This is a genomic window from Mesorhizobium sp. B2-4-12 (assembly GCF_006441575.1).
Taxonomy (GTDB): Bacteria; Pseudomonadota; Alphaproteobacteria; order Rhizobiales; family Rhizobiaceae; genus Mesorhizobium.
Genome location: NZ_VFVC01000035.1, coordinates 1 through 53,840, shown reverse-complemented (window position 1 = coordinate 53,840; position 53,840 = coordinate 1). Strand labels below are relative to the sequence as shown.

The following is a 53,840-nucleotide window of genomic DNA, read 5'->3' as shown; positions in this document are numbered from 1 at the left end:
CGTGGGCCTGCAAAGCGCTGCGGTCCACATCAGGCGCATTGATCCGCTGGCAGGCAAAAAGAAAGGCGTCCGTTTGGCCTTGGGCCGCGGCAAAGGCCAGCTTGAACGATGCGGTATCGCTTCGGCCCGCCGTGTCGGTAAAAGCGCGTGAAAAGCTCAGCGTGTCCCCCGCCGACAGTCCGGCCTCGACATAGCGCCCATAATCGGCATCGGCACTGTCGGTACCCAGAACCACAGCGGAAAATCCCTCATCGCCGCGGCTGTCGCGATAGAGGCGGTCGCGCGCGACGAAGACATTGCCCGCGGCAACCGCATCAATCGCTGCCAGTTCACTGCCAATCGCCAGCGGCTCCAGATAGGTGCCGTCGGCCAGGAAAACGCAACAGTTTTCCGTGCCAAAGGGATGAATGCCGTTCGGAGCGACGACGAAGCCAAGTGAACTGAGCCGGGCTCGGGCCACATCGAGGCTCTGCGTCGGCAGCACCAGATGATCGAGCGGATGAATGCCGGCTGCTATTGTTCGGATCATGCAGGCGCGATGTGCATCATTCCGCAAAACGGTTCAAGACGTGATTGCAATCCCCGCCATGGCGCGCCAGACGTAGCCTCTCCTCTGCCGCCCCTGGGGATTGACGTCCAGCATGCCCCATGAGCGCCGCAAACGGCATCTGTCGAGGCATACGCTCGATCAGCCGACGGCTACGACATCCGCGGAATAGCGCAGTTCGCGCAATGGTTTCACCTTGCTGGTGGTCTGCGCATAAAGCGGATGCGCCTTGTAGGCGGCGAGCGCTGCGTCGTCGGCGAACTCGGCATAGACGACGACGTCGACTTCATCCGACAACGGATCGACCTTGGTGTTCAAAGTGACCTCGAAGAGACTGGAGTGCGGAATATTGCCGAGGGCCAACAGCCCGGTACGCACTGCCTCCACATCTTCCTTGCGCCTCGCGCTGAAGAAAACGATATGCCGGATCAATCCCGCCTCCTCGATCTGAATGCCGGGGTCTTTTGTGACGGCGGTCTCTTCGCGTCAACCGTTCGTGGCGCCACGCGTCCTTGCGACGCGCCCCGGACAGGCCGAGAACATCATCTCACGGCGACGGACACCTCGGGTGAAGCACCTGGCTGCTATCCTTGGAGGGAATACTAGGCCTTGCCGGTGACGTAGCGCGTCACATGGGAAATCTCCCTGACCGTGATGTCGAGATACCGGCCTTGATTGTAGAGACCGTCCCAGATCAGGAAAAACGCGATTGCCGCAATGACGATTACGTAACGCATGGCTAAAGCTATCGCAAAGGCACTGCGGCGGACATAGACTTTTTTGATCTATCCAATCGCCGCCGGCGCCAATCCTGCACTCCAAACAGGCTGCGGATAGGAGCCGTTCAGCACGCCCTGACGGTGTCTGCGGCCTGGCAACAACAAGTCGATGCACGGCGAACAGATGCCAGACGCCACGTGGCACAGCCCAGCTCGCGGCCTGCCTCTTGAAGTTCCCCTTCATGGCATGGAAGATTGTCGCGGGAATTCGCTGGAAGCGCTGAAGCTCTGGTCAAAAAAGGGCATGCGCTTTTGTTTGGACCCGCATGTGACCGATCCGATGAGCTGCCAGGATCAGGCACGGCATTCGAACCTGGCGAATGAACTGCGAGAGACGGAGCCGGCGATCGTCAACAGGCGCCGCGAAAGGGTGGGGACATGGCTCACAAGAAGCATCCTGGCATGGGGTCGGACGAAGCGGTCAAGCTCGACGAGTTTAATTTCGCCGAGATCGTCAAGGGCCTCCCGGCCAAGGCACGCATGGTGCTGTCGGCGGCGATGAACCTGCCGCGCGGTTCGCTGAAGGTCAGGATGCCGGACGGCCGCGCCGTTCTGGTCGGCGGCAAGGCGCCAGGCCCCCACGCCGAACTTGTACTCAAGAACTGGCGCCTGCCGGGCCGCGCCTTTTCCGGTGGTACGATAGGCGTTGCCGAATCCTATATGGACGGTGATTGGGAGAGCCCCGACGTAACCAGTTTCCTCGAATTGTTCGTGGTCAACTCGGTCGTCGGCGAGAAGGTTGCCGGCGGAGCCAACTGGCTGATCAACACGGTTCAGCGCATCCGCCACTGGTTCAACGAAAACACGCGTTCGGGGTCGAAACGCAACATCTCCGCGCATTACGATCTCGGCAACGCCTTCTACGGGGAATGGCTCGACCCGAGCATGACCTATTCCTCCGCACTTTATGCGAACGGCGCCAATGACCTCGAAAGCGCCCAGGCTGCCAAATATCGGGCGCTGGCCAGGGATTCGGGTATAGGTGGGAAGGATCATGTGCTGGAGATCGGCTGCGGTTGGGGCGGCTTTGCCGAATTCGCCGCACGCGAAATCGGCTGCCGCGTTACCGGGCTGACGATCAGCCGGGAGCAACACGACTTCGCCAAGGCGCGTATCGCCAAGGCCGGGCTTGCCGACAAGGTCGATATCAAACTGCAGGATTACCGCGACGAAACAGGCACTTACGACCGCATTACATCGATCGAGATGTTCGAGGCGGTCGGTGAGAAATATTGGCCCGTGTTCTTCTCCAAGATGAAGGCCTGCCTGAAACCAGGCGGCACTGCGGGCCTGCAGATCATCACCATCAACGAAGCCGCCTACGACACCTACCGTGCCAGGCCGGATTTCATCCAGCGCTACGTATTTCCAGGCGGCATGTTGCCGACGCCGTCGATCCTGAAGGCGCTCGGCAAGGACCATGGCCTTGCGCATCTGCGCGAACGCGTGTTTCCCGACGACTATGCGCGCACGTTGGCCGAATGGCGGCATCGCTTCCGGGCGTCATGGGAGAAGATCGTGCCGCTCGGCTTCGACGACCGCTTCAAGAAACTCTGGGAGTTCTATCTGCATTATTGCGAAGCCGGTTTTCGCGCCAGCTACATCGATGTGCGCCAGGTAGTCTACAAGGCGTAAGTCCGCACTCGTCGCCAGGGCCTGCAGACGCCGTGCGGCCAGGGAACAGGCCCGCATCCCTGCCGCGATGCGGGTCCTATTTATAGTGTCCGTGTCAGTGTACCAGCAGTTACCCCACAGGACGCACTCACAACACTCCCGTCACAGACGCGGCTTTGCATTGCCAGCGGCAGGCCGCGATCAGCCTTCAAACAGAATGCCATACCCCGGCAGTCCCAACGGGAGCTACCGGGAGATGCGATGATGCCATCGCACAAGCGGCTCCCGCGCGGGGGACGCGGGCAAAGACAGGTCCGGCCGCTGGATCAGAGCAGGATGCGATATCTAGCAAAACCGGCTTCACCCTCGCCCGCCGGTTCGATCTTCAGCGACTTCAGATCGGCAATGAAGTCCTTTGCCTTGATGCCTGTCTCGAACATGACGCTGGTTCCTGGCAGCGGCGCGAACGACCAGTTGCCGTCCGCCGACGGGTTGATCGTGCCCTGGCTTACGATGTAGCGAACGATGACGTCGCGGTTGGTGTCCGGTGCCTCGTAGATGATCTTCGAGGCATTGATGTCGGGGAAATTGCCGCCGCCGCCGGCCCGGTAATTGTTGGTTGCGACGACGAATTTCGCCGCCGGATCAATCGGTTTTCCATCGAATTTCAGTTCGACGATGCGATTGGAGCCGGCATTCGCCACCCCACCCTTGGCGTCATATTTCGGCGGCTGGGACAGATCGATTTTGTATGAAACGCCGTCGATGACGTCAAAATTATAGGACGGAAATTCAGTGTTGATCAGCGCCTGGTCGGCCTTGCCAACTTCTATTCTGTTAAAGATGCCGGCCGACATTTCCAGCCATTCCTTCACTTGCGCCCCAGTGATTTCGACTGCCCGTACCGTATTCGGATAGAGGTAGAGGTCGGCGACGTTCTTGATCGCGATGTCGCCCGCCGGGACGTCAGTATAGTAGTCGGCGCCGCTGCGTCCGCCAGCCTTGAAGGGAGCGGCGGCAGACAGCAGCGGCAGATCCTTCCATTGCGTGCTCTTGAGGATATCCTTGAGGTACCAGGTCTGCGCCTGGCTGACGACCTGCACCGATGGATCGTCGGCTACCAGCGCGAAATAGGAATAGAGCGGCGCGGAGGTCTTGCCGACTGGGCGGCGCACATAGGCGAGCGTCGCCTGATGGTCCTGTTCAAGTGCCGCGATGATGCGCTTGTCGTCGGCGACGGTCGGCTTGTTCTTGTTGTCGACGCGCTCGAAGATCGGCCGCGCCTCCGATGTTGCGGAAACGACCTTCCATTTCGATCCGTCGCGCTCCAGCATCAGATCGATAAGCCCCATATGCGAGCCCCAGAAACCGCCCATCACGGCGGGCTTGCCCTGCAGCGTACCCTTTTGCGTGTCGACGCCCTCGATCGACTGGAAATCCTTCTTGCCGGGAAACACCAGATGCTGGTGACCCGTGAACACCGCATCGATGCCATCGACGCCGGCAACAAAGAACGAAGCGTTCTCCATCATGTCGCCCTGCTTCACGTCGATGCCGGAATGCGAGAGCGCGATGACGATGTCGGCACCCTCTTCCTTCATCTGCGGCACCCAGGCCCTGGCCGACTCGACGATGTCGCGGGTCTTGACGTTGCCTTCGAGGTTCTTGAGATCCCAGACCATGATCTGCGGCGGCACGAAACCGATGATGCCGATCCTGATCGGCTGCTCGGCGCCCGACCCATCCTTGATTTTCTTGTCGAGGATTATGTAGGGCTTGAGGTAGAGCTTGTCGTCGCGCGGGTTGGCGGCAAGCTTGGTGCCCCGGATCAGATTCGCGCATACGAACGGGAAATTGGCGCCGGCCAGCACCTTGTCCAGGAAGGACAGGCCGTAGTTGAATTCGTGGTTGCCGAGCGTCGAGCACTCGTAACCCAGCAGGTTCATGCCTTTCATGATCGGATGCAGATCGCCGTCCTTCAGGCCTTTTTCATAGGCGATGTAATCGCCCATCGGATTGCCCTGCAGAAGGTCGCCATTGTCGATCAGCATCGAATTCACGGCCTCCTTGCGCACCGCGTCGATGAGCGACGCCGTGCGGGACAGGCCCATCGTGTCGTTGGCTTTGTCGGCGTAGTAATCATAGGGCAGTACGTTCACATGGATATCGGTGGTTTCCATGATCCGAAGGTGCGCCTGATTGGCTTGCGCCCGGGCGGAGAAGGGATGAAGCACGATCAACGCCCCTGTGGCGGCGGCCCCCGCAAGGAAACCACGGCGGGAAACGGAATGGGGCAGTTGTGACATGTTCTCTCCTTGTTAGACGACGTGACACGCCCTGCCCCCAGCGAACTTCGCGCCGAAATCGGCTCAAGTCCACTCGTGAAGCTGCGTGCATCCGCATCCCATCAGCAACAGATGACGCGCGCATGAATGGGACGGTGACGAAACTCAGGTCTTGTCGTCGTCGCCCTGCGTGATCAGCCGGGCGCTACGCTGGCCTGTGACGTAGATCCATAGCCAGCTTAACGAAACCGCGAGCCGGTTACGGAACCCGATCAGGAAATAGATGTGTGCGATGCCCCACAGCCACCAGGCCGGCCAGCCCGTAAGCTTAATCCAGCCGAAATCGATCGCGGCGGCGCGCTTGCCGATCGTCGCCAGGTCGCCCGCATGCTTGTAGTGGAAGGGTCGCGTGGTGGCATCACCATCCAGCCTGGCCTTGATAGTGGCCGCGACATGTCGACCCTCCTGCTTGGCGGAAGGTGCCACACCGGGTACTGGCCGTCCGTCGGGCCGCAAGACAAGGGCGGCGTCGCCGATAACAAAAATCTCCGGGCTGCCGGGCACGCTGAGGTCGGGCTCGACGAGCACCCTGCCCGCTCGGTCCGCTTTCGCTCCCAGCCATTCGGCGGCGGGCGAAGCGGCAACGCCGGCTGCCCAAAGGATCGTTCGGGCCGGCAGATGCGTGTCGCCGAAGACGACACCTTCCGCGTCACAGCACGTAACGGCCTGTCCGAGTTCAAGTGTGACGCCGAGCCGCTCGAGCGCCTTTCTGGCGTATTCGGAAAGTTTTGGCGCGAAATTGGCCAGGATCCGGTCGCCAGCTTCGATCAGCACGACGCGCGTTTCGCGCGTATCGATGTTGCGGAACTCACCGCGCAACGTGTCATGCGCCAGCTCGGCGATGGTGCCGGCGAGTTCCACACCGGTCGGGCGCCACCGACAATGGCAATGGTCAGCAGCGCCTGGCGTTTGGCGGGATCAGTCTCCCGCTCCGCCTGTTCGAAGGCCAGCAGGATGCGGCGCCGAACGGTGGTGGCGTCCTCCAACGTCTTCAGGCCGGGCGCGAAAGGCTCCCATTCGTCATGGCCGAAATAGGCGTGGCGCGCGCCGGTGGCCAGCACCAGTGTGTCGTAGGCGACGGCACTGCCGTCATCGAGCAGCACGCGCTTGCCGGCCCGGTCGACGCCGACGACATTGGCGAGCAGCGTGGTGACATCCTTGCGTTTGCGCAGAAGGTGGCGGACCGGCCAGGCAACCTCGGAGGTCGCCAGTGCCGTCGTCGCCACCTGGTAGAGCAGCGGCTGGAACAGATGATGGTTGCGCTTGTCGATCATGGTGATGCGAACCGGTGCGCCGGCAAGCGCGCGGGTAAATTCGAGGCCGCCGAAACCCGCGCCAACTACCACAACTTGATGTCTGGCTTCGTTCATCTCGATTCACCCCGATGGGCCAAGATTGCCTGCTTTGGATGTAGGTGTTTTTGTGCAATGCAGCAACAGAAGGACAGTGCCTGAGACTCGCCGTTCCGTGTCGTGAATGCACATGTTGTATCGTGTCGCGAGGTATAGCGTCATCGAACACGCGATGAGGTGAGGCATGGCCAATGATCGTGACGACCAAGGTCCGGCGCAGTATTCCTCGCCGCCCTGCTTTATGCACGAACTCGATCCCGAGTTCCGGGCGCCTCTGAGCGACTGGACCGACGTAAGGCGATGGCGCAAAGCTGAACGCGAAAGGCTGATCGCCGCCCGGCTCGCAATTTCGGCCGACACGCGAACAGCAATGTCGCAACGCATTGCGGATGGCCTTGACGCGATCATTGGCGACATAGCGGGCCGCATGGTCAGCCTTTACTGGCCGTTTCGCGGCGAGCCGGATCTGCGGCCTTGGATGGCCGCCATAAACGAACGAGGTGGCCGTACCGCACTGCCTATCGTCGTCGAAAAGGGGCGGCCGTTGATGTTTCGCGCCTACAAACCGGGCGATCGATTGGAAAAGGGGGTCTGGAACATCCCGATCCCTGCCGAGGGTGATCCGGTGCTGCCCGACATCGTCATCTCGCCGATCGTCGGTATCGATCCCACCAATTATCGCCTGGGTTATGGCGGCGGTTTCTTCGACCGCACGCTGGCCGCAATGACGTTCAAGCCATTGGTCATTGGCGTCGGCTACAACCTGCAGCGCATCGCGACCATCTATCCGCAGCCGCACGACATTCCGATGGATCGGATCGTGACGGAGGCTTAAGCCATTTCCGGCTTCAGCCCCATCGCCGTCCGGTCGACGATTTCGCGCAAGGCAAAGGACGAATTGATCTTCGTCACATGCGGCATCGCCGACAGCCACTCCTTGTGGATGCGCTCATAATCGACCAGATCTTTTGCCGCGATGCGAAGGATGTAGTCGTATTCGCCCGACATCAGGTGGCACGACAGCACGTTGGGGCAACGCTTGATCGCCGCCTCGAAATCCGACAGCGTCTTCTCGAACTGTCCGGACAGGGATATGTGGACGATCGCCGTCATCTGATGGCCAAGGGCTGCGTTGGAAAGGCGGGCGTGATAACCGCGGATGGTTCCCGACTTCTCCAGATTGTCGAGCCGGCGCGAGCAGGCCGACTGGGACAAGCCGACCTTTTCGGCAAGCGCCGCGTTCGGCATCCGCCCATCCTTCTGCAATGTCTCCAGAATGGCGATATCAATCCTGTCGAGCGGCATTTTTCGTGATTCCTACGAAAATCATCCCATTCGGCGCAACGATTATCGAAACGCGACTGTCCGCGCAAGCGCATTCGCAAACACTTGCAGGCCGATTCATGGTTCACTCCGTTCATTCAGGGAGTGAGCCCGGAAGGGCCGGATCAGGGAGAAGAAAAATGCGTGTCGGTTGCCCAAAGGAAATCAAGAATCACGAATACCGTGTCGGCCTCACGCCTGGCTCGGTCCGCGAATATGTCGCCCATGGACACGAAGTGCTGGTCGAGGCCGGAGCCGGCGCCGGCATCGGTGCCGATGACAACGCCTATCGCGCCGCCGGCGCCACCATCGCCAAGACAGCCGCCGACGTGTTCGCCAAGTCGGACATGATCGTCAAGGTCAAGGAGCCGCAGCCCAATGAATGGGTTCAACTGCGCGACGGCCAGATCCTGTACACCTATCTTCACCTGGCTCCGGACCCGGAGCAGACCAAGGGCCTGCTCGCTTCGGGTGTCACAGCGATCGCCTATGAAACCGTGACCGACGACCGTGGCGGCCTGCCGCTGCTCGCGCCGATGTCGGAAGTCGCCGGCCGCCTGTCGATCCAGGCCGGAGCCACGGCGCTGCAAAAGGCCAATGGCGGCCGCGGCGTGCTGCTCGGCGGCGTCCCTGGCGTGCTGCCCGGCAAGGTGACTGTGCTCGGCGGCGGCGTCGTCGGCCTGCACGCGGCCCGCATGGCCGCCGGCCTTGGCGCCGACGTCACCATCATCGACCGCTCAATCCCGCGGCTGCGCCAGCTCGACGACCTCTTCGCGGGCCGTGTCCACACACGCTACTCGACCGTCGAGGCGCTGGAGGAAGAATGCTTCTCGGCCGACATCGTCGTCGGCGCCGTGCTGATCCCGGGCGCCGCTGCACCCAAGCTCGTCACCCGCGAAATGCTGTCCGGTATGAAAAAAGGCTCGGTGCTGGTCGATGTGGCCATCGACCAGGGCGGCTGCTTCGAGACCTCGCACGCGACTACCCACGCAGAACCCACCTACGAGGTCGACGGCGTCATCCACTATTGCGTCGCCAACATGCCTGGCGCGGTACCGGTCACCTCGGCTCACGCGCTGAATAACGCAACGCTGCATTATGGCCTGCAACTCGCCGACAAGGGCCTGAAGGCTCTTATTGACGACCAACACCTGCGCAATGGTCTCAATGTCCACAGGGGCAAGATCACCAACCGCGCGGTCGCCGAGGCGCTTGGCTACGAACTCGTCGAGCCGAAAGCCGTTCTAGCCGCCTGATTTCACTCAAAATTCCCCAGTGCCACCCGCCGGTCCTATGCCGGCGGGTTTTTCTTTGAGATGCGGGGCAATCAACCGCGTCTGCCGGCTGACGGCATCCGTGCATGCCGTAAGGCGCTTTGCACGCTATTGTTGCATTTTTGTCATACCTAAGCTGGCCGACTCTCTGATAGGAACATCCCGGGTTTATTATTAGGGGTGCGGGCTATGTTTATTCGCGTTTCTGCGAAATCTATTCTCCTTGGCGCTGTTTCTGCTGTGGCCTTGATGTCGGCGGCCAATGCGGCAGATGTCGTGCAGCCGGTGGAAGCGAGCGTTTTTAACTGGAGCGGAGCTTATGTCGGCATAGGTGGCGGTTTCGGCGCCAGCGTGCACAAGTTCAGCGTGCCGGGCTTCGACTTGAACGGCGTCGGCGGCAATGGCGTATTCGGCGAACTGACTGCCGGCTACGACTACATGGTGTCCGAGCGCTTCCTGCTGGGCGGCTTTATCGATGCCAATTTCGGGAATATCGGCCCATCGATCAGCGTCCCAGGCGCCGACATCGACCTGACTGATTCTTACGGTTTCGATGTCGGTCTGCGAGCCGGTTATGTTCTCAACCCCAGCACGCTCGGTTACGTGCTCGGCGGTTACAGCTGGCAGCATTTCAAGCTTGATGGATCGGGCGGTGCTGAAGGGTTGAACTTCACTGAAAACCGCAGCGGCTATGTGCTGGGTGTCGGCATGGAAACCGTGCTGCGCGGCAACTGGACCCTGAAGACCGAATATCGTTACGCGAACTTTGGCGACAAGTCGCTGATCGATTTTGGTGGCGCTTCGTTGAACGGGGAACCGTCCACCCACACCTTCCACATCGCCGCTAACTATCGCTTCGGCGCGCAGAACGGCGGCGGGGCCTCATTCGCTGCTCCGGTCTACAACTGGACCGGCTTCTACGTTGGCGGCGCGCTTGGCGCCGGAACGGCGGTTCACAAGCTGGGCATCGACTTTGGTGGCGGCACTCTCGATGCCAATGGCATTGGCAGCGAAGGCGTGTTTGGCGAGTTGAACGCCGGCTACGACTACGATTTCGGCACCTGGGTTGCCGGCGTGCAGATCGATGGCCGCTATTCCGGAATTCGATCGAAACTCGACTTTTTGGGCGCTTCCGTCAAACTCGATTCCGACTATGGCTTCGACGCGTTAGGCCGTGTCGGCGCCAAGGTCAACGAATCGACCCTGGCCTATGTGATCGGCGGCTACAGCTATCAACATTTCGACTTGCACGGTTCGGATCCGATCGGCGACATCATCGATTGGAACAAGAGTGGTTTCACGGTGGGTGGCGGCCTCGAAACGGCAGTCTCCAGCAACATGACTGTCGGTCTGGAATATCGCTATTCGCAATTCGCCAAGAAGGATCTCTCATCTGAATTTGGGGCACCGGATGGTACGCTGACCGACAAGGCTTCGTTCCAGACCGTGCGCATCGGCGCCAAGTACAAGTTCAACTAAGCCCTCCAGGCAAACAGTCTAAGCCCGTCGGCCTTGCCGGCGGGCTTTTTTGTTGCGCGAGAGGATTTGCGCGAAGCGCGGACAACAAAAAAGCGGAGCCAAAGCCCCGCTTCCTCGATGTCGAGATCACCGCCGGTTCATCCGCGGTCGGCCAATCGATCGACAATCGCTTTCTATCGCATCTATGCGACGGGAGTAAGACAGTGTTTCCTGCTCGCGTTTTTTGCTTCAGGCCCGCTCAATCCGGCACTGGTAGCAATTGTTGCGCGCCGAGCGGACATGCACATAGGCAATGTCGTCACGCTCGAAAAGCGTCTCGGCTCGCCCAGCAATTGCCTCGGTTGGGAGGACACCGCCGCTGCCGTACACGATACGATCATCCCTGCCATAGCCGCGCACGATGTAGTCCGGGCTTTCGAGAATTGCGGGGAGCGCCTCTGTCTCGGCCGCGCGCTCGCATTCTTCGGCATGCAGGAAGATCGGCCCGGTTTCGGCGTAGGGCTGCAGCTCCGGGAATGGCCGATATGCAAGGATAAGGTAGGCGTCGCCGGCCGCGATGTTCCTGAGACAGTGCCGGCACGGCATGCCGTCTCCGTCGGAAATCTTCCGCTCGGGCGCGCGGCCATAGGCATCGGGGCCGCCGCGTTGGAGGAGCCTGACATCCTCTGTCGGCAGAGCTTTGAACTGGATGGTCATGGTGACATTCTCCGGTGTTATTACCTTGAAATTATTGTCTTGGACCGAAGCTTCCCACCCGATTCATGCCAACGATTGAGGGCTGATCTCATGTCGGCGATCAGCCACTCTTGGAATAGGTGGGGGGCACGGAGCCGAACAAGCCGGCTAATTAACGCGTTGATTCACGCGGAAATCAGCGGATGAAATCGTCAAAGCGCCGCAATGTTACCCTGCGACGAGCAGGAACTCTTCTCCGTAGCCAACGGTTTCCAAGACATACCCGATACACATCGGTGTGGCCTTCCATCAGCACGCGCGCACCGGGATCGCGACGCAGGATGCGCTGAAGCGCGTCGGCGATGTTCTCGATCTTGTCATATTGCGAACTGGAAATCGCCGCCGAGCCGAAGGCGAAATCTGACCAATGGGATATCGATTGAGCGCGCTATTAGGCGCAGATCCGGCCGGCGCTTGACGCGGCCGAAAAGGCTGCCTGAAGCGCCGATGAACGGGTGGTTCAGATTCCGGCTGGTGTTACGGCCGCATGACGCTGGCCGAACGCTCGGTGAAAGGCAGCGGATGCACCACCTCTTTCTTCTGCGCGACGGGCGTGAAGCCGAGCTTCTGGTAGAGCGGCAGAGCCGCCGGATGGTCAAGTGTGCAGGTCTGCACCGTCACCCGTTTCGGTCCATACGACCATGCCGCGGCGATCGCCGAGCCCAGGAACCAGCGGCCGATGCCTTGCCCGGTCGCATGTTCCATCATGCCGAAATAGGCGAGTTCCACTTCCTCCGGCAAATGCGGCTTGAGATCGAAGAAGCCTGCCGGCGAGCCGTCGAGGTAAAGCACCCTGATGTCGCGGTCCTCCCGGTGAATTCCGGCCGAAAGCTCGTCGTCATCCAGCCGCAGAACATTCACCCAGTGCCATTTGCGCCCCACCCGGTCCATCAGGTAGCGGTAAAAATGCAAGGGAATGTCTCTCGTCTTCAGCAACGCGACCTGGCGGTTGTAGGGCATCGGTGGCGAGACGGCAGGAGGCGCATGCATTTCGAGAAAAGTCACCGTGACTTCAATGTCTTGCAGCGCGCCGTTTTCCATCGTGCTCATTCCTTGCCGGTCGTCGCGGGGCCGGTCACGACAGGCGTGTCCGAAAGCCCGCCCCACTCGGTCCACGAGCCGTCATAAAGCCTGTTGTCGGTGTGGCCAAGCGTCTCCAGTGCCAGAGTGACCACGGCCGCGGTGACACCGGAGCCACAAGATGTGACCACGGGCTTCGACAGGTCAATACCGGCGTCCTCGATCACCTTGCGCAAACGATCCTTCGAAAGCAGCAAGCCGTTCTCCGACAGCGCGGAATACGGCACATTGCGCGCGCCCGGCATATGGCCGGAGCGGATACCCGCGCGGGGCTCGGGCTCGGCGCCGGTGAAGCGGCCCGGACCCCGGGCATCGGCGATCTGGCTTGTCCCGGTCTCGACGATCCGGCGCATGTCGGCCAGACTGGCGACGCGACCGGCGTCGAAATCAGCATGGAAGATGCTTGGCGCGATCTTCGTCGGTTCAGCCGTTATTGGCCGGCCAGCTGCCTTCCAGCCGTCGACGCCGCCGTCCAGAATGTAGGTCTGGAAAACGCCCATAATGCGAAACATCCACCATGCCCGCGGTGCCGAGAAGAATCCCGGACCGTCATAGACGACAATCGTGTCGTCGGCCGAGACGCCCATCGCACCGACATATTGCGCAAAATGCTGAGGCGACGGCAGCGTATGCGGTAAAGCGGCGTCGGGATCCGAAACCGCATCCTGATCCAGGAATCGGGCACCGGGAATGTGGGCTGCATCATATTCGGCGCGCGCGTCGCGCTTTTGGGCCGGCAGGTACCAGGACGCGTCTACAATGGTCACACCAGGCTCGCCCAGGCGCCCCTGCAACCAGTCCGCATCGACGGTGAAAGGACTGTCTTCGGCCATTCTCGTTCTCTCTATCCCGGGTAAAACAAAGCGTTGCGTGTCAAGCCGCCGGCATCGGGCCGAAGCGGATGCGGAAGCGCCTGTTCTCGCGGCCCTTCTTTTCGATCTTGCCGATATGGATTTCGCCTATTTCCCCAGTGCTTTTCACATGCGTGCCACCGCAGGGCTGGCTGTCCACCGAGGCGTTCTCACCGATGCAGACCAGGCGGATCTTGCCGGTACCGACCGGCGGCCGGACGTTCTTGGATTTCACCAGGCCAGGGTTCGCGGCAAGTTCCTCGTCGCTGATCAGCCTGGTGAAAATCGGATGATCAGCCCGCACCAGATCCATCAGGCCCGCCGTCACCTCTTCCCTGGTGAAGCTCGCGTCCGGAATGTCGAAATCGACACGGCTGTCGTCCTCGGAAACCGCCGCGCCCGTGATCGGGAACGGGCACACGACTGTGAGCAGATGGCAAGCCGCGTGCATGCGCATCAACAGGTGCCGACGTTCCCAGTCGATGGCGAGTTTCACCTTCTCGCCGACCGCCAAGGCCGCCTGCTCGGGCGCCGGCACAAGAATGATCTCGTCCTTGGTCTCACCTGTGATGGTGGCCGCGACGGCGATCCGGCTGCCATCGGCGCGTTCGAGATAGCCGGTGTCTCCCGGCTGGCCGCCCGACGTGGCGTAGAAGATCGTCCGGTCGAGAATGATGCCGCCACGGTCGTTGACATCAACGACCGTCGCGTCCGCCGTGCTGAGATAGGCGTCGTCACGAAACAGCGCCTGTGTCTTGTGCGCCATCACGCGACCTTCTCGAAAGGCACCGAAATCTTGCTCTGCAACTCCATCCAGCCCGGCACCGGAAGGTTCTTCTCGCGCAGGAACTGCGGGTTGAACAATTTCGACTGGTAGCGCGTGCCGTAGTCGCAAAGAATGGTCACGATGGTGTGGCCGGGGCCTAATTCCCTGGCCAGCCGGATCGCGCCGGCGATATTGATGCCGGTCGAGCCGCCGACGCACAAACCTTCTTCCTGGATCAGGTCGAAGACGACCGGCAGCGCATCCTCGTCCCTGATCTGGAAGGAAAAGTCCGGCGTAAACCCTTCGAGATTGGCGGTGATGCGTCCCTGCCCGATGCCTTCGGTGATCGAACTGCCCTCGGACTTCAACTCGCCGCTGGTGTAGAAACTGTAGAGCGCGGCCCCCAATGGGTCGGCGAGCGCGATCTTCACGTCCTTGCTCTTGGCCTTCAGTCCCATGGCGACGCCGGCCAGCGTTCCGCCGGAACCCACCGCGGAGACGAAACCATCGACCTTCCCGCCGGTCTGGGCCCAGATTTCTTCCGCAGTGGTACGGATGTGGCCATCGCGGTTGGCGACATTGTCGAACTGGTTGGCCCAGATAGCGCCATTCGGCTCGGTTCTCGCCATCTGCTCGGCCAGCCGTCCCGACAGTTTCACGTAATTGTTGGGGTTCTTGTAAGGCACGGCCGGCACTTCGATCAGCTCGGCGCCGAGCACCCTGATCGTGTCCTTCTTTTCCTGGCTCTGCGTGTCCGGAATGACGATGACGGTGCGGTAACCAAGCGCCTTGGCGACCAGCGTCAAGCCGATGCCCGTGTTGCCGGCCGTCCCCTCGACGATGACGCCACCCGGCTGCAGCAGGCCGCGCTGCTCAGCGTCGCGGATGATGAACAGGCCGGCGCGATCCTTGACCGACTGTCCAGGATTCATGAACTCGGCCTTGCCCAGGATCTCGCAGCCGGTTTCTTCGGAAGCTTTGTTGAGGCGGATCAGAGGCGTGTTGCCGATCGCGTCGATCACAGAACGGGGCATTCAGGATTCCTTGTGTGCGTGCGCCGAAACCCTAGAAACCCGGCGCTTCGGTTTCAAGGCAAGAATTGTCTGGTTCAGTCGCATTTCCGGCGCTGCGACGCATCGGCATTCTCGAGACTGGGCTGATGTCGCACAGTTCATTTGCGCTCACGGCCGAAAAGCACTCTTTTCATTCGATTTCTTCGCCGCTAGAGCAAAGCACCAACAACTCGGCGGGGCGCAGCATGACACTCTATCGGGCCGATCCGAAACACGGCGTCGCCTGGGTCACGGGCGGCAGCAGCGGGATTGGGCGCTCGCTGGCCAGGGACCTGGCCTCACAGGGCTATGCGGTCGCGGTAACGGCGCTGGACGACGATCCGATCGACACGCTCATCGTCGAGACGGCGCAGATGCCGGGAAGCGTCACGGCCTTTCCCTGCGATGTCACAGACGAACCGCGCATGGCAAGAACGGTCGCCGCGATCGAGAAAGAACTCGGCCCGATCGTGCTCGCCGTCTTCAATGCGGGAAACTACATCTCCACGCCTGGAGAGGCTCTCGTCGTCAGCGATTTTCGTCGTTCTTTCGAGGTCAACTATTTCGGCATCATCAACGGGTTGGTGCCGGTCGTGGAACATATGCGCGTGCGGGCGCGCGGCCATGTCGTTCTGGTCGGCTCGGTCACCGCCTATTTCGGCTGGCCGACCACGGCCGCCTATGGCGGCACCAAGGCGGCGATCAACATCCTGGCCGAGTCCCTGAAGTACGATTTCGACAAGATGAACATCCGCGTCCAGGTAATAAACCCCGGTTTCGTCGACACACCGCTGACCGAAAAGAACATGCTGCCGATGCCGGGCCTGATGCCGGTCAGCCGTGCGACGCGCCGCATGGTGCGGGGCATCAAATCCGGCGGCTTTGAAGTCACCTTTCCGTATCGCACGAGCTGGCCCCTGAAATTTCTTGCCCTGCTGCCGAGGCCATGGTCCCGATGGGTGATCAGCCTCACGACCAGCTGGAAGGCCCGGCCGCTGCATTACGAGCGCAAGCGGCCCGCCGAATAGAATGCCCACAGGATTGGTGGTTTGGCGGTCTGAACGACCGTTGCCTGTTCACGGCCACCACCATAGGTTTGTTGTTGTTGCGTGGAGTCTGGGATGGGGCGACGGATCGTGCTTGCTGTGCTGGGCCTGATCGCCGTCCTTGCACTGATCTTGGTATTTGGTCCTCGCGTTCCCGTCGATACCACGGTCCACTTCAATCCTTCCGTGATCGGTGACGATCCGCAGGCCTATGTGGCCAAGGTGGAAGCCTGCGTGCCCGGCATCCGCGATGGGCTGGAGAAGGAGATCATCTGGGCCAACCCGATGGTGCATGCCAAGACGCCGCTGTCGATCGTCTATATCCACGGCTTCTCGGCTTCAAAGGGCGAGGTCCGCCCCCTGCCCGACGAGGTCGCCGAGCGACTCGACGCCAACCTCTTCTATACCCGTCTTACCGGGCACGGCGAGGACGGCGCGGCCATGACGCAGGGAAGCGTCAATGCCTGGATCAACGATTATGAGGAGGCACTCGCCATCGGCCGGGCGATCGGCGACAAGGTGATCGTCATCTCAACCTCGACCGGCGGCTCGCTGGCGGCATGGGCGGCAACGCAGCCCGGCGTATCGGAGGGGGTGGCGGCCATAGCGTTCATCTCGCCCAATTTCGGCGTGAAGGCATCCGGCGCCGAGATCCTGACCATGCCATGGGGCAAACAGATCGCCGAACTCGTTGCCGGCAAGGAACGCAGCTTCGTGCCGCACAACGCGCTCCACGAAAAATTCTGGACCACCAGCTATCCGATCGCCGCGACGATGCCGATGCAAGCGCTGACGGAACTTGCCTATGGCGCGCCGGTGGAGAAGGCGACCATCCCTGCCCTGTTCATCTTCTCGGATATGGACAAGGTGGTGCGGCCCGATCGCACACGGGAGATTGCGGCGCGCTGGGGCGGCGCACACGAGCTGGTCCCCATGGAAAGTACGGGCGATCCCGACAACCATGTCCTTGCCGGAGACGCGCTGTCGCCGTCGACCACGGCTTTCCTCGTGCAACGGATCGCGGTCTGGGTCGAAGCTGTCGCCAAATAGCGGCGCCAATGGGGGCCTCGGATATGAAAGTACCGGCCCAGGCAATGCCTCAGCCGGCCTTTGATCACCAGCAGTCGAGCCAGGCCAATTGATCTGGCTCGACGCGGACGATGATCAAGCAGCCCGCGCGGCGGGCCGCCTGCCGCCGAAGCGGCGCTTGTTGTTGCCCTTGAAGGGCTTGGCACCTTCCGGCTTGCGTTCGCCGGCAAAGGCCGGCTTGTCGCCGAAACGCTTCTTGCCGAAGCCGTTGTTCTGCTTCTTCTCGCCGCCGGGCCGTCTGCCGTCGCGACGGCCATTGTGATCGGCACGGTCATTGGCCGGCTCGCGGCGCTCGTTCTTTTCCGCCGGATTGCGAACCGGATCGGGGCTGCCGAGATGGTCGGCAACAACAGGCAGCTTGGTGCGGATGATGCGCTCGACCTGGCGCAGCTTGCTGTTTTCCGAAGGATCGCAAAGCGTGATCGCGATGCCGTCCTTGCCGTTGCGGCCGGTACGGCCGATGCGGTGGACATAGCTTTCAGCCTCGTCCGGCAGGTCGAAATTCACGACATGACTGATGCCGGGCACGTCGATGCCGCGCGCGGCGATATCGGTCGCGACCAGAATGCGCACCGATCCATCACGAAAATCGTTGAGCGCCTTCTGACGGGCATTCTGCGATTTGTTGCCGTGAATGACGGCGGCCTTGAAGCCATCGCGCTCGAGATCCTTGGTCACCCGGTCGGCACCATGCTTGGTGCGCGAAAAGATGATGACGGACTTCATCGCTTCGTCGGCGAGCATCGTCGACAGAACCTGACGCTTCTGCTTGGTGCGGGCAAAAACGACGCCCTGCACGATCTCGGTGGCTGCAGTGCTTTGCGGCGAGACCTCGATACGGACCGGGTGCTTCAAAAGGCCCTTGGCGAGTTCCGCGATTTCGTCCGGCATGGTGGCCGAAAACAGCGCCGTCTGGCGATCAGGCGCGGTCGCCTTGGCGATGCGCTTGACGTCGTTGATGAAGCCCATGTCGAGCATGCGGTCGCCCTCGTCCAGCACCAGCCATTTGGTGTCGGAAAGGATAAGGTCGCCTTCGCGCACCAGATCGGTCAGCCGGCCGGGCGTGGCAATCAGGATGTCGACGCCGGGAGCGACCTTCTTCACCTGGCTGAAGCGCGAGACGCCGCCCAGCACGAGCGCTGTCGAGACATGCGCGCCCTTGGCGAGGATCTTGATGGTCTCCTCGATCTGCACGGCGAGTTCGCGGGTCGGCGCCAGGATGAGCGCACGCGTCGTCTTGGCGCGGCGCTTGGTGCCGAGCCCTATGATCTTCGACAGGATCGGCAGCGCGAAGGCCGCGGTCTTGCCGGAGCCGGTCTGGGCGATGCCGAAAATGTCGCGGCCTTCCAGCTGCGGCGGGATGGCCTGCACCTGGATCGGCTTCGGATCGGCGAAGCCGGCGGCATGGGTGGCCTTGAGCAGCGCACCCGTGATTCCCAGCGCCGCAAAACCGGAGAGTTCCGCGGTGTCATTGCCGGGCAAAGTGTTTTCGTTGGTCAAAATAATCTTCTTTCACGCGGCCTCTGGCCGCAAACATCAATGGCGGCAGGGCGCAACCTGCCGTCGGATAACATTGTCATGGAACGACAAGGCGGCGGACGGGATCGTCCGCGCGGCTGCGCTGTCGTGCCCGCATGCATCATGCCACGGGGCTTTTTCGCCACCTTGCCAACCAATCAGGTCGATTAGCCGAAAAAGAGGGAAAACAGACGCAACCAGTCTCTTTCGTCGAGAAGGCCGGATTCGTTCCCGGCCCAAGCGCCTATGCCGTGCATATGGCTGAGTTCGCCTCGAAATGCAAGGGCGGCATGTTGCAACGCAGCAAAAACGATCGAAAAGCGGCGCTTGCGCTGTCCCACGGGCATCATTACCACAAACGCAGCTTCGATTTGGGGACTACGCGATGAAGGACGTGCTGAAGGAACTCGAGCGGCGCCGCGACATTGCCCGCATGGGCGGCGGCCAAGCGCGCATCGATGCCCAGCACAAGAAGGGCAAGCTCACCGCGCGCGAACGCATCGAGGTGTTTCTCGACGAGGGCTCGTTCGAGGAGTTCGATATGTATGTCGAGCATCGCTCGACCGATTTCGGCATGGAAAAGACCAAGATCGCCGGCGATGGCGTCGTCACCGGCTGGGGCACGGTCAACGGCCGCCCGATCTACCTCTTCGCCAAGGATTTCACCGTGTTCGGCGGCTCGCTGTCGGAAGCGCATGCCGAGAAGGTCATCAAGGTGCAGGAGATGGCGTTGCGCAACCGGGCGCCGATCATCGGCCTCTATGATGCCGGCGGCGCCCGCATCCAGGAAGGCGTCGCGGCCCTTGGCGGTTATGCAGAGATCTTCCAGCGCAATGTGCTCGCGTCGGGCGTCATCCCCCAGATTTCGGTGATCATGGGTCCGTGCGCCGGCGGTGACGTCTATTCGCCCGCCATGACCGACTTCATCTTCATGGTGCGTGATACCTCCTACATGTTCGTCACCGGTCCGGATGTGGTCAAGACTGTCACCAACGAGACGGTGACGGCCGAGAGCCTCGGCGGTGCCTCGGTGCACACGACGAAATCCTCGATCGCCGACGGCGCCTATGACAATGATGTCGAGGCGCTGCTGCAAATGCGCCGGCTGGTCGACCTGTTGCCTGCGTCCAACACATCGGAACTCCCCGAGATCGAATGCTACCAGTCGGTTACCGACCATGATCTGTCGCTCGACCGGCTGATCCCCGACAACGCCAATAAGCCATACGACATCAAGGAGTTGATCTTGAAGGTGGCCGACGAGGGCGATTTCTTCGAGATCCAGCAGAGTTTCGCGAAGAACATCGTCACCGGATTCGGACGGGTCGAGGGCCGCACCGTGGGCTTCGTCGCCAACCAGCCGATGGTGCTGGCCGGCGTGCTCGATTCCGATGCCAGCCGCAAGGCGGCGCGCTTCGTGCGTTTTTGCGATTGTTTTTCCATTCCGATCGTCACCTTCGTCGATGTTCCGGGTTTCCTGCCGGGCACCGCGCAGGAATATGGCGGGCTGATCAAGCATGGCGCCAAACTGCTGTTCGCCTATGCGGAGGCGACCGTGCCGAAGATCACCGTCATCACCAGAAAAGCCTATGGCGGCGCGTATGACGTGATGGCGTCAAAACACCTGCGCGGCGACATGAACTATGCCTGGCCGACGGCGCAGATCGCTGTCATGGGCGCCAGGGGCGCAGTCGAGATCATCTACCGCAAGGACATTGGCGACGCCGAAAAGATCGCGGCCCATACCAAGACTTACGAGGATCGTTTCCTGTCGCCCTTCGTCGCCGCCGAACGCGGCTATGTCGACGAGGTGATCATGCCGCATTCGACCCGCCGCCGCGTGGCGCGCGCGCTTCGCATGCTGCGCAACAAGGACATGCAGAACCCCTGGAAGAAGCACGACAACATTCCGTTGTGAGCGGATTGTCGCCGGGGCGCCATAAGCGCCATTGATCAGAGCACGCCTCGGGCGGCGACCAGTTCGTGCAATACCGGTACCATTGCCTGTGGCAAATCCTCGGCGATCAGGCCCGGCCCGAACCGGCTGCCGGCCTCGGCATGGATCCAGACCGCCGCGCAGGCCGCTTCGAACGCCGGCATGCCTTGCGCCAGCAGCCCGGCGATGATGCCCGACAGCACGTCGCCTGATCCGGCGGTGGCAAGCCAGGCCGCGCCGTTGGCATTGATCGCCGCCCTGCCATCGGGCGCGGCGATCACTGTGTCGGCGCCCTTATACACGATGACGGCATTGGCAAGTTTCGCAGATGCGCGCGCCTTGTCCAGCTTGGACGAGCCATTGTCACCGGCGATGCCTGGAAACAGCCGGGCGAACTCCCCTTCGTGCGGCGTCATCACCAGGGCCGGCGGGTTATGTCGGCGAGCGGCTTCGAACAGGACGTCGGGCGCCTCGCGAAACGAGGTAATCGCGTCGGCATCGAACACGAGGCCATCGATCTGTGCGGAAGCATCCTTTGCCTGGCCGGGGGCGAGGAGCGTGAGCCCGAAGATCCGTGTCTTTTCGCCGACGCCAAAGCCGGGCCCGAGGACGAAGACCGACGGCCGGCGCTCCGCGACAAACGCCTTGATATCGGCGGCCTCATCGGCCTTGCGCAGCATGATCGAAGTCAGATGGGCGGCATTGACCTGCATCGCATTGCCAGGCGACAGCACGGTCACCGCTCCCGCCCCGCTCCGGGCCGCGGCAAGCGCCGACAGCCGCGCCGCCCCGGTGGCGCTCGGCCCACCTGAAAAGACACCGGCATGGCCGCGCTTGTATTTGTGGGCGTCGACAGCCGGCACCGGGAAATCGTCCAACCAATGTGCTGGCGTGTTCTCGAAGGTGCGGGGTTGTAGGCGTGAAATGATATCGTCGCCGATGCCGATATCGGCGAGCACGATCTCGCCGCAACGTCCGCGTCCCGGCAGCAACAAATGGCCGGGCTTCTTGCGCGCGAACGTCACGGTCACGGCGGCGGTAAATGCCACGCCCAGCACTTTGCCGCTGTCGCCCGAAACGCCTGAAGGCAGATCGACCGCGACAACCGGCAAATGCCTGTTAGTAGCAATATCGACCGCCCTGGCGGCATCACCGGACAGCGGCTTGGACAGCCCTGCCCCGTAAAGCGCGTCGACCACAATCGAGCCGGGCTGGGCTTCAAAGCCGGACAGCGGCCGGCGCGCGACCGGACGCTCGGCCGCGGCCAGCGCCGCGTCGCTTCGCGGTCTCGGCGCACCGGAAGCCCAGACTGTCGTGGCGACGCCGCTGCCAGCCATGATGCGGGCGACGACGTAGCCGTCGCCGCCATTGTTGCCAGGCCCGCAAAGCACATGGACGTGCGCCGCCTGGGGATAGCGGATGAAGACCTCGGCCGCGACGGCTTCGCCGGCACGGCGCATGAGGCCGATGCCGTCGACTGGACCTGCGGCAATCGTCAGCCGGTCCGCCTCGCCCATCTCTGCGGAAGTAAGAAGTTCATCGCTCATGGATTGCCGATCCGCATTCGATCAAGCATTGTCCAGTTTTCGGGCCGAAGCAAACGAAGAGGGAGTTTTTACCAGCTGCGGCTAAGTCGCTGGACGAGCATCAAGGCGCAAAACTGCACGCGGGATGGGCGATCTGCCCAATTTTTGTGCGGACGCGGGCGCTGGCCCTGTGTAGGCTTCGGCAGCCCATGCCGTATTCCGTGCGTCGTATGACGCGAAATTGCATCCCGGCGCGGCGTGGCTTTGAAATCGTATGAGACCGCTGCGAATCCAGCTATCTGGCACAGTTCGTGCTTGATGGGAGCGCAAGCGGGGGCTCACAACCCGTTTTTTTGGCAGTGGAGGCCACTTTCTACATGAAAAAGATCGAAGCGATCATCAAGCCATTCAAGCTGGACGAAGTGAAGGAAGCGCTTCAGGAGGCCGGACTGCAAGGCATCACCGTGACCGAGGCCAAGGGTTTCGGCCGCCAGAAAGGTCACACCGAACTCTATCGCGGCGCCGAATATGTCGTCGACTTCCTGCCCAAGGTGAAGATCGAGGTCGTCCTCGGCGACGATGCCGTCGAAGGCGCCATCGAGGCCATCCGCAGGGCGGCCCAGACCGGCCGCATCGGCGACGGCAAGATCTTCGTCTCCAACATCGAGGAAGTCGTGCGCATCCGCACCGGCGAAACCGGCATGGACGCCGTCTGAGGCGGCCATTCTCCCCAAAACGTCATCATCAAAAAACGTCATCACACAGGGATACATGACATGACGACAGCCAAAGACATCATGAAGCAGATCAAGGATAACGACGTGAAATTCGTCGACCTGCGCTTCACAGACCCGAAGGGCAAGCTGCAACACGTGACGATGGATGTCATCGAGGTCGAGGAAGACATGTTCGCCGACGGCGTCATGTTCGACGGCTCCTCGATTGCCGGCTGGAAGGCCATCAACGAGTCCGACATGGTGCTGATGCCCGATCCGGAGACGGTCCACATGGATCCGTTCTTCGCGCAGTCGACCATGGTCATCCTGTGCGACATCCTCGATCCAGTTTCGGGCGAGTCCTACAACCGCGATCCGCGCGGCACGGCCAAGAAGGCCGAAGCTTACATGAAGTCGGAAGGCATCGGCGACACCATCTATGTCGGGCCGGAAGCCGAGTTCTTCGTGTTCGATGACGTCAAGTACAAGGCCGATCCCTACAACACCGGTTTCCGGCTCGATTCCACCGAACTGCCGTCGAACGACGACACCGACTACGAAACCGGAAACCTCGGCCACCGCCCGCGCATCAAGGGCGGCTATTTCCCGGTGCCGCCGATCGATTCGGCGCAAGACATGCGCTCCGAGATGCTGACCGTTCTCGCCGAGATGGGCGTGCGTGTCGAAAAGCATCATCATGAGGTCGCCGCTGCCCAGCACGAACTCGGCATCAAGTTCGACACGCTTGTCCGCAACGCCGACAAGATGTTGATCTACAAGTACGTCGTGCACCAGGTCGCCAATGCCTACGGCAAGACGGCCACCTTCATGCCGAAGCCGATTTTCGGCGACAACGGCTCGGGCATGCACGTGCACCAGTCGATCTGGAAGGGCGGCAAGCCGACCTTCGCCGGCAATGAGTATGCCGGCCTGTCGGAAAGTTGCCTGTTCTACATCGGCGGCATCATCAAGCACGCCAAGGCGATCAACGCATTCACCAACCCGCTGACCAACTCCTACAAGCGCCTGGTGCCGGGCTATGAAGCGCCCGTCCTGCTCGCTTATTCCGCGCGCAACCGCTCGGCCTCCTGCCGCATCCCGTTCGGCTCGTCGCCGAAGTCGAAGCGCGTCGAGGTCCGCTTCCCCGATCCGGGCGCGAACCCCTACCTCGCTTTCGCCGCCATGCTGATGGCCGGCCTCGACGGCATCAAGAACAAGATCCATCCCGGCCAGCCGATGGACAAGGATCTCTACGACCTGCCGCCGAAGGAATTGAAGAAGATCCCGACCGTCTGCGGTTCGCTGCGTGAAGCCCTGCAGAGCCTCGACAAGGACCGCGGCTTCCTGAAGGCCGGCGGCGTCTTCGACGACGACCAGATCGACAGCTACATCGAGCTGAAGATGGCCGAAGTGATGCGCTTCGAAATGACCCCGCATCCGGTCGAGTACGATATGTACTACTCGGTCTAAGATCCCCTGGGATAGCGTTAAAAAAGCCCTTGAAGGACGTCCTCCTTCAAGGGCTTTTTGCTGCCCTGGTTTCGCCAATGCGAAGGGCCAGCCATGCGCCAGCGCTCGACTGCTTTTGGTTCAGGGATGGATTGCCCTTGCCCAGGCAATAGCTGGCGGCGGAGGATGAAAATCAGGATCGGGACGAGGCTGATGCAGCTGCGTTCGCAAACGGCTTTGAACGTCATGAAAACGCCAGGAGCGAGCGGCGCACTGCCTCAGGCTGCAATGCCCGCTCGTCCGGCGCCCCCGCCAATGCCGTCGTTCAAGAAACCCCGCCCCGTTCGAACAGCATCACTTTGGCGCAACCCCAAGGCCACGAATACGCATGCCGCAGCGCAATCTGTCAACGCCGCCAACCGGAGGCATAACCGCCGATTTCGGTGTATGAACAATAGCTTATATAAGAGCCTTTCAGTGGGCAGGCGCCGCATAACCGCGGTTTTCCGGGCTTTTTGAGCGATTTACAAGCTTGCCGATCTGAGCCACGGTAACCGCATGTCAGCCAGGGTGGGCCGGCACGACGGTTTTGAGCCGCCCTTTTCAACCTGACTTTTTTTGGGTGTATTCGCTCCGCCAGGCCGGCGCAGAAAAAAGAACCCCGGTAAAGGCCGGGGTTCTCGCACGGACAGAACGTCGGAGGGTGGCGCCTATCCGGCAAGTTCGTCGGGGCCGTGCAGATTCAGCGATCGTGGTTCACGGCCGGCTTTTCGCTCCCGTCTGCCGACCGCTGCGGCGGTGCCGTAGCTTCTCCATCGAGCATCTTGCGCAAGCGGCGCAGTTTGCGTTTGCCCAGCCGAGGAGACTCGGGAGACGGTTGCTCGCGCCTGCCCAACAATGCGTGCTTCAACTCGCCGTAGCCGACGCGCCCGGCCTGGGCGATTGCCGCGCGCGCGGCATCGAAGGCCGCACCTGGATGTTTGCGCACCAGGACGCCGAGCGCGCGCAGTACCGCCGCGGCACCCATACGATGAAGGGCCGTATCCGCATAGGCCCTCAGCAACCGCTGTTCCAGCGGCTTCGGCAGGCCGGAACGGGCATCTGGGAGTTCATGTTGCACTAATGTCCGGCAGCCTTCTTCTGGCCGCCCCTCTGCTGGTTCTTCGGCAGCACGGCGTCAGCCGCGTCGGACAGCACCCCCATGACCGCCGAGCCCGCGCTCTGCACCATCTCGGTGGCGATGCCGGCGGCGCCGGCGGTCTTTCTCACCAGTTGCTTGCCGGCGGATGCTACCTCTCCCCGTTCCTGCACCAGAACGGCCGCCGCGGCGCCCGCGCCGGCGGTGATAGCGTTTGCAAGGAGGTCTCGGCCAAGCGGACTCGAGAGCAGCGACCGCAGCATTCTCGACTTGCGCATCGCCTTCGGCACCCTGAAGCCCGCGACCTTCTTGGGAATCTTATTCTTCTTAGCCATCTCAAGTCTCCTTTCGCGTCGGGAACGTCGCAAAAGCGGGAGGGTTCCGCCAGCGCCGAGAAAGTGCGGGGCTTGCTGTCACGAGGGTTTTGGGAGAGCAAACCGGCTCTCGTCAAGCAGTCGCTCGGCCTGGCGTGGGCCCCCACCACCGGCTCACATTTCCGGCGACATCTTTCTCGCCTTGTCGACGCCGCGCCTAACGCCGCTTTCCGCAAGGCCCGCCGCCGAGCGGAGCCATGGGCATATGGATTTCATCCCTTGGGCAGGGATGGACGATTTTTATATGGCCGTAGTGCAAGCGACGAGGAAGGCGTGCTGAACGCACTGGTCGCCATTGGCGAGATGATCCCACGCGACGGCAACCGCGGCCCTGCCCTGCCGCATGCCAAGGTGTTGGCAACGCCCAAGGCGCGCGGAGCTGTCGCCGGTTGGACTGGCTTGCCCACTCACGCCGCCCAAGCAGCACGATAAAGCCACGGCGTTTCCACCGTGGCTTTATCGGGGTCTCCGGCCACAGGCCATGTTCCTGACCCGTGCCGCGAAAACGATCAGGCGGCAGCCGAAATCGACGCGCCGGTCGAAACCTGCGAAATCGTCTTCAGGACCTGGGAGGCGATCTGGTAGGGGTCGCCTTGGGAGTTCGGACGGCGGTCTTCCAGATAGCCCTTGTAGTCGTTCTTGATGAAAGAATGCGGCACGCGGATCGAGGCGCCACGGTCGGCGACGCCATAGCTGAACTTGTTCCACGGCGCGGTCTCGTGCTTGCCGGTCAGGCGCTTGTCGTTGTCCGGGCCGTAGACGGCGATATGGTCCATCAGGTTCTTGTCGAACTGCGCCATCAGCGCCTCGAAATAGGCCTTGCCGCCGACTTCGCGCATGTACTGGGTCGAGAAGTTGCAGTGCATGCCCGAGCCGTTCCAGTCGGTGTCGCCGAGCGGCTTGCAATGGAACTCGATGTCGATGCCGTACTTTTCGGTCAGCCGCAGCAGCAGGTAGCGAGCCATCCAGATCTGGTCGGCGGCCTTCTTGGAACCCTTGCCGAAAATCTGGAATTCCCACTGGCCCTTGGCCACCTCGGCGTTGATGCCTTCATGGTTGATGCCGGCGGCGAGGCAAAGGTCGAGATGCTCCTCGACGATCTGGCGCGCGACGTCGCCAACGTTCTTGTAGCCGACGCCGGTGTAGTACGGGCCCTGCGGCGCGGGATAGCCGCTGTCCGGGAAGCCGAGCGGACGGCCGTCCTTGTAGAAGAAATATTCCTGCTCGAAACCGAACCAGGCACCATCGTCGTCGAGAATGGTCGCACGGCTGTTGGACTCGTGTGGCGTCACGCCATCGGGCATCATGACTTCGCACATGACCAAAATGCCATTGGTGCGGGCCGGATCCGGATAGAGTGCCACTGGCTTCAGCACGCAGTCGGAACTGCGGCCCTCGGCCTGCATCGTCGAGGATCCATCGAAGCCCCACAGCGGCAGCTGTTCGAGCGTCGGGAATTCGGCGAATTCCTTGACCTGCGTCTTGCCGCGAAGGTTGGGGACCGGGGTGTAACCATCGAGCCAAATGTACTCGAGCTTGTATTTCGTCATTCTAGCCTCTCGTTGCTTGATCACCGAACACTGAACGGCGTCGACTTGCGCCTGCCCTCAGCAGCCGGCCCTGCCGGATCACAAAAAAGCAATTCGTGTGCCACTCGGGCGTCGGCGAGTGCGGCAAAATGGCTGCGATATCTCATTGAATTTGCCGAGCCGCCTCAGCAAATGGACCGAGATCGATCAAAGGCCTGAAATGCACAAATAGCAGGCAAATACTGATCTCTTCATAGGCATATTGCCTAAAGGACTCGCAGAACCTATCTTGCAGCAAAGCTGAATCGACAAGCTCCTGCGGAAGAAAGGAGAATGCCCGTGGAAGTTGCTACCTCCCGTCCGTCGGCACAAATTCTGATGTTCCCTCTGGCAGCACGTAAATCTGCTTCAAATTTAGGCGCGAAGGCCAAATTCGCGGCAGAGCTCGCATCCCTGCGCGGCACGCACGTCGATTTTGACGGCTGGTACCACGAAGCGGCGATTGAAGACGAGAATCAGCGCAAGAGCTGATCCGCTTTCTTCAGGCCTCGGACATGAAAAGCCCGGCGCGATTGCTCGCGCCGGGCTTTGTTTTTTAAGCTCAACCAGTCGGCTATTGCTTGGCGTCCAAATCGGTGCCGAGCGTATCCCTGACGAAGATCATGCCGATGACCAGCGACATCGCCGCGATCACCACGGGGTACCAGAGGCCATAGTAGATGTCGCCCTTGTAGGCGCTGAGCGCGAACACGGTCGCCGGCAGCAGGCCGCCGAACCAGCCATTGCCGATGTGATAGGGCAGCGACATACCGGTGTAGCGGATACGGGTCGGGAACATCTCGACCAGGATCGCGGCGATCGGTCCGTACACCATGGTCACGAATACCACCAGGATGAACAGGATGCCGATCGTCATTGGCCAGTTCACGGCCGCCGGATCAGCGACCATGGCGAAGGCACCGCCGCCCGGAATGTTGTAGACGGTGACTTCTGGCGCGCCGGCCGCCTCGTCCTTGGTCAACAGCTTGTCGGTGACTGCCTTGTCAGTCGGAACAGTCGCCTTCTCACCGCCTCGGATGGTCGCGGCATCGAGCTTCAACTCGGGATTGGCCGCGATGAAGGCGTCGAGTTTCTGATCCACAACCTTGATTGCCGCGCGCTTCAGCGGATAGCCGCCATCCTGCAACGACATGTTGACGGCCTTGACGAAGGCAGTGTCCTTGGCCTTGGCCTGATCGCCGGCGGCGACCGCATCGTAGGACGTCACCGTCTCGTTGCCGATCTTGACCGACGCAGCCGTTCCGGCCGCGGCCGTCGGCACCACGTCGTAGGGAACCGAGTTCTTGGTCAGGAACGAAGTCGCGATGTCGCAGGACGTCGTGAACTTCGCGGTACCGACCGGATTGAACTGGAACTTGCAGTCGCCGGGTGCTGCCGTCACCGTCGCCCGCGTATTTTGCTGCGCCTTGGCGAGCGCCGGATTGGCGGCCCAGGTCAGCGCCTTGAACAGGGGGAAGGTGCAGACGATGGCAAGCGCGAGGCCGGCCATGATGATCGGCTTGCGGCCGATCTTGTCGGACAGCCACCCGAAGACGACGAAGAAGATCGAGCCGAGCGCCAGTGCAATGGCGATCATGATGTTGACCGACTGCGCGTCGACCTTCAGCACGTTCTGCAGGAAGAACAGTGCGTAGAACTGCCCGTTATACCAGACCACGGCCTGGCCTGCGGTAAGGCCGAGCAGCGCCAGCAGGGCGATTTTGGCGTTCTTCCACTGGCCGAAGGCTTCCGACAGCGGCGCCTTGGAGCCCTTCCCTTCGTCCTTCATCTTCTGGAAGGTTGGAGATTCGGAGAGAGACAGCCGAATCCAGATCGAAACGGCAAGCAGAACGAAGGAGACGATGAAGGGAACGCGCCAGCCCCAGGCGGCATAGCTTTCCTTGCTCAGTGATCCCTGCACGATCAGGATGACGATCAGCGACAGGAACAGGCCGAGCGTCGCCGTCGTCTGGATCCAGGACGTATAGAAGCCACGGCGATCATCGGGCGCATGCTCGGCGACATAGGTCGCCGCACCGCCATATTCGCCGCCCAGCGCCAGGCCCTGCAGCATGCGCAGGACGATCAGGATCACCGGAGCCGCGATGCCCAAAGTCGCATAACCGGGTAGCAGGCCAACCAGGAAGGTCGACAGACCCATGATCGTCATGGTGACGAGGAAGGTGTATTTGCGGCCGACAAGGTCGCCGATGCGGCCGAACACGAGCGCGCCGAACGGGCGCACGAGGAAGCCGGCGGCAAAGGCCAGCAGCGCGAAGATGTTGCGGGTCGCCTCGGGAATGGTCGGGCTGAAAAAGGTTGAGCCGATGAAGGCCGCCAACGAGCCATAGAGGTAGAAATCATACCATTCGAAAACGGTACCGAGCGAAGAGGCGAAGATGACTTTCTTCTCCTCCCGCGTCATGCCGCGGCTCGTTCCGCCGGCGGTTGATGCCATTGCCATTGAGTTATCCTCCCGTGAGACCCTTGTCCTCGATGCCGCGTGGCAGCGTCCGGGTTCTCCTGCGAACGCGGACTCACGACAGCCATCACGGAAAAAATGACAGAAAGCCGGGGTCTAAGGCAGAGCGCCTTTGGGATTATGACTTTGGTATTAGGTGCGCTGCGGCAATAAACCGGCCGGTCAGACCTTGAGCGCTTCGAGAAGATTGACGGCAGCCATCATGTCCCGTTTGCGGGCCGTGCGACGCGCGACCGCTTCGGCGTCCTGCCCCCAATGCTCGATCTGCCAGTCCTCATCGACATGGCCGGCGGCCCAGGCCGCCTCACCGTCGAGCTCGCCGAAATCGACGGCGAGCGCCAGCAGCGCCGAACCGGTCAGGGAGGTCATGACGTGGATGGCGGCCAGCCGCAGCGGCTGCGCGCGCTGGGCAAGATGACTGCCCAGAACGGCGATCGTCTCGCGCGGCTGCTCGACATGGATGATTCCTTCGGCAAGGTTGAAGCGGGCGCCGAGCGCCGCACGGGCCCAGTCAATGACCGGATCCCACTGCTCGTTCTGCCGCTCGACCAGCCCTTGCGGCGCGTCGGCGCGGTAGCAGAGCAGATCCGACGAGGCAAAGCGAAGTATGTCTTCCAGCACTGCCTGCGGATCGCTGGCGACCCCGTCCAAAGCGGTGTTGACGAGGCGCATCACCGGCATCGTCACCGGATTGATGGTCTCGTCCTGCGCGGCGAACTCGTCGGCCACAAGCGCTGCCGCCGCCTGCGTCGGCAGCGCCAACAGCGCCTTGCCGGGCGTACGCACCGGCTTGCCGTCGAGATGGACGGCAAACCCTCCCTCCATCGGCGCAACCGAAACGGTCTTGTAGAAGCGCTTGGGCAGCGGTGTCTTCATTTGAATCTGGGCGCGACGCACCGGATCCGGATCGGAAAGATATTTGCCCGCTTCGAGGTCGTTGAGGATATCACGCATGAAATCTCTCTCTTACACCGGTGTCAGCTTGCGTGCCGGCCGGTTGACGATGATCAGGCCCGCTACAATCAAGCCAAGTGCCAGAAAAATGCGAATGGTCAGCGGCTCGTTCAAGATCAAGGCACCGCACAAGACACCAAAAACCGGCGACAGGAAAGTGAAGCTGGACAGGCCGGAAGCCGGATAGCGGCGCAGCAGCCAGAACCATAGGACATAGGTGAAAGCGACGATGTAGATCGCCTGGAAAAGCAGCGCCAATGTCGGCAGCAATGAGGGATCGCGCACCGGCGGACCGGCGAGAGGCAATACCAAAATGCCGACTATCGCCGCGCCGGCGAACTGATAGAGCAACAGCTTCTCGGCGCTCGCTTCAACCAGTTTCGACCGTTTGATGAGGATATTGGTCAAGGCCCAGAAGAACCCGGAGCCGAGGCTCAGGAGATCACCGAACAGCATGTCGCCGCCGCCGAGCTTATCGGAAAAGACCGTGGCAAGGCCGGCGAAGGCCAATAGCAGGCCGAGGAATTTGCGCCAGGTGATCTGCTCGCCAAGCAGGAAATGCCCGCCCACCAGCATCCAGAACGGCATTGAGTTGACCAACAGCGTGTTGCGGGCAACGGTCGTGTGCTCCAGCCCCACGTAGAGGCAGAGGAATTCGATGCCGAAAAGCACGCCGACAGCGATACCGGCGAGCAACGTGCCATCCCGGGTGAAAAGCGCGATGCCGCGCCAGCGGCACCAGAGAAAGACGAAGAAGCCGCCAATGACCGAGCGCGCGATCGCCAGGAAGACAGGATCGTAGCCGGCGTAGGAGATCTTGGCGGCGACGTAGTTCAGGCCCCAGGAAAAGGTCAGGCCGACCATAATGGCAGCGGCTGCTAGATCGACCGTGTCGCGGCGGTCCAGCACGTCGGTAGCGCCACTCACAATCAGTCCTCCGCGCTCTGCTCGTCGAAACCGATCAGGTTCCAGCTCTGGCGCATGTGTGGTGGCATCGGGGCGCTGACGTCGATGACACCCTTGTCCGGATGAGGAATGATAATCCGGCGTGCATGCAGGTGCAGGCGGTTCTGAATGCCACCGGGAAAATCCCAATTGGTGTCGGCCTCGAAATATTTGGGATCACCGATGATCGGACAACCGATATAGGCCGCATGGACGCGCAACTGATGCGTGCGCCCAGTATAGGGCTCCATCTCCAGCCAGGTCATCGTCTGTGCCGCCTGCTCGATGATGCGGTAGTAGGAGACGGCGTGGTCGGCGCCCTTTTCGCCGTGTGCTGCGATGCGCACGCGGTCGCCGTCTGGCGTCGCCTCCTTGATCAGCCAGGTCGAGATCTTGTCCTCGCGCTTGGGCGGCACGCCCTTGACCAGCGCCCAATAGGTTTTCTTGGTCTCACGGGCGCGGAATGCCTCGGAGAGCTTCATCGCGGCCAGTCTCGTGCGAGCAACGACCAGCACACCCGACGTGTCGCGGTCGAGCCGGTGCACCAGCCGTGGCTTCTCGCCCTTCTGGTTGCGCCAGGCTTCCAGCATGTCGTCGACATTGCGGGTGACGCCCGAACCGCCCTGCACCGCCAGACCCGCCGGCTTGTTGAAGACAAAGACCTTCGGGTCCTCATGCAGCAGCATCTTGGCGAGCACGTCGGCATCGCCCTGGTTGCGGATCGAGTGGCCGGTGAGCGGGCTGTCGCCTTTCTTATCCACCTCGAGCGGCGGAACGCGCACCAACTGACCAGGCTCGACGCGGGTGTCCGCCTTGACGCGGCCGCCATCGACGCGGATCTGGCCGGAGCGCAGCAGTTTCTGCAGATGGCCAAAGCCAAGGCCCGGGAAATGGGTCTTGAACCAGCGATCGAGCCGCATGCCCGCCTCGCCGGCTTCCACCGTGATCTGTTCAACGCCTGCCATATTTTCTTACCTGTTTTCCGAGCGGGGCCTGGCCTGCTCTCGGCGCGCCAATAGCATTAAGGCAGGCTTCTTGCGAGCCAAAGACCCAAAAACAAGGCGATGATGGCGCCAATGACGCTGGCCAGCGCATATCCAAACGCGGGCAGCGTGGCGCCCCGCTCCCAAAGCGTCGCGAAATCGAGCGAGAAAGCCGAAAAGGTGGTGAAGCCGCCGAAGACGCCGGTGGCGACAAAGAGCCTGACTTCGTTCGATCCGCCGCGGCGCGCCAGGATAGCGATGAACAGGCCCATGGCGAAGGAGCCGACGATGTTGATGGCCATCGTGCCCCAGGGATAGTTGGGGCCCACAAGGCGCAGCGCGCCCATACTGGTCAGATGGCGGATGCCGGCGCCGATGCCGCCGCCGATGACAACGAGAAGCAGATTGAACATGGCCGTCTACTGCCCCTGCGAGGGCGGCGGCGTCAATCCCTTCAGGCCCGCGAGGGCGTTCCGGGAATGGCACAGACGGTTGAGCGCGTCAGAAACCGCTTTTCGCGCCCGTTGTCGAGGGAGAACATGCCACCCCTGCCCGCTACCACGTCGATGATGAGGTCGGTGTGTTTCCACACCTCATATTGCGAGGCGCTGATATGGACCGGCGTTCCGCCGATCTCGCCCAGCATGACGTCGTTGTCGCCGACAATGAACTCACCGCGGGGATAGCACATCGGCGATGAGCCGTCGCAGCAGCCACCGGACTGGTGAAACAGCACCGGTCCGGCTGCGCTAGTGGATTTTTCAGTTCAGGTTGTTTCGACCTTCTTCGGCTTGGTCGAGCCAATCATCTTCCAGTTCTTGTAGAACATCGAATTGATGCGTTCGACGCTGACCGAGACGACGGCGAGCATGCCGGCTATCAGTCGGGGAACCGGGGACGGCCTGATGATGTCCATGAACACACAGTAGCGGCGGCCGTCATATTCATTGACCGATCGATGCAGCAGCGTGTCGTCGAAAATGAACAGCGGATTGTCGTACCAGTAATTCTTGACGTTGCCGCATTCGACGAAGATCTCCGACTTCACCGGGATCAAATTATAGAGGATGCGCAGGCTGAGCCGCAGCGGGCCGAAATGCCAGGAAGTCGATTCGCGCTTGCTGAAAACGGAAACGGCGATGGTCTTGATGTATTTGAAATCCCTGTTGAACTCGGCGACGTTGTCTATCCTGTGCTTGCCGTACCACTGATAGACGTACATGCCGCGCCGGCCGGCGCCGAAATTGGCGTCGATGTCGGCGATGATCTCGCCCTTGCGCGCCTTGAAAATATCAAGAACCTCATTGACCTCGCGCTGATAGTCTTCCGGAAACTGCTCCAGCTTCCACACGCCCGGATTTTTGTAGCAGAGCAGGTCCACCAGCAGGTTGAATGGCGAGAGCAGCCAGGTGAACAGGCCGTTGCCAAGGAAGTAACCGCTGAACAGCGAAAGATCCTTCCTGTCGTTGCGCAGCACGTCGATCAGGCCACAAACGATGAAGATCGTCGTGAGGATGGGAATGAAATAGAAGCCAAGGGCGAGAAGCGGAATGGCGATGGCGAATTTGCGAAGGGACTTGCGAAGGGTTTTTGTCATTTTTCCACGCGCGAAGCGCGATCCTGTTGCGAGATGCCAAAATCTTGGCAACGACCACCGCCCGGTCGTGCGCCTTGATAAGGTTTTTTGGGTGACCACACAACGGTCACGGCATCGTGGCCTGGTGGCTGCCTTGTGGAGCTTGCTGGAATCAGGTCAATGCACCGCCGGCAAACCGAGCTCGTCCCATTTGTCCCTGGCCACGGGATCGCCGACCAGAAACTCAAAGTCAATGACGCTTTCACCGTCTTGTGCGAGCTGGCATTTGAATTTCAGGTTGTACCAGTTTTTGCGGCTGCGGAAAGCCGCGCCATTCGCGGCGATCGTGTGTCTGTGATCTTTTCCTCCGCCGTCGCATAGGGCACCACACGGTCTGGCTGAAAGTCCGCTCGCCATCGGCGAATCTGGTCCATGGCCTCGATATCGCACAATTGCACCATGCGCTCGTCGGAAGCGAAGGTCGCAAGATCGGCGCGCGCCTGCCGGCTGCGCGGATCGGCGAGCGTCTTGCCCGACAGCATTTCTGTTGGCCGGATCATGGCCGGCGCGCTGGGCGGTTGAGGTTTGGACGGGTTCGAAGCAGGCGGTGGCGCTGCTGTCCGCGGCTTCGGCGTCGCCGGAACAGCTGGTACGGGCGGCGGTCTGGTCGATGTCTCGAATTGTTCAGGCGTCAGGATGTCGACCGACACCCGCTCTTCCTCCAGCCGGTTCGGCCGCTTCGGCAAGGGCAACAATGCCAGTGTCGCGGCGAACAGTGTATGCAGGACGACTGAGGTTGAAATGCCCCAGGGCGAAGCCTCGTCCCGAAGCGTGACGACCACCGGGCCACGCAAGACGGCTATTCCCGTTCCTTGCGCAGCTTCGCCCAGTAGTCGAGTCGCTTCCGGATATCGCGCTCGAAACCACGCTCCGGCGGATCATAGAAGGTCTGGCGGCCCATCTTCTCCGGAAAATAATCCTGCCCCGAAAAGGCGTCCGGCTCGTCATGGTCGTAGCGATAGCCCGCGCCGTAATCTTCCTCTTTCATCAGCTTGGTCGGCGCGTTGAGGATGTGCTTCGGCGGCAGCAGCGAGCCATGCTGCTTGGCTGCCTGCGTGGCCGCCTTGAAGGCGGTGTAGACGGCGTTGGATTTCGGTGCGGTGGCGAGATAGACGGTGGCCTCGGCAAAGGCGAGTTCGCCCTCCGGGGAGCCAAGATAATCATACGCGTCCTTGGCGGCGTTGGCGACGACCAGCGCCTGCGGATCGGCAAGGCCAATGTCCTCCATCGCCATGCGGACCAGACGGCGGCCGAGATAGAGCGGATCCTCGCCGGCATCGAACATGCGGGCGAGATAGTAGAGCGCGGCATCCGGATCCGAACCGCGCACCGACTTGTGCAGCGCCGAGATCAGATTGTAGTGGCCGTCCTGGCCCTTGTCGTAGATCGGCGCGCGGCGCTGGACGATGCGCTGCAACCCTTCGGGATCGAATACCTCGCCAGGTTTGGCGGCACGCCAGACTTCCTCGGCGAGGGTCAGCGATGCGCGTCCGTCGCCATCGCTCATCCGGATCAGCATCGCCCGCGCCTCGTCATCGAGCGGAAGCGCCCTGCCCTCCGTCTCTTCCGCCCGCGTCATCAGCTTGGCGATGCTCTCCTCGCCAAGCGAATGGAAGACCATGACCCGCGCGCGGGATAACAGGGCCGCGTTGAGTTCAAAAGAGGGGTTTTCGGTCGTGGCGCCCACCAGGACGACCGTCCCATCCTCCATGACGGGGAGAAAGGAATCCTGCTGGGCGCGGTTGAAACGATGGATCTCGTCGACGAAAAGCAGGGTCTGGCGGCCGTTGGCGCGCCGCAGCTTGGCCGCCTCGAACACTTTCTTGAGGTCGGCGACGCCGGAAAAGACCGCCGATATCTGCTCGAAGGCAAGGCTGGTCTCACCGGCGAGCAACCTTGCCACCGTGGTCTTGCCGGTGCCAGGCGGCCCCCAGAAGATCATCGAGCCGAGCGAACCGGAGCCGATCAGCCGGGTCAGTGCGCCATCGGGGCCGGTCAAATGCTCCTGGCCGACGACCTCGCCAAGGTTTCTCGGCCGCAGCCTGTCGGCCAGCGGCCGTCCGGGCGGCGCCTTTTCCGGTTCGTCAACGCTGAACAGATCGGCCATCTATATCTTCAGGTTGGGGCATGTCTTCAAGTTGCAGCATGACCCTCGCGGGCCAAACTCAGTAGCGTAACACCTGGCGCAGTATCTGCCCGCCGCGCTCGACGGTAAAGCGCCACCAGCGCGTATCCTGCTGGGCAGCCTGCGCCAGCGTCGCGGCGGTGTCGATGGTGGTGCCGTTGACCTCGCGCACGATATCGCCCGGCTGGAAGCCGAAATCCGCGGCCGGCGAATCGCGGTTGATGTCGATCACCGTCACGCCCCTGAGATCCGTGCGCAGGCCAAGCTTCTGGGCCAGCCGCGGCGACAGTTCCGCGACCTTGGCCCCCGAGAACGGGCTGCGGCCATGCAGCGTCACCTCTGAGGCCTTTGCACCCTCCGGCGCCCGCTCCAAGGCGATGTCCATTGCAGCCTGCTTGCCCTTGGTCAGGATCGCGAAATTCGCCTTGGTGCCGATCGACAGCGTCGCCATGCGGTAGTCGAGCGCCTCGATGCTCTCGACCGGCTTGCCATTGACCTGCAGCACGACATCGCCCGGCTTCAACCCCGCCTTGCCGGCCGGGCCCGTAGCGTCGACCGAAGACACCAACGCCCCGGTCGGCTTCTCCATGCCGAGCGACTCGGCGATCTGCGGCGTCACCGCTTCGAACTCGGCGCCGATATAAGGACGTTCGAAGAAGTCGAGCCCTGCCTTCGCGGCGTCGGCGAAAGCCCGCACCATATTGGCGGGGATGGCAAAGCCGATGCCGATCGAGCCGCCGCTGCGGCTGTAAATGGCGGTGTTGATGCCGACCAACTGGCCGCCCATGTTGATCAGCGCGCCACCGGAATTGCCGGGATTGATGGCGGCGTCGGTCTGAATGAAATAGCCCGAATCCGAGACGCCGATATGGCTGCGGGCAAGCGCGGAAACGATTCCGCTGGTGGTCGTCTGGCCGACACCGAAGGGATTGCCGATGGCCAGCACCAGATCGCCGACTTCGAGCGCGTCGGAATCGCCGATGGCGATGACCGGGAACGGCTTGTCAGCTTCGATCTTGAGCACGGCGAGATCGAGCGTCTCGTCCTTCAGCATCACCTTGCTGGTGAATTCGCGCCCGTCGGCGGTCGCCACCTTGACCTCGTCGGCATCCTTGATGACATGAAAATTGGTGACGATGACACCGCTCGGATCGACCAGTACGCCCGAGCCCAGCGAGGACTGCGCACGCGGCTGCGCGCGGCCGAAAAACTCCTCGAAGAACGGATCGCCTTCGAAGGGCGATGTCACCTTGGCCGTCTGCGAGGCATAGACATTGACCACGGCCGGCGCCGTCTGCTTGACCAGCGGCGCGAACGAAAGTTGCACCTCGTCGCGACCGAAAGGCACGCGCTTGTCCGGTCCTGAGGTGGCATTCTCCCCTTCAACGCCGTGCAGCAGATCGGTCAGCACGTCCGACAGGCCCGGATCGGCGGGCTTCGCGGCGTCTTCAGCCAGAGCCTGCCGGACTGCCGGTGCGGCTGCGAACACCATGAAGGCGCAGAGCATCACAAGGAACAATCGTTTGAGGTGCATTCAGAATCCTCCAGGTCGCCTGCCATTGTCTCGACGATTGTGCAGAATGAAAGGCTAAGGCGATGAAATCGAATTATTTTCGGCAATAACTGGCTACAGCTCCGCCTGCAATCGGATACGGTCTCGACTTCATGAAAAAAGAGCTTGCTTCATTCCGTGACTTTTTGAGAACCGGCAGGTTGGGTCCGATCTCGCCAACCTTGAAAATGAATGAGGTTGCCGAATTGCTGGGTATTCCGGCACATGCCGATTCGGACTATTGGACTTTCGGAAAGCTCGAAATCTCGTTCGACGAAGAGGCGCCCCATAAGATGAAGTGGCTTCAGATCGAAGAAGCTGGTTACCTCGCAGGTGATTTCGAGGTCTTCACCGATCGGCTTGTGCTTTTACTTGATAATTTCAATGGATACACGAAGCCATCGGACTTCCTGCGGGCGGGCCTGTGGGCGCCTGAAAACGCTACGCTCTTCTACACGGCGTCGCTGCGCGATATCGAACTGAACATCTGCGCCGGTGCCATCCAAATCCACTTCCGCGTTGATGCGGATTTCATCGAAGATCGGGACGCCGAAAAATATCTGGACAGCGTAACAATGTCCAAATTGGTAGGCGATATCGATCATCGAACAAAGATCGACAGCATCTACTCCTACTCGCATCCTGCACTTGAGCAGATATCGGGCGCGATCGATTGGAGACCGATAGACGGCCGCAACTACCTCGATCTGGTTGGCAACAGATAACCACGTCGACAACAAAAAGGGGCCCGCAGGCCCCTTAAGCTGTTTTCAGAAAATCCGAAGCCTTATGCGGCCGCGGCTTCCTCATTGGTGCCTTCGGCCTCGATGCGGGCGCGGTCGCCGGCGCCCTTGGCCGAGGTGTCGCGATCGACGAATTCGATGACGGCCATCGCGGCATTGTCGCCGTGACGGAAGCCCGCCTTCATGATGCGCAGGTAGCCGCCATTGCGGGTGGCGTAGCGCGGGGCGATGATGTCGAACAGGCGCTTGACGACGCCTTCATTACCGATCTGGGCGATCACCTGACGGCGGGCGTGCAAGTCGCCGCGCTTGCCGAGCGTCACCAGCTTCTCGACGATCGGACGCAGGTCCTTCGCCTTCGGCAGGGTGGTGACGATCTGCTCGTGTTCGAGCAGCGACACGGCGAGATTGGCAAACATCGACTTGCGGTGGCTGATGCTGCGGGCGAAGCGGCGGCCTTTGAAACCGTGGCGCATAGCTCTTTTCCTTCTTCAGTTGTTCAAGAGGCCACGGCCTCTGATGGTTTTCCGCATGACCGTCGGATCGAGCGGCTTACGCCGCCGATCCTTGGAATTCATGCTCAATATTGATCTTCGTAACGCTTGGCGAGATCTTCTATGTTTTCCGGCGGCCAGTCCGGCACTTCCATGCCGAGGTGCAGGCCCATCGCCGCCAAGACTTCCTTGATCTCGTTCAGCGACTTGCGGCCGAAGTTCGGGGTGCGCAGCATCTCGGCTTCGGTCTTCTGGATCAGATCGCCGATGTAGACGATATTGTCGTTCTTCAGGCAGTTGGCCGAACGCACCGAAAGCTCGAGTTCGTCGACCTTCTTGAGCAGCGCCGGGTTGAAGGCGAGCTCGGTGACGGCTTCCGCCGCGACTTCCTTCTGCGGCTCGTCGAAGTTGACGAACAGGCCCAACTGGTCCTGCAGGATGCGGGCGGCGAAGGCCACCGCATCCTCGCCCGAGATCGAACCGTCGGTCTCGATGGTCATGGTCAGCTTGTCATAATCGAGAACCTGGCCCTCGCGGGTGTTCTCGACCTTGTAGGAGACCTTCTTGACCGGCGAATAGAGGCTGTCGACCGGGATCAGGCCGATCGGCGCGTCCTCGGCGCGGTTGCGCTCGGCCGGCACGTAGCCCTTGCCGGTGTCGACGGTGAACTCCATGCGGATCTCAGCGCCTTCGTCCAGCGTGCAGATGACGTGATCGGGGTTGAGGATCTCGACATCGCCGACCGTCTGGATGTCGCCGGCGAGAACCGCACCCGGTCCCTGCTTGCGCACGACCATGCGCTTGGGACCATCGCCTTCCATGCGGATGGCGATTTCCTTGATGTTGAGAACGATGTCGGTCACGTCCTCGCGCACGCCGGCGATGGACGAGAATTCATGCAGAACACCGTCGATCTGCACGGCGGTGACTGCCGCACCGCGCAGCGAAGACAGAAGCACGCGACGCAGCGCGTTGCCGAGGGTGAGGCCGAAGCCCCGCTCGAGCGGCTCGGCGACCAGCGTGGTCAGCGTCTTCTTCTTCGACGAGAACTCGATCTTGTTCGGCTTGATCAGTTCCTGCCAATTTTTCTGGATCATGATGCTTTCCTTCCGTTGACCCGCCACCATCCAATCGTGGCGGGCGACCTGGAATGCCGCGGAGGAACACTTTGTGGGCGTTCGCGCGGCGTTCGATACTGTTAGACGCGGCGCTTCTTGCGCGGGCGGCAGCCATTGTGCGGGATCGGCGTCACATCACGGATCGACGTGATGGTGAAGCCGGCCGCCTGCAGGGCGCGCAGCGCCGATTCACGACCGGAGCCAGGTCCGCAGACCTCGACTTCGAGCATGCGCATGCCGTGTTCCTGGGCCTTCTTGGCGACGTCCTCGGCGGCCATCTGGGCCGCGAACGGGGTCGACTTGCGCGAACCCTTGAAGCCCTGGGCACCGGCCGACGACCAGGCAATCGAATTGCCCTGCGCGTCGGTGATGGTGATCATCGTGTTGTTGAAGGTCGAATTGACGTGGGCAACGCCCGACGAGATATTCTTGCGTTCGCGACGGCGAACACGAGCGGCTTCCTTGGCCATGATAGTCCTTTCAGTTGATCTCTACACCGCCGTAATGCCAGCGGCTCCACCTTCGTAAGGGAGTAGGGGAATAGGGCAGTAAGGCAGTAGGGAAATTGATTGTCCGATCCGCGGACCATTCCCTACTGCCTTACTGCCCTATTCCCTTCCCCTGATTACTTCTTCTTGCCGGCGATCGACTTGGCCGGGCCCTTGCGGGTACGCGCATTGGTGTGCGTGCGCTGGCCGCGAACCGGCAGCGAGCGGCGGTGACGCAGGCCGCGGTAGCAGCCGAGGTCCATCAGCCGCTTGATGTTCATCGACACTTCGCGACGCAGGTCGCCCTCGACCTGGTAGTCGCGGTCGATGGTTTCGCGGATCTGCAGCACTTCCGCATCGGTCAGCTGATTGACGCGGCGCTCGGCCGGGATACCGACCTTGTCGACGATCTCCTGGGCGAACTTCTTGCCAATGCCGTGAATGTACTGAAGCGCGATGACGACGCGCTTGTTGGTCGGAATGTTGACGCCGGCTATACGAGCCATATTCTTCTCTTCTCCATATGGGCCGGCCAACCTTCAAAAACAAGGCAGGTCCGGCGCTGTCCAAATTGCCCCGCGTCCGGTGGAGGCCGGCCCTTGCGGGTGTTTCCAGTTCAAAGCAACCGCCTTGCCCTTGCGGACAAGCAAAGTTCACGCCTGACAGGAAGACGGGCCGCCATACCGCAGCGGACCGCTCCCGTCAAGCTTAATCTTTGAATTCCCTTACCGCGCCTTCGCGGCGGCCGCGAGCACGGTTTCTATCTCGGCGGTTACCGCGTCCATGCTGGCCATGCCATCGACAGTCTTGAGCTTGCCCTTGGCGTAGTAGTAGCCCGTCAGCGGAGCGGTCTTCTTGTAGTACTCCCGCAGACGCTCCTCGAACACCGCGGGGTTGTCATCCTTGCGCACCGGCTGGCCGGCCGCCTTGGCATCTTCGGCGCGCTTGACGATGCGGCCGACCAGGGCCCTGTCGTCGACAACCAGCTCGATGACCGTGTCCAGGCCGATGCCACGCTCCGAAAGCATCGATTCAACCGCATCGGCTTGCACCAGCGTGCGCGGGTAGCCGTCGAGGATGAATCCCTTGGCGCAGTCGGCCTGGTCGATTCGCTCGGCAACGATGGCGTTGACGATGGCGTCGGACACCAGTTCACCGGCATCCATCACCGCCTTGGCACGCTTACCGACTTCGGTACCGGCCTGCACGGCGGCACGCAGCATGTCTCCCGTCGAAAGCTGGGGTATGCCGTGTTTCTCTACCAGTCTTTGTGCTTGTGTCCCCTTGCCCGCCCCTGGCGGCCCAAGCAAAATCAACCTCATCTGGCTTTCTTCCCCCCGCGCAGCTTCGACTTCTTGATCAGGCCTTCATACTGGTGCGCGATCAGGTGACCCTGAATCTGCGCAACCGTATCGAGCGTGACACTGACCACGATCAGAAGCGATGTGCCACCAAGGTAGAATGGTACGCCAGTCGCCGAGATCAGGAACTCCGGCAGCAGACACACCAGCACCAGATAGATGGCGCCGACGACGGTGATGCGGGTGAGAACGTAATCGATATAATCGGCGGTGCGCTCGCCCGGACGATAGCCCGGGATGAAGCCCGAATGCTTCTTGAGCTGGTCGGCGGTGTCCTTCGGGTTGAAGACAATCGCAGTGTAGAAGAAGGCGAAGAACACGATCATCGCCGCATAGAACGCCATGTAGAGCGGCTGGCCGTGGCCAAGCGAGGCCAGGATGGTGCTCGCCCAGGCCGGCATGTTGGTCGTCTGCGAGAAGCCGGCGATGGTGGCCGGCAGCAAGAGCAGCGACGAAGCGAAGATTGGCGGAATGACGCCCGACGTGTTGAGCTTGAGCGGCAAATGCGAGGTGTCGCCCTGGAACATGCGATTGCCGACCTGACGCTTCGGGTATTGGATCAGCAGGCGGCGCTGGGCGCGCTCGAAGAACACGATGAGCGCGATGACGACGATGGCCAGAACGATGATCGCCAGGATCAGGCCGGTTGACAGGGCGCCGGTGCGGCCGAGTTCCAGCGTGCCGGAAATGGCATGTGGCAGGCCGGCGACGATGCCTGAGAAGATGATCAGCGAAATGCCGTTGCCGATGCCGCGCGCGGTGATCTGCTCACCAAGCCACATCAGGAACATGGTGCCGCCGACCAGCGTGACGACGGTCGAGATGCGGAAGAACATGCCGGGATCGCTGACGATGCCGTTGCCGTTCTCAAGCCCCACCGAAATGCCGTAGGCCTGCACCAGCGCGAGCAGCACGGTGCCGTAGCGCGTGTACTGGTTGATGACCTTGCGGCCCTGTTCGCCTTCTTTTTTCAGCGCTTCCAGCGACGGGATGACCGACGTCATCAGCTGCATGATGATGGAGGCGGAGATGTAGGGCATGATGCCGAGCGCAAAGATCGCCATGCGCTGCACGGCACCGCCGGCGAACATGTTGAACATGCCAAGCACGCCCTTGCTCTGCGAGGAGAAGGCATGGGCGAAAGCGTCTGGATTGATACCGGGAAGCGGAATGTAGGTGCCGAGGCGATAGACGAGCAACGCGCCGATGGTGAACCAGATGCGTTTCTTCAGATCCTCCGCCTTGGCGAAGGCCGAGAAATTCAGATTCGAGGCTAGTTGTTCAGCAGCCGAAGCCATACCTGATTCTCCGCTTGGTAACGCTTGATGGCCCGTGAGGTCAGGCGGCGCGTTTCACCGAAGCTCACGAGATAAGCTCCGGGCTGTAAACATGCAAGCGGCCGCGTTGACGCGGCCGCCTAATTGAGCAGATCAAAGCGCAATCGTGAGTAAAAACAAATCCCACTCTTGCCGATCGCGCTTCAAATTGCCGTTACTCGGCAGCTGCCTTTTCGGGCAACTTGACCGAACCGCCGGCCTTCTCGATCTTCTCGATCGCGGCCTTGGAGGCACCGGCGACGTCGAAGGCCAGCTTGGCCTTGAGTTCGCCATCCGACAGCACGCGCACGCCGTCCTTGACGCGGCGGATGACACCGGCGGCAACAAGCGCCTCGGCCGTCACGGTTGCCTTGGCATCAAGCTTCTTGGCATCGACGGCTTCCTGGATGCGGGCCAGCGAGACGACAACGAAGCTCTTGGCGAAGATGTTGTTGAAGCCACGCTTCGGCAGGCGCCGATAGAGCGGCATCTGGCCACCCTCGAAGCCGTTGACGGCGACGCCGGAGCGCGCCTTCTGGCCCTTGACGCCGCGACCGGCGGTCTTGCCCGAGCCGGAACCGATGCCCCGGCCGAGACGCTTCTTGGAATGCGTCGCGCCGTCCTTGTCACGCAGATCGTTGAGTTTCATCTTACTTCTCCTGCGCTTTGGGTCAGCCCTCGTCCACAACGCGGACGAGATGCTGAACGGCAGCGATCATGCCGCGCACGGAAGGCGTATCTTCCAGCGTGCGCTGCTTGTGCATCTTGTTGAGGCCGAGGCCGACCAGCGTCGCGCGCTGTTCCTTCGGACGGCGGATCGGCGAACCGATCTGCTCAACGGTGATGGTCTTGGTTGCTCTCTTGGCCATGGTCAAAATCCCTCGTCAGATCGACTATTCTTCAGCCGCGACGGCGGTGCCGCGGCGGGCCTGAAGGGTCGAATACTTGATGCCGCGCGCGGCAGCCACATCCTTGGGATGCATCTGGCTCTTCAGCGCGTCGAAAGTGGCGCGAACCATGTTGTACGGGTTCGACGAACCCATCGACTTGGCGACCACGTCATGCATGCCGAGCGTCTCGAAGACGGCGCGCATCGGGCCGCCTGCGATGATGCCGGTACCCTGCTTGGCGGCGCGCAACAGCACGCGTCCGGCGCCCCAACGTCCCTCGACGTCGTGGTGCAGCGTGCGGCCCGAGCGCAGCGGCACGAAGATCATGTCGCGCTTTGCCGACTCGGTTGCCTTGCGGATCGCTTCCGGCACTTCGCGCGCCTTGCCATGACCGAAGCCGACGCGGCCCTTCTGGTCGCCGACGACGACGAGTGCGGCGAAGCCGAAGCGGCGGCCACCCTTGACGACCTTGGCGACGCGGTTGATGTGGACCAGCTTGTCCACCATGCCGTCGTCACGCTCTTCGCGCTCACGCTCGCGGCCGCGGCCGCCTTCCCTACGTTCCTGTGCCATATCCTGTTCCTTGTTCTTTTCCGGAAGCACGGGTTGCTGATTGCCGGTGCCGCTTTGGGTCGCCGACGGTGAAAGTCATTCTCAGAAGCTCAGGCCGCCTTCGCGAGCAGCTTCGGCCAGCGCCTTGACGCGACCGTGATAGATATACGGGCCACGGTCGAAGACGACTTCCTTGACGCCGGCCTTGGTGGCGCGCTCGGCGATCAGCTTGCCGATCGCGGCGGCGGCAGCGGTATCGGCCCCGGTCTTGAGCGAACCCTTGAGATCCTTCTCCAGCGTCGAGGCAGCGGCGATGGTGTGGCCCTTGGCGTCGTCGATGACCTGCACGTAGATATTCTTCGACGTGCGGTGAACCGACAGACGCGGACGCTCGCCGGCGACTTTCCTGATCTGACGGCGAACGCGCTGTGCGCGGCGCTGTGTGGCTTCCTTGCTACCCATAATGGTCTTCCTTGCCTTCAAAAATCGGGGGCCGCCATATGCGGTAGGCGAAACCGCCTCCCGCGACCGCTCCCCGCGGCGTTACACTTCTTTGGCTTGGTCTTTTCCGAAAAGTCTGCAACTTTTCGGGGGCCAAGCCCACTACTTCTTCTTGCCTTCCTTGCGGACGATCTTCTCGCCAGCGTAGCGGACACCCTTGCCCTTGTAAGGCTCGGGACCACGGTACTCGCGGATCTCCGCGGCGACCTGGCCGACCTGCTGCTTGTCGATGCCGGTCACGGTGATTTCCGTCGGCTTCGGCACGGCGATCGTGACACCAGCCGGCGTCTCATAGACGACGTCGTGGCTGAAGCCAAGGGCGAGTTGCAGGTTCTTGCCCTGCATGGCGGCGCGATAGCCGACGCCGGTGATCTCGAGCTTCTTTTCGAAGCCGTCCTTGACGCCATGCAGGATGTTGACGATCTGCGTGCGCGACATGCCCCACTTGGAGCGGGCCGTCTTGGTCTGGTCGCGCGGCTGGACAGCGATCTCGCTGCCTTCCATCTTGACCAGGACTTCGTCGTTCACCACGAACTTCAGCTCGCCCTTGGGGCCCTTCGCCGTCACGGTCTGGCCGTTGACGGTCGCGGTCACGCCCTGCGGCAGCGAAACGGGTTTCTTTCCAATACGAGACATTTTGTTGTCCTCGTCACTTCTCTTGTTTCAGGTCTCTGTCTTCGGAACGATCCGAAGACCGGATTCCACTTTGCGGTCAGCTGCCAGATCAGAAGATCTGGCAGAGAATCTCGCCGCCGACGTTCTGTTCGCGTGCTTCGTGGTCGGCCATCACGCCCTTCGGTGTCGAAAGGATGGCGATGCCGAGGCCATTGGCGACGTGCGGGATCGACTTGGCCGAGACGTAAACGCGGCGGCCCGGCTTCGAGACGCGGGCGATTTCGCGCACGACCGGCGCACCGTCGAAATACTTCAGCTCGATTTCGATTTCGGACTTGCCGTTGTCGAAGTCGGTCTGGCTGTAGTCGCGGATATAGCCTTCAGCCTTCAGCACGTCGAGGACGCGGGTGCGCAAACGCGAGGCCGGGGTCGAGACACTCGACTTCTTGCGCCCGTAGGCATTGCGGATGCGGGTCAGCATATCGCCGAGAGGATCGCTCAATGACATGTTATGTCCTCCTTACCAGCTCGACTTGACCAGGCCCGGGATCTGGCCGTTGTTGCCGAGATCACGAAGCGCGATGCGCGATACTTTGAGCTTGCGATAGTAGGCACGCGGACGGCCGGTGACTTCGCAGCGGTTGCGGATGCGGATCTTGGCCGAGTTGCGCGGCAGGGCAGCAAGCTTGAGCTGAGCGCGGAAGCGCTCCTCCATCGGCTTGGACTGATCCATGATGATCGCCTTCAGCGCAGCGCGCTTGGGACCGTACTGGTCGGCAAGCTTGCGGCGCCTGTTGTTCTTCTCGACTGAGCTGGTCTTTGCCATTTCAGATTTTTCCTTTTCTCGCTGCCGTTACTGGCGGAAGGGGAAGTTGAAGGCCTTGAGCAATGCCCTGGCTTCGTCGTCCGTCTTCGCAGTCGTACAAACGATGACGTCCATGCCCCAGATCTGATCGACCTTGTCGTAGTTGATCTCCGGGAACACGATGTGCTCCTTGATGCCCATGGCGTAGTTGCCACGGCCATCGAAGCTCTTGGGGTTCAGTCCGCGGAAGTCGCGGACGCGCGGCAGCGCGATGTTCACGAGGCGGTCGAGGAACTCGTACATACGTTCCTTGCGCAGCGTGACCTTGGCGCCGATCGGCATGTTCTCGCGGACCTTGAAGCCAGCGATGGAATTGCGGGCGCGGGTGACGACGGCCTTCTGGCCGGCGATCATTGCCAGGTCTTCGGCCGCGACCGAAGGCTTCTTGGAATCGGCGGTCGCTTCGCCGACGCCCATGTTCAGCACGATCTTGTCGAGGCGCGGAACCTGCATGTCGTTGTCGTAGCCGAACTGCTCCTGCAGCGCCTTGCGGATGGTCTCGTTGTAGACCTGCTTCAGGCGCGGCGTGTTGGCGGCAGTCGCCTGCTTGGTTTGAGACTTAGCCATTGATGACTTCTCCCGAGCGCTTGGCGACGCGCACTTTCTTGCCGTCCTTCTGGAAGGTGAAACCAACGCGGGTCGGCTTGCCATCCTTGGGGTCGGCCAGCGCGATGTTCGACAGATTGATCGGCGCTTCCTTGGTGATGATCCCGCCCTCTTGGGACTGGGTCTGCTTCTGGTGACGACGGATCATATTGACGCCGCGCACCAGCGCGGTGTCATCCTTCGGCTGAACCGAGAGGACTTCGCCCGAACGGCCCTTGTCCTTACCGGCAAGCACGACGACCTTGTCGCCTTTTCTGATCTTTTGCATTGGTCCGGCTCCTTACAGCACTTCAGGCGCGAGCGAGATGATCTTCATGTGGTTCTTGGCGCGGAGTTCGCGCGGAACCGGTCCGAAGATACGCGTGCCGATCGGCTCTTTCTTGTTGTCGACGAGAACGGCCGCGTTCTTGTCGAAACGGATCACGCTGCCGTCCGGGCGGCGGATGTCCTTGGCCGTGCGAACCACGACCGCCTTCATCACATCGCCCTTCTTAACGCGGCCGCGCGGAATGGCCTCCTTGATCGACACCACGATGATGTCGCCCACGGAAGCGTATTTCCGCTTCGAGCCGCCCAGCACCTTGATGCACATGACACGACGCGCGCCGGAATTATCCGCGACGTCGAGGTTTGTTTGCATCTGAATCATGACTGGCCGCCTTCTTCTTTTCTAACGGGACGGGCTCGAAGCCCCTCCCCGGTCTGTCCAAAATTCGTTGTTTACGCCCAGAGGTCAGGCTTGGTCCGAAGACACGACGATCCAGCGCTTGTCCTTGGAAATCGGCTTCGATTCCTGGATGAACACCTGATCACCAACCTTATGGGCGTTGTTCTCGTCGTGCGCCTTGTACTTCTTGGTCATGCGCACGGTCTTCTTCATCACGGGATGCGTGAAGCGCCGTTCGACCTTGACGACAACCGTCTTCTCGTTCTTGTCGCTGACGACGGTGCCCTGCAGAATGCGCTTTGGCATGGTTTTCGTCCTTAAGCCTTCTTGGCCGCGGACTTTTCCGCAGCGATGGTCTTGATACGCGCAATGTCCTTGCGGACCTGCCTCACGCGCGCGGTCTTCTCGAGCTGGCCGGTGGCCTTCTGGAAGCGCAGGTTGAACTGCTCCTTCTTCAGGCTGGCCAGGTCGTCGGTCAGCTGGTCCTGGGTCTTGGTCCGGATGTCTTCGGCTTTCATGATCAGCCCGTCCTTATTCTGCGATGCGCTGTACGAAGCGCGTCCTGACCGAGAGCTTGGCCGCGCCGAGACGCAGCGCCTCACGGGCGGTTTCTTCACTGACGCCGTCGATCTCGAACATGATGCGGCCCGGCTTGACGCGCGCCGCCCAATAGTCGACCGCGCCCTTGCCCTTGCCCATGCGGACTTCGGTCGGCTTCGACGTGACCGGCAGATCCGGGAAAATACGGATCCAGACGCGGCCAGCACGCTTCATTTCGCGAGTGATCGCGCGGCGGGCCGCCTCGATCTCACGCGCGGTGACGCGGTTCGGCTCAAGCGCCTTCAGCCCGAAACCACCGAAATCCAGGTTGGTGCCGCCCTTTGCGGTACCATGGATGCGGCCCTTGAACTGCTTGCGGAACTTTGTGCGCTTTGGCTGCAGCATCGTTCTAACTCCAAATTCCTAAATGTCTCAGGCGTTCTCGCGACGACGACCGCGTTCGCGCTCGCCACCACCGCCGCCATGCGAATGATCACCCTCGGTGGCGCGACGCTCCGAAGCCATCGGGTCGTGCTCGAGGATCTCGCCCTTGAACACCCAGACCTTGACGCCGCAGATGCCGTAAGCCGTATTCGCCTCGGCCGTGCCGTAGTCGACATCGGCGCGCAGCGTGTGCAGCGGCACGCGGCCTTCGCGGTACCATTCCATGCGCGCGATTTCGGCGCCGCCGAGACGGCCCGAGCAGTTGATGCGGATGCCTTCGGCACCGAGACGCATCGCCGACTGCACGGCGCGCTTCATGGCGCGGCGGAACGCGATGCGGCGCTCGAGCTGCTGGGCGATCGACTGGGCGACCAAGGTCGCGTCGATCTCCGGCTTGCGCACCTCGACGATGTTGAGGTGCGTTTCGGACTTCGTCATCTCCATCAGCTTCTTGCGAAGCTTTTCGATGTCGGCGCCCTTCTTGCCGATGATCAGGCCCGGGCGCGCGGCATGGATGGTGACGCGGCACTTCTTGTGCGGGCGCTCGATCACGACCTTCGAGATCGCGGCCTGCTTGAGTTCCTTCTCAAGATACTTGCGGATCTTGATGTCCTCATGCAGCAGCTTGCCGTACTCGCCGGTGTTCGCGAACCAGCGCGAATCCCAGGTGCGGTTGATGCCGAGGCGAAGACCGATCGGATTGACTTTCTGGCCCATTATGCGGCCTCCCCTTTTTCTTCGACTTCACGAACGACGATCGTGAGGTGCGAGAACGGCTTCTCGATACGGCTGGCGCGACCGCGGCCACGAGCGTGGAACCGCTTCATGACGATCGACTTGCCGACATAGGCTTCCGCCACGATCAGCGCGTCGACGTCGAGGTCGTGGTTGTTTTCCGCGTTGGCGATCGCCGACTCCAAGGTCTTCTTGACCGTGCCGGAAATCCGCTTGGCCGAGAATTCCAGGTCGGAAAGCGCTGTCGCGACCTTCTTGCCGCGGATCAGCGCGGCAACCAGGTTCAGCTTCTGCGGGCTGATACGGATCGTGCGCAGAACGGCGCGCGCTTCGTTGTCAGCAAGACTGCGCGGAGCTTTGGCCTTGCCCATGATTATTTCCTCTTCGCCTTCTTATCCGCGCCGTGACCGTAGTAGGTCCGCGTCGGAGCGAATTCACCGAACTTGTGCCCGACCATGTCCTCGTTCACGGAGACGGGAACATGCTTCTGGCCGTTGTAGACACCGAAGGTGAAGCCGACGAACTGCGGCAGGATGGTGGAGCGACGGCTCCACATCTTGATCACCTCATTGCGACCACCTTCACGAACCTTGTCCACCTTCTTGAGAAGGTAACCGTCGATGAAGGGGCCTTTCCAAATAGAACGAGTCACTTGGCGTTACCTCTTCTTAGCTCTTGCGCTGATGGCGCGAGCGCAGGATGAACTTGTCGGTCGCCTTGTTGGACCGCGTCTTCTTGCCCTTGGTCGGCTTGCCCCACGGGGAAACCGGATGGCGACCACCGGAGGTGCGGCCTTCGCCGCCGCCGTGCGGGTGGTCAACCGGGTTCATGGTCACGCCGCGATTGTGCGGACGCTTGCCGCGCCAAACCGTGCGACCGGCCTTGCCGTCGTTGATGTTGCCGTGGTCGGGGTTCGACACGGCACCGACGGTGGCCATGCAGGAGCCGTGAACGACACGCTGCTCGCCCGAGTTGAGGCGCAGGATCGCCATGCCCTGGTCGCGGCCGACGAGCTGGGCGTAACCGCCGGCCGAACGGGCAACCTGGCCGCCCTTGCCCGGCTTCAGCTCGATGTTGTGGACGATCGTGCCAACCGGCATCGAGGCCAACGGCATCGCATTGCCCGGCTTCACGTCGACCGCTTCGCCGGCCACGATCTTGTCGCCGGCGGCAAGGCGCTGCGGGGCGATGATGTAGGACAGCTCGCCGTCGTCGTACTTGATCAGCGCGATGAAGGCGGTGCGGTTCGGATCGTATTCAATGCGCTCGACCGTGCCGACGACGTCGAACTTGCGGCGCTTGAAGTCGATGATGCGGTACGAACGCTTGTGGCCACCACCGATGAAACGGGCGGTGATGCGGCCGTAATTGTTGCGGCCGCCCGACTTGGTCAGGCCTTCGGTCAGGCCCTTGACGGGCTTGCCCTTGTAGAGGCCCGAGCGGTCGACGATGACCAGCTGGCGGGTGCTCGGCGTTACCGGGTTGAATTTTTTCAGTGCCATGTTCTTGTCCTCGCGGCCTTGCTCAGAGACCCGTCGCGACGTCGATCGACTGGCCGTCGGCCAGCGTCACAACCGCCTTCTTGACGTCGCTCTGGCGGCCGATCGTGCCGCGGAAGCGCTTGATCTTGCCCTTGCGGACAAGCGTGTTCACGGCCATCACCTTGACGCCGAACAGCGCTTCGACGGCGGCCTTGATTTCCGGCTTCGACGCCTTCTTGGCGACGTTGAAGACGACCTGATTCTGCTCGGAAGCCATGGTCGACTTTTCGGTGATCGCCGGGCTGACGATCACGTCGTAATGACGAAGGTCGGTCATTTAAAGCGCTCCTCGAGAGCCTCGACGGCGGCCTTGGAAAGGACCAGCGTGCCGCGGCGCAGAATGTCGTAGACGTTGATGCCCTGGATGGGCAGCACGTCGATGTTGGGGATGTTGGTCGCGGCCAGCTTGAAGTTCTGGTCAAGCTCGGCGCCACCAATCACCAGGGCGTTGGTCAGGCCCAGCGTCGCGAAATTCGCGACCAGTGCCTTCGTCTTGGCCTCGGTCAGCTTCAATTCGTCGATGACGATGATCGAAGCGCTCTTGGCCTTGGCCGAGAGGGCGTGCTTGAGGCCAAGCGCGCGAACCTTCTTCGGCAAATCGTGCTCATGGCTGCGAACGACCGGGCCATGGGCCTTGCCGCCGCCGCGGAACTGCGGAGCGCGTGCCGAATGGTGACGGGCGCGGCCCGTACCCTTCTGCTTGTACATCTTGGCGCCGGTGCGCGCGATTTCGGCGCGGCCCTTGGCCTTGTGCGTGCCCTGCTGCTTCTTGGCAAGCTGCCAGCGCACGACGCGCTGCAGGATGTCCTCGCGCGGATCAAGGCCGAAAATCTCCTCGGAGAGTTCCACCTTGCCGGCGTCCTTGCCGCCAAGCGTTGTGATCTTGATATCCATTATTCCGCTCCCTCTGTGGCCGGAGCCTCATTCTTCGTGGCGACGCGGATCGCGGCGGGCTTCGGCGCATTGGCCGGAAGCGCAACCTTGGCAGCGTCGCGAACCAGGATCCAGGCACCCTTGGTGCCGGGAACCGCGCCGCGGATCAGGATCAGGCCGCGATCAGCATCGGTCGAAACGATCTCGACATTCTGCGTGGTGACGCGGGTGTCGCCCATATGGCCGGCCATCTTCTTGCCCTTGAACACCTTGCCGGGGTCCTGGCGCTGGCCGGTCGAGCCGTGCGTACGGTGCGAGACCGAGTTACCGTGGGTCGCGCGGCCACCACCCATGTGGTGGCGCTTGATGACGCCCTGGAAACCCTTGCCGATCGTCGTGCCGGTGACGTCGACCTTCTGGCCGGCGACAAAGTGCTCGACCGTGATCTCGGCGCCGACATCGATCATGTTGTCGGCGGAGACGCGGAACTCGGCGAGCTTCGCCTTCGGCTCGACGGAAGCGGTCGCGAAATGGCCGCGCATCGCCTTCGACGTGTTCTTCACCTTGGCAAGGCCAACGCCGAGCTGAACGGCGGTGTAGCCATTCTTCTCCTGCGTGCGCTGGGCCACGACCTGGCAGTTCTCCATCTGGAGAACGGTGACGGGAACATGTTCCCCGGCATCATTATAGATGCGGGTCATTCCCACCTTCTTTGCAATCACACCTGAACGCATCGGTTCAATTCCTTTAGAGTTCCGGGCCAGGGACACCGCCCCTTACCGCGCTCTCATTCCCTTAGAGCTTGATCTCGACGTCGACGCCGGCGGCCAGATCGAGCTTCATCAAAGCATCGACGGTCTGCGGGGTCGGATCGACGATGTCGAGCAGACGCTTGTGCGTGCGCATCTCGAACTGCTCGCGGCTCTTCTTGTCGACGTGGGGCGACCGGTTCACCGTGAACTTTTCGATCCGCGTCGGCAGCGGAATGGGGCCGCGGACGTTGGCGCCGGTGCGCTTGGCCGTCGACACGATTTCGCGCGTCGAGGCGTCGAGCACCCGGTGGTCAAACGCCTTCAGGCGGATGCGGATATTCTGTCCGTTCATGCGTCACTTCCTTGTTCTGGCGCGGCGCGGGCAACTTCCGCGCCCGCGACAGATCGGTTTAAGTCCAAATTACTCTTTGATGGTGACGACGATGCCGGCACCGACGGTGCGGCCGCCTTCACGGATGGCGAAGCGCAGCTTCTCTTCCATGGC

At 61.7% G+C, this 53,840-nt stretch carries 64 protein-coding genes and 5 pseudogenes (1 of these 69 running past the window's edge); 14 read left to right on the top strand and 55 right to left on the bottom strand.

All coding sequences use genetic code 11. The annotated features are described in order from the left end of the window. The 3 genes from FJ934_RS20040 to FJ934_RS28700 form a co-directional block, all read right to left on the bottom strand. Positions 1-529 carry the 5' portion of a VOC family protein gene (locus FJ934_RS20040; protein ID WP_140611605.1) on the bottom strand. 359 nt of this gene lie to the left of the window's left edge, so the window shows 529 of its 888 coding nt (coding positions 1-529); it begins with the start codon at positions 527-529; its stop codon lies beyond the left edge, outside the window. Positions 530-688: 159 nt separating this feature from the next. Continuing rightward, entirely contained in the window at positions 689-979 is a 291-nt protein-coding gene (locus tag FJ934_RS20035) for a Dabb family protein (protein ID WP_140611603.1), read from the bottom strand. 170 nt (positions 980-1,149) lie between these two features. Further along, entirely contained in the window at positions 1,150-1,284 is a 135-nt protein-coding gene (locus FJ934_RS28700) for a hypothetical protein (protein ID WP_264296520.1), read from the bottom strand. Positions 1,285-1,704: 420 nt separating this feature from the next. Here FJ934_RS28700 and FJ934_RS20030 point away from each other — a divergent pair, with 420 nt between their 5' ends. Further along, positions 1,705-2,961: a cyclopropane-fatty-acyl-phospholipid synthase family protein gene (locus FJ934_RS20030; protein ID WP_140611601.1), complete on the top strand. Its 1,257-nt coding sequence runs from the start codon at positions 1,705-1,707 to the stop codon at positions 2,959-2,961. A 305-nt stretch (positions 2,962-3,266) separates the two neighbouring features. Here FJ934_RS20030 and FJ934_RS20025 read toward each other — a convergent pair whose 3' ends face one another. Further along, positions 3,267-5,246, bottom strand: a complete 1,980-nt coding sequence (locus FJ934_RS20025) for a bifunctional 2',3'-cyclic-nucleotide 2'-phosphodiesterase/3'-nucleotidase (protein ID WP_140611599.1) — start codon at positions 5,244-5,246, stop codon at positions 3,267-3,269. A gap of 144 nt (positions 5,247-5,390) precedes the next feature. Then, a pseudogene (locus FJ934_RS20020) lies at positions 5,391-6,655 on the bottom strand (NAD(P)/FAD-dependent oxidoreductase). Between the two features lie 166 nt (positions 6,656-6,821). On the opposite strand from FJ934_RS20020, the gene FJ934_RS20015 reads away from it, so the two are divergent. Further along, a complete protein-coding gene (locus FJ934_RS20015; protein ID WP_140611597.1) occupies positions 6,822-7,472 on the top strand; it encodes a 5-formyltetrahydrofolate cyclo-ligase in 651 nt (216 codons plus the stop codon). Here FJ934_RS20015 and FJ934_RS20010 read toward each other — a convergent pair. Beyond that, the gene (locus FJ934_RS20010; RefSeq protein ID WP_015317948.1) at positions 7,469-7,942 is read right to left on the bottom strand and encodes an Lrp/AsnC family transcriptional regulator; all 474 of its coding nucleotides are present in this window, start codon (positions 7,940-7,942) and stop codon (positions 7,469-7,471) included. The genes FJ934_RS20015 and FJ934_RS20010 overlap by 4 nt on opposite strands. Positions 7,943-8,100: 158 nt before the next feature. Here FJ934_RS20010 and ald point away from each other — a divergent pair, with 158 nt between their 5' ends. Continuing rightward, complete coding sequence (gene ald, locus FJ934_RS20005) at positions 8,101-9,216, top strand: alanine dehydrogenase (RefSeq protein ID WP_140611595.1); 1,116 nt, start codon at positions 8,101-8,103, stop codon at positions 9,214-9,216. A gap of 207 nt (positions 9,217-9,423) precedes the next feature. Beyond that, the gene (locus FJ934_RS20000; RefSeq protein ID WP_181165695.1) at positions 9,424-10,713 is read left to right on the top strand and encodes an outer membrane beta-barrel protein; all 1,290 of its coding nucleotides are present in this window, start codon (positions 9,424-9,426) and stop codon (positions 10,711-10,713) included. A 228-nt stretch (positions 10,714-10,941) separates the two neighbouring features. Here FJ934_RS20000 and FJ934_RS19995 read toward each other — a convergent pair whose 3' ends face one another. From FJ934_RS19995 to FJ934_RS19970, 6 genes and pseudogenes are all read right to left on the bottom strand, one after another. Next, on the bottom strand, positions 10,942-11,409 hold the full coding sequence (locus FJ934_RS19995; protein WP_140611593.1) for a DUF1203 domain-containing protein: 468 nt from the start codon (positions 11,407-11,409) through the stop codon (positions 10,942-10,944). Between the two features lie 175 nt (positions 11,410-11,584). After that, positions 11,585-11,864 (bottom strand): annotated as a pseudogene (locus FJ934_RS28485) (OmpA family protein); the annotation flags it as partial. A 61-nt stretch (positions 11,865-11,925) separates the two neighbouring features. Beyond that, positions 11,926-12,489: a GNAT family N-acetyltransferase gene (locus FJ934_RS19985; protein ID WP_140611625.1), complete on the bottom strand. Its 564-nt coding sequence runs from the start codon at positions 12,487-12,489 to the stop codon at positions 11,926-11,928. A 5-nt stretch (positions 12,490-12,494) separates the two neighbouring features. Further along, entirely contained in the window at positions 12,495-13,361 is an 867-nt protein-coding gene (sseA, locus tag FJ934_RS19980) for a 3-mercaptopyruvate sulfurtransferase (RefSeq protein WP_140611591.1), read from the bottom strand. A gap of 40 nt (positions 13,362-13,401) precedes the next feature. Continuing rightward, positions 13,402-14,145 (bottom strand): alanyl-tRNA editing protein, encoded by a 744-nt coding sequence (locus FJ934_RS19975; RefSeq protein ID WP_140611589.1) that lies wholly within the window; start codon positions 14,143-14,145, stop codon positions 13,402-13,404. Further along, complete coding sequence (locus FJ934_RS19970) at positions 14,145-15,179, bottom strand: cysteine synthase A (RefSeq protein WP_140611587.1); 1,035 nt, start codon at positions 15,177-15,179, stop codon at positions 14,145-14,147. Before FJ934_RS19970 ends, FJ934_RS19975 begins: the two co-directional genes overlap by 1 nt. A gap of 224 nt (positions 15,180-15,403) precedes the next feature. Between FJ934_RS19970 and FJ934_RS19965 the strand changes: the two genes are divergently transcribed. Next, a complete protein-coding gene (locus FJ934_RS19965) occupies positions 15,404-16,225 on the top strand; it encodes an SDR family oxidoreductase (protein WP_140611585.1) in 822 nt (273 codons plus the stop codon). A gap of 93 nt (positions 16,226-16,318) precedes the next feature. After that, a complete protein-coding gene (locus tag FJ934_RS19960; protein WP_140611583.1) occupies positions 16,319-17,293 on the top strand; it encodes an alpha/beta fold hydrolase in 975 nt (324 codons plus the stop codon). Positions 17,294-17,407: 114 nt separating this feature from the next. Here FJ934_RS19960 and FJ934_RS19955 read toward each other — a convergent pair whose 3' ends face one another. Next, positions 17,408-18,832 carry a DEAD/DEAH box helicase gene (locus tag FJ934_RS19955; protein ID WP_140611581.1) on the bottom strand — a complete coding sequence of 475 codons (1,425 nt, stop codon included), beginning with the start codon at positions 18,830-18,832 and terminating at the stop codon, positions 17,408-17,410. Positions 18,833-18,966: 134 nt separating this feature from the next. Here FJ934_RS19955 and FJ934_RS19950 point away from each other — a divergent pair, with 134 nt between their 5' ends. Both FJ934_RS19950 and FJ934_RS19945 read left to right on the top strand, forming a co-directional pair. Beyond that, complete coding sequence (locus FJ934_RS19950; RefSeq protein WP_140611579.1) at positions 18,967-19,239, top strand: hypothetical protein; 273 nt, start codon at positions 18,967-18,969, stop codon at positions 19,237-19,239. Further along, complete coding sequence (locus FJ934_RS19945) at positions 19,236-20,768, top strand: acyl-CoA carboxylase subunit beta (RefSeq protein WP_140611577.1); 1,533 nt, start codon at positions 19,236-19,238, stop codon at positions 20,766-20,768. Before FJ934_RS19950 ends, FJ934_RS19945 begins: the two co-directional genes overlap by 4 nt. A 35-nt stretch (positions 20,769-20,803) precedes the next feature. On the opposite strand, the gene FJ934_RS19940 is transcribed toward FJ934_RS19945, so the two are convergent. Further along, a complete protein-coding gene (locus FJ934_RS19940) occupies positions 20,804-22,333 on the bottom strand; it encodes an NAD(P)H-hydrate dehydratase (protein WP_140611575.1) in 1,530 nt (509 codons plus the stop codon). A gap of 356 nt (positions 22,334-22,689) precedes the next feature. Here FJ934_RS19940 and FJ934_RS19935 point away from each other — a divergent pair, with 356 nt between their 5' ends. Continuing rightward, on the top strand, positions 22,690-23,028 hold the full coding sequence (locus FJ934_RS19935; RefSeq protein ID WP_140611573.1) for a P-II family nitrogen regulator: 339 nt from the start codon (positions 22,690-22,692) through the stop codon (positions 23,026-23,028). Positions 23,029-23,088: 60 nt separating this feature from the next. Further along, positions 23,089-24,498, top strand: a complete 1,410-nt coding sequence (gene glnA, locus FJ934_RS19930) for a type I glutamate--ammonia ligase (RefSeq protein ID WP_140515442.1) — start codon at positions 23,089-23,091, stop codon at positions 24,496-24,498. A 17-nt stretch (positions 24,499-24,515) separates the two neighbouring features. Here the strand turns inward: glnA and FJ934_RS19925 are convergent, their stop codons facing one another. Further along, the gene (locus FJ934_RS19925) at positions 24,516-24,725 is read right to left on the bottom strand and encodes a hypothetical protein (RefSeq protein WP_140611571.1); all 210 of its coding nucleotides are present in this window, start codon (positions 24,723-24,725) and stop codon (positions 24,516-24,518) included. A 629-nt stretch (positions 24,726-25,354) separates the two neighbouring features. Here FJ934_RS19925 and FJ934_RS19920 point away from each other — a divergent pair. Continuing rightward, positions 25,355-25,600 carry a hypothetical protein gene (locus FJ934_RS19920; RefSeq protein WP_140611569.1) on the top strand — a complete coding sequence of 82 codons (246 nt, stop codon included), beginning with the start codon at positions 25,355-25,357 and terminating at the stop codon, positions 25,598-25,600. Here FJ934_RS19920 and FJ934_RS19915 read toward each other — a convergent pair. Further along, complete coding sequence (locus FJ934_RS19915) at positions 25,597-25,950, bottom strand: hypothetical protein (protein ID WP_140611567.1); 354 nt, start codon at positions 25,948-25,950, stop codon at positions 25,597-25,599. The two genes, FJ934_RS19920 and FJ934_RS19915, sit on opposite strands and share 4 nt — an antisense overlap. 312 nt (positions 25,951-26,262) lie before the next feature. Between FJ934_RS19915 and FJ934_RS28235 the strand changes: the two genes are divergently transcribed. Continuing rightward, positions 26,263-26,421, top strand: a complete 159-nt coding sequence (locus FJ934_RS28235) for a hypothetical protein (RefSeq protein WP_210241970.1) — start codon at positions 26,263-26,265, stop codon at positions 26,419-26,421. 77 nt (positions 26,422-26,498) lie between these two features. On the opposite strand, the gene FJ934_RS19910 is transcribed toward FJ934_RS28235, so the two are convergent. Then, positions 26,499-27,539, bottom strand: coding sequence for a glutamine synthetase beta-grasp domain-containing protein (locus FJ934_RS19910; RefSeq protein ID WP_140611565.1), 1,041 nt, complete (start codon positions 27,537-27,539; stop codon positions 26,499-26,501). Between the two features lie 318 nt (positions 27,540-27,857). On the opposite strand from FJ934_RS19910, the gene FJ934_RS19905 reads away from it, so the two are divergent. Then, positions 27,858-28,049, top strand: a complete 192-nt coding sequence (locus tag FJ934_RS19905; protein ID WP_140611563.1) for a DUF2735 domain-containing protein — start codon at positions 27,858-27,860, stop codon at positions 28,047-28,049. A gap of 82 nt (positions 28,050-28,131) precedes the next feature. Here FJ934_RS19905 and FJ934_RS19900 read toward each other — a convergent pair whose 3' ends face one another. The 10 genes and pseudogenes from FJ934_RS19900 to FJ934_RS19855 form a co-directional block, all read right to left on the bottom strand. Further along, positions 28,132-30,021, bottom strand: a complete 1,890-nt coding sequence (locus tag FJ934_RS19900) for an MFS transporter (RefSeq protein WP_140611561.1) — start codon at positions 30,019-30,021, stop codon at positions 28,132-28,134. A gap of 180 nt (positions 30,022-30,201) precedes the next feature. Beyond that, on the bottom strand, positions 30,202-30,993 hold the full coding sequence (locus FJ934_RS19895) for an ATP12 family chaperone protein (RefSeq protein ID WP_140611559.1): 792 nt from the start codon (positions 30,991-30,993) through the stop codon (positions 30,202-30,204). A 12-nt stretch (positions 30,994-31,005) separates the two neighbouring features. Then, positions 31,006-31,920 (bottom strand): DMT family transporter, encoded by a 915-nt coding sequence (locus FJ934_RS19890; protein ID WP_140611557.1) that lies wholly within the window; start codon positions 31,918-31,920, stop codon positions 31,006-31,008. Positions 31,921-31,922: 2 nt separating this feature from the next. Next, positions 31,923-32,903, bottom strand: a complete 981-nt coding sequence (locus FJ934_RS19885; RefSeq protein ID WP_140611555.1) for an RluA family pseudouridine synthase — start codon at positions 32,901-32,903, stop codon at positions 31,923-31,925. 56 nt (positions 32,904-32,959) lie between these two features. Continuing rightward, positions 32,960-33,334 (bottom strand): fluoride efflux transporter CrcB, encoded by a 375-nt coding sequence (gene crcB, locus FJ934_RS19880; protein ID WP_140611553.1) that lies wholly within the window; start codon positions 33,332-33,334, stop codon positions 32,960-32,962. 41 nt (positions 33,335-33,375) lie between these two features. Continuing rightward, a pseudogene (locus tag FJ934_RS19875) lies at positions 33,376-33,663 on the bottom strand (DUF779 domain-containing protein); the annotation flags it as partial. A gap of 24 nt (positions 33,664-33,687) precedes the next feature. Beyond that, positions 33,688-34,518: an aspartyl/asparaginyl beta-hydroxylase domain-containing protein gene (locus FJ934_RS19870; RefSeq protein ID WP_140611549.1), complete on the bottom strand. Its 831-nt coding sequence runs from the start codon at positions 34,516-34,518 to the stop codon at positions 33,688-33,690. 156 nt (positions 34,519-34,674) lie between these two features. Next, a pseudogene (locus tag FJ934_RS19865) lies at positions 34,675-34,931 on the bottom strand (DUF930 domain-containing protein). Positions 34,932-35,356: 425 nt separating this feature from the next. After that, positions 35,357-36,664: a replication-associated recombination protein A gene (locus FJ934_RS19860; RefSeq protein ID WP_140611547.1), complete on the bottom strand. Its 1,308-nt coding sequence runs from the start codon at positions 36,662-36,664 to the stop codon at positions 35,357-35,359. A gap of 58 nt (positions 36,665-36,722) precedes the next feature. After that, positions 36,723-38,216, bottom strand: coding sequence for a DegQ family serine endoprotease (locus FJ934_RS19855; protein WP_140611545.1), 1,494 nt, complete (start codon positions 38,214-38,216; stop codon positions 36,723-36,725). A gap of 131 nt (positions 38,217-38,347) precedes the next feature. Here FJ934_RS19855 and FJ934_RS19850 point away from each other — a divergent pair, with 131 nt between their 5' ends. Beyond that, complete coding sequence (locus FJ934_RS19850; protein ID WP_140611543.1) at positions 38,348-38,959, top strand: hypothetical protein; 612 nt, start codon at positions 38,348-38,350, stop codon at positions 38,957-38,959. 62 nt (positions 38,960-39,021) lie between these two features. On the opposite strand, the gene rplQ is transcribed toward FJ934_RS19850, so the two are convergent. The 28 genes and pseudogenes from rplQ to FJ934_RS19710 form a co-directional block, all read right to left on the bottom strand. Beyond that, positions 39,022-39,453, bottom strand: coding sequence for a 50S ribosomal protein L17 (gene rplQ / locus FJ934_RS19845; protein WP_140611541.1), 432 nt, complete (start codon positions 39,451-39,453; stop codon positions 39,022-39,024). Between the two features lie 104 nt (positions 39,454-39,557). Next, entirely contained in the window at positions 39,558-40,568 is a 1,011-nt protein-coding gene (locus FJ934_RS19840; protein ID WP_006205443.1) for a DNA-directed RNA polymerase subunit alpha, read from the bottom strand. A 101-nt stretch (positions 40,569-40,669) separates the two neighbouring features. Then, on the bottom strand, positions 40,670-41,059 hold the full coding sequence (gene rpsK, locus FJ934_RS19835; RefSeq protein ID WP_006205444.1) for a 30S ribosomal protein S11: 390 nt from the start codon (positions 41,057-41,059) through the stop codon (positions 40,670-40,672). 155 nt (positions 41,060-41,214) lie between these two features. Further along, positions 41,215-41,583, bottom strand: a complete 369-nt coding sequence (gene rpsM, locus FJ934_RS19830; protein WP_006205445.1) for a 30S ribosomal protein S13 — start codon at positions 41,581-41,583, stop codon at positions 41,215-41,217. 219 nt (positions 41,584-41,802) lie between these two features. Further along, complete coding sequence (locus tag FJ934_RS19825) at positions 41,803-42,399, bottom strand: adenylate kinase (RefSeq protein WP_140611539.1); 597 nt, start codon at positions 42,397-42,399, stop codon at positions 41,803-41,805. Further along, complete coding sequence (gene secY, locus FJ934_RS19820; RefSeq protein ID WP_140611537.1) at positions 42,396-43,736, bottom strand: preprotein translocase subunit SecY; 1,341 nt, start codon at positions 43,734-43,736, stop codon at positions 42,396-42,398. Before secY ends, FJ934_RS19825 begins: the two co-directional genes overlap by 4 nt. Before the next feature lie 193 nt (positions 43,737-43,929). Then, positions 43,930-44,403 carry a 50S ribosomal protein L15 gene (gene rplO, locus FJ934_RS19815; protein WP_095775807.1) on the bottom strand — a complete coding sequence of 158 codons (474 nt, stop codon included), beginning with the start codon at positions 44,401-44,403 and terminating at the stop codon, positions 43,930-43,932. A gap of 22 nt (positions 44,404-44,425) precedes the next feature. Next, positions 44,426-44,623 (bottom strand): 50S ribosomal protein L30, encoded by a 198-nt coding sequence (gene rpmD, locus FJ934_RS19810; RefSeq protein ID WP_140611535.1) that lies wholly within the window; start codon positions 44,621-44,623, stop codon positions 44,426-44,428. A 24-nt stretch (positions 44,624-44,647) separates the two neighbouring features. Beyond that, complete coding sequence (gene rpsE, locus FJ934_RS19805; RefSeq protein ID WP_027046810.1) at positions 44,648-45,217, bottom strand: 30S ribosomal protein S5; 570 nt, start codon at positions 45,215-45,217, stop codon at positions 44,648-44,650. Positions 45,218-45,298: 81 nt separating this feature from the next. Next, positions 45,299-45,658, bottom strand: a complete 360-nt coding sequence (gene rplR / locus FJ934_RS19800; protein WP_140611533.1) for a 50S ribosomal protein L18 — start codon at positions 45,656-45,658, stop codon at positions 45,299-45,301. Between the two features lie 141 nt (positions 45,659-45,799). Then, a complete protein-coding gene (rplF, locus tag FJ934_RS19795; protein WP_010909283.1) occupies positions 45,800-46,333 on the bottom strand; it encodes a 50S ribosomal protein L6 in 534 nt (177 codons plus the stop codon). Positions 46,334-46,421: 88 nt separating this feature from the next. Next, complete coding sequence (rpsH, locus tag FJ934_RS19790) at positions 46,422-46,820, bottom strand: 30S ribosomal protein S8 (RefSeq protein WP_006205453.1); 399 nt, start codon at positions 46,818-46,820, stop codon at positions 46,422-46,424. A gap of 12 nt (positions 46,821-46,832) precedes the next feature. Continuing rightward, the gene (gene rpsN, locus FJ934_RS19785; RefSeq protein ID WP_010909282.1) at positions 46,833-47,138 is read right to left on the bottom strand and encodes a 30S ribosomal protein S14; all 306 of its coding nucleotides are present in this window, start codon (positions 47,136-47,138) and stop codon (positions 46,833-46,835) included. A gap of 27 nt (positions 47,139-47,165) precedes the next feature. Continuing rightward, positions 47,166-47,744, bottom strand: coding sequence for a 50S ribosomal protein L5 (rplE, locus tag FJ934_RS19780; protein WP_140611531.1), 579 nt, complete (start codon positions 47,742-47,744; stop codon positions 47,166-47,168). Further along, positions 47,737-48,051, bottom strand: coding sequence for a 50S ribosomal protein L24 (rplX, locus tag FJ934_RS19775; RefSeq protein WP_140611529.1), 315 nt, complete (start codon positions 48,049-48,051; stop codon positions 47,737-47,739). The genes rplE and rplX overlap by 8 nt, the downstream gene beginning before the upstream one ends. A gap of 12 nt (positions 48,052-48,063) precedes the next feature. Then, complete coding sequence (rplN, locus tag FJ934_RS19770; RefSeq protein ID WP_006205457.1) at positions 48,064-48,432, bottom strand: 50S ribosomal protein L14; 369 nt, start codon at positions 48,430-48,432, stop codon at positions 48,064-48,066. An 84-nt stretch (positions 48,433-48,516) separates the two neighbouring features. Next, positions 48,517-48,756 (bottom strand): 30S ribosomal protein S17, encoded by a 240-nt coding sequence (gene rpsQ / locus FJ934_RS19765; RefSeq protein WP_010909280.1) that lies wholly within the window; start codon positions 48,754-48,756, stop codon positions 48,517-48,519. Positions 48,757-48,767: 11 nt separating this feature from the next. Then, a complete protein-coding gene (gene rpmC, locus FJ934_RS19760; protein ID WP_006205459.1) occupies positions 48,768-48,968 on the bottom strand; it encodes a 50S ribosomal protein L29 in 201 nt (66 codons plus the stop codon). A gap of 13 nt (positions 48,969-48,981) precedes the next feature. Then, positions 48,982-49,395, bottom strand: a complete 414-nt coding sequence (gene rplP / locus FJ934_RS19755) for a 50S ribosomal protein L16 (RefSeq protein ID WP_010909279.1) — start codon at positions 49,393-49,395, stop codon at positions 48,982-48,984. A gap of 27 nt (positions 49,396-49,422) precedes the next feature. Further along, on the bottom strand, positions 49,423-50,151 hold the full coding sequence (gene rpsC, locus FJ934_RS19750) for a 30S ribosomal protein S3 (protein ID WP_140611528.1): 729 nt from the start codon (positions 50,149-50,151) through the stop codon (positions 49,423-49,425). Next, positions 50,151-50,540: a 50S ribosomal protein L22 gene (gene rplV / locus FJ934_RS19745; RefSeq protein WP_140611526.1), complete on the bottom strand. Its 390-nt coding sequence runs from the start codon at positions 50,538-50,540 to the stop codon at positions 50,151-50,153. The genes rpsC and rplV overlap by 1 nt, the downstream gene beginning before the upstream one ends. 2 nt (positions 50,541-50,542) lie before the next feature. Further along, positions 50,543-50,821, bottom strand: coding sequence for a 30S ribosomal protein S19 (rpsS, locus tag FJ934_RS19740; RefSeq protein ID WP_006205463.1), 279 nt, complete (start codon positions 50,819-50,821; stop codon positions 50,543-50,545). Between the two features lie 16 nt (positions 50,822-50,837). Beyond that, positions 50,838-51,671 (bottom strand): 50S ribosomal protein L2, encoded by an 834-nt coding sequence (gene rplB / locus FJ934_RS19735; RefSeq protein ID WP_010909276.1) that lies wholly within the window; start codon positions 51,669-51,671, stop codon positions 50,838-50,840. A gap of 22 nt (positions 51,672-51,693) precedes the next feature. Continuing rightward, positions 51,694-51,987 carry a 50S ribosomal protein L23 gene (locus FJ934_RS19730; RefSeq protein ID WP_006205465.1) on the bottom strand — a complete coding sequence of 98 codons (294 nt, stop codon included), beginning with the start codon at positions 51,985-51,987 and terminating at the stop codon, positions 51,694-51,696. Then, complete coding sequence (rplD, locus tag FJ934_RS19725; protein WP_140611524.1) at positions 51,984-52,604, bottom strand: 50S ribosomal protein L4; 621 nt, start codon at positions 52,602-52,604, stop codon at positions 51,984-51,986. Before rplD ends, FJ934_RS19730 begins: the two co-directional genes overlap by 4 nt. Next, on the bottom strand, positions 52,604-53,317 hold the full coding sequence (gene rplC / locus FJ934_RS19720) for a 50S ribosomal protein L3 (protein WP_140611522.1): 714 nt from the start codon (positions 53,315-53,317) through the stop codon (positions 52,604-52,606). The genes rplD and rplC overlap by 1 nt, the downstream gene beginning before the upstream one ends. Before the next feature lie 61 nt (positions 53,318-53,378). Continuing rightward, complete coding sequence (gene rpsJ, locus FJ934_RS19715) at positions 53,379-53,687, bottom strand: 30S ribosomal protein S10 (protein ID WP_006205468.1); 309 nt, start codon at positions 53,685-53,687, stop codon at positions 53,379-53,381. A gap of 69 nt (positions 53,688-53,756) precedes the next feature. Beyond that, positions 53,757-53,840: pseudogene (locus tag FJ934_RS19710) on the bottom strand (elongation factor Tu); the annotation flags it as partial.

Coding starts and splice junctions, on each gene's coding strand:
- rpsM (WP_006205445.1), bottom strand. CDS start 41,583: ATGGCTCGTATAGCCGGCGTCAACATTCCGACCAACAAGCGCGTCGTC.
- rplX (WP_140611529.1), bottom strand. CDS start 48,051: ATGCAAAAGATCAGAAAAGGCGACAAGGTCGTCGTGCTTGCCGGTAAG.
- sseA (WP_140611591.1), bottom strand. CDS start 13,361: ATGGCCGAAGACAGTCCTTTCACCGTCGATGCGGACTGGTTGCAGGGG.
- rpsJ (WP_006205468.1), bottom strand. CDS start 53,687: ATGAACGGACAGAATATCCGCATCCGCCTGAAGGCGTTTGACCACCGG.
- rpsC (WP_140611528.1), bottom strand. CDS start 50,151: ATGGGCCAGAAAGTCAATCCGATCGGTCTTCGCCTCGGCATCAACCGC.
- rpmC (WP_006205459.1), bottom strand. CDS start 48,968: ATGAAAGCCGAAGACATCCGGACCAAGACCCAGGACCAGCTGACCGAC.
- FJ934_RS19965 (WP_140611585.1), top strand. CDS start 15,404: ATGACACTCTATCGGGCCGATCCGAAACACGGCGTCGCCTGGGTCACG.
- FJ934_RS19940 (WP_140611575.1), bottom strand. CDS start 22,333: ATGAGCGATGAACTTCTTACTTCCGCAGAGATGGGCGAGGCGGACCGG.
- FJ934_RS19885 (WP_140611555.1), bottom strand. CDS start 32,903: ATGGCAGGCGTTGAACAGATCACGGTGGAAGCCGGCGAGGCGGGCATG.
- rplO (WP_095775807.1), bottom strand. CDS start 44,403: ATGAAACTCAACGATCTGCGTGACAAGGACGGCGCGACGCATTCCAAG.
- FJ934_RS19915 (WP_140611567.1), bottom strand. CDS start 25,950: ATGGCTAAGAAGAATAAGATTCCCAAGAAGGTCGCGGGCTTCAGGGTG.
- FJ934_RS19910 (WP_140611565.1), bottom strand. CDS start 27,539: ATGACGAAATACAAGCTCGAGTACATTTGGCTCGATGGTTACACCCCG.
- FJ934_RS19840 (WP_006205443.1), bottom strand. CDS start 40,568: ATGATCCAGAAAAATTGGCAGGAACTGATCAAGCCGAACAAGATCGAG.
- FJ934_RS19975 (WP_140611589.1), bottom strand. CDS start 14,145: ATGGCGCACAAGACACAGGCGCTGTTTCGTGACGACGCCTATCTCAGC.
- rplC (WP_140611522.1), bottom strand. CDS start 53,317: ATGCGTTCAGGTGTGATTGCAAAGAAGGTGGGAATGACCCGCATCTAT.
- FJ934_RS19970 (WP_140611587.1), bottom strand. CDS start 15,179: ATGCCCCGTTCTGTGATCGACGCGATCGGCAACACGCCTCTGATCCGC.
- glnA (WP_140515442.1), top strand. CDS start 23,089: ATGACGACAGCCAAAGACATCATGAAGCAGATCAAGGATAACGACGTG.
- FJ934_RS19855 (WP_140611545.1), bottom strand. CDS start 38,216: ATGCACCTCAAACGATTGTTCCTTGTGATGCTCTGCGCCTTCATGGTG.
- FJ934_RS19950 (WP_140611579.1), top strand. CDS start 18,967: ATGCATCATGCCACGGGGCTTTTTCGCCACCTTGCCAACCAATCAGGT.
- rplQ (WP_140611541.1), bottom strand. CDS start 39,453: ATGCGCCACGGTTTCAAAGGCCGCCGCTTCGCCCGCAGCATCAGCCAC.
- FJ934_RS20015 (WP_140611597.1), top strand. CDS start 6,822: ATGGCCAATGATCGTGACGACCAAGGTCCGGCGCAGTATTCCTCGCCG.
- rpsH (WP_006205453.1), bottom strand. CDS start 46,820: ATGTCATTGAGCGATCCTCTCGGCGATATGCTGACCCGCATCCGCAAT.
- FJ934_RS19850 (WP_140611543.1), top strand. CDS start 38,348: ATGAAAAAAGAGCTTGCTTCATTCCGTGACTTTTTGAGAACCGGCAGG.
- FJ934_RS19730 (WP_006205465.1), bottom strand. CDS start 51,987: ATGACCGACCTTCGTCATTACGACGTGATCGTCAGCCCGGCGATCACC.
- FJ934_RS19870 (WP_140611549.1), bottom strand. CDS start 34,518: ATGACAAAAACCCTTCGCAAGTCCCTTCGCAAATTCGCCATCGCCATT.
- FJ934_RS20025 (WP_140611599.1), bottom strand. CDS start 5,246: ATGTCACAACTGCCCCATTCCGTTTCCCGCCGTGGTTTCCTTGCGGGG.
- rplV (WP_140611526.1), bottom strand. CDS start 50,540: ATGGGCAAGGCCAAAGCTCCGCGCAGTCTTGCTGACAACGAAGCGCGC.
- FJ934_RS19895 (WP_140611559.1), bottom strand. CDS start 30,993: ATGCGTGATATCCTCAACGACCTCGAAGCGGGCAAATATCTTTCCGAT.
- FJ934_RS19995 (WP_140611593.1), bottom strand. CDS start 11,409: ATGACCATCCAGTTCAAAGCTCTGCCGACAGAGGATGTCAGGCTCCTC.
- ald (WP_140611595.1), top strand. CDS start 8,101: ATGCGTGTCGGTTGCCCAAAGGAAATCAAGAATCACGAATACCGTGTC.
- FJ934_RS19935 (WP_140611573.1), top strand. CDS start 22,690: ATGAAAAAGATCGAAGCGATCATCAAGCCATTCAAGCTGGACGAAGTG.
- FJ934_RS20030 (WP_140611601.1), top strand. CDS start 1,705: ATGGCTCACAAGAAGCATCCTGGCATGGGGTCGGACGAAGCGGTCAAG.
- secY (WP_140611537.1), bottom strand. CDS start 43,736: ATGGCTTCGGCTGCTGAACAACTAGCCTCGAATCTGAATTTCTCGGCC.
- FJ934_RS19945 (WP_140611577.1), top strand. CDS start 19,236: ATGAAGGACGTGCTGAAGGAACTCGAGCGGCGCCGCGACATTGCCCGC.
- rplP (WP_010909279.1), bottom strand. CDS start 49,395: ATGCTGCAGCCAAAGCGCACAAAGTTCCGCAAGCAGTTCAAGGGCCGC.
- rpmD (WP_140611535.1), bottom strand. CDS start 44,623: ATGGCCAAGAGAGCAACCAAGACCATCACCGTTGAGCAGATCGGTTCG.
- rplB (WP_010909276.1), bottom strand. CDS start 51,671: ATGGCACTGAAAAAATTCAACCCGGTAACGCCGAGCACCCGCCAGCTG.
- FJ934_RS28700 (WP_264296520.1), bottom strand. CDS start 1,284: ATGCGTTACGTAATCGTCATTGCGGCAATCGCGTTTTTCCTGATCTGG.
- rpsN (WP_010909282.1), bottom strand. CDS start 47,138: ATGGCAAAGACCAGCTCAGTCGAGAAGAACAACAGGCGCCGCAAGCTT.
- rplF (WP_010909283.1), bottom strand. CDS start 46,333: ATGTCTCGTATTGGAAAGAAACCCGTTTCGCTGCCGCAGGGCGTGACC.
- rplD (WP_140611524.1), bottom strand. CDS start 52,604: ATGGATATCAAGATCACAACGCTTGGCGGCAAGGACGCCGGCAAGGTG.
- rpsE (WP_027046810.1), bottom strand. CDS start 45,217: ATGGCACAGGAACGTAGGGAAGGCGGCCGCGGCCGCGAGCGTGAGCGC.
- FJ934_RS20010 (WP_015317948.1), bottom strand. CDS start 7,942: ATGCCGCTCGACAGGATTGATATCGCCATTCTGGAGACATTGCAGAAG.
- FJ934_RS19985 (WP_140611625.1), bottom strand. CDS start 12,489: ATGGAAAACGGCGCGCTGCAAGACATTGAAGTCACGGTGACTTTTCTC.
- rplN (WP_006205457.1), bottom strand. CDS start 48,432: ATGATTCAGATGCAAACAAACCTCGACGTCGCGGATAATTCCGGCGCG.
- FJ934_RS19860 (WP_140611547.1), bottom strand. CDS start 36,664: ATGGCCGATCTGTTCAGCGTTGACGAACCGGAAAAGGCGCCGCCCGGA.
- FJ934_RS19960 (WP_140611583.1), top strand. CDS start 16,319: ATGGGGCGACGGATCGTGCTTGCTGTGCTGGGCCTGATCGCCGTCCTT.
- rpsK (WP_006205444.1), bottom strand. CDS start 41,059: ATGGCCAAGGAAGCCGCTCGTGTTCGCCGTCGCGAACGCAAGAATATC.
- FJ934_RS19900 (WP_140611561.1), bottom strand. CDS start 30,021: ATGGCAATGGCATCAACCGCCGGCGGAACGAGCCGCGGCATGACGCGG.
- FJ934_RS19825 (WP_140611539.1), bottom strand. CDS start 42,399: ATGAGGTTGATTTTGCTTGGGCCGCCAGGGGCGGGCAAGGGGACACAA.
- FJ934_RS20000 (WP_181165695.1), top strand. CDS start 9,424: ATGTTTATTCGCGTTTCTGCGAAATCTATTCTCCTTGGCGCTGTTTCT.
- FJ934_RS19925 (WP_140611571.1), bottom strand. CDS start 24,725: ATGACGTTCAAAGCCGTTTGCGAACGCAGCTGCATCAGCCTCGTCCCG.
- rpsQ (WP_010909280.1), bottom strand. CDS start 48,756: ATGCCAAAGCGCATTCTGCAGGGCACCGTCGTCAGCGACAAGAACGAG.
- crcB (WP_140611553.1), bottom strand. CDS start 33,334: ATGTTCAATCTGCTTCTCGTTGTCATCGGCGGCGGCATCGGCGCCGGC.
- rplR (WP_140611533.1), bottom strand. CDS start 45,658: ATGGGTAGCAAGGAAGCCACACAGCGCCGCGCACAGCGCGTTCGCCGT.
- rplE (WP_140611531.1), bottom strand. CDS start 47,744: ATGGCTAAGTCTCAAACCAAGCAGGCGACTGCCGCCAACACGCCGCGC.